This window comes from Phenylobacterium sp. (assembly GCF_016124325.1).
In the GTDB taxonomy this organism is placed as follows: domain Bacteria; phylum Pseudomonadota; class Alphaproteobacteria; order Caulobacterales; family Caulobacteraceae; genus Phenylobacterium.
In genome coordinates, this window is the sequence record NZ_WGNY01000014.1 from 165,019 (window position 1) to 221,224 (window position 56,206).

The window sequence follows — 56,206 nt, forward strand, 5'->3', positions numbered from 1 at the left end:
CTACGTCTATGGCGTCGGGGCGATGGTGGGGAAGGCCGACCAGCTGCCGGCCGATCAGAAGAAGGCGCTGGTCGCCGCGTTCAAGCTGGTCGCGGACTTCGGCCAGGCGGCCCACAAGGATTACGACAACTTCTACTTCTTCATCCCGCCCGAGACGCGGCTCATCGTCTTCGGCCCGGACCGTCCCGACCGGCTGATGTTCTATCGGCATGAAGCTCCCGCCGACCTCGACATCAGCAAGGAGGAGATGACTTCGCTCACCACGCCGGAGATGGATCCCACGGGCGCAACCCGCTGCACCAACCTCCAGCGGCTGATCCAGGACAAGGTGGGCGAGCGCCTGGCCACGGCGTGCTTGACCCCGGCCTACGCGGACGGGCGCTACGTCGGCGCGTTCGGCTCCACGATCGAGGTCACCGGGTTCCTCGGCAACGCGGTCAAGACGGCGCTTCCCGGCGCCTCCACCGTGCTGGTGACCAGCAAGGGCGAACTGATCGCCTATCCGGGATTCACGGTGCCGGGCAAGGCCTCGGAAGCGGCGGTCGTCGAGTACGAAAAACGCCTCAGCCTGAAGGCCCTGGTGGCCACGGTCGCCAAGGACGGCGGCCGGACCGGCGTCGTCTCCAGCCCCGACGGCAAGCAGGTGGTCGCCTACGGCCGGCTGGCCGGCCCCGACTGGTACCTGCTGCTGACCTATCCGAAGGCGGCGATCGCCGCGTCGGCGGCCAAGTCGGCCTCCTGGGTGCTGGTGCTGGGGGCGATCGCGTCGGCCCTCCAGACCGTCCTGATCGTGATCCTCGCCAAGCGCGCGATCGTGCAGCCCCTGCAGCGGCTGGCGGATTCCTGCGAGACCGGTTCCGGCTTGCGGCCGGGGGCGGCGGCGGACGAAGAGGCCCGCCACGACGAGATCGGCGTCCTGGCGCGCGCGTTGCGGGCCGAGCGCGACAAGGTGGACAACGTCCTCGCCTCGCTCGAGGACCGCGTGCACGAGCGGACCGCCCAGCTCGAGCGCGCCAACGCCGAGAAGTCGCGCTTCCTGGCCAATATGAGCCACGAGCTGCGCACGCCGCTCAACGGCGTCATCGCCATCTCCGAGACCCTGGCGCGCGAGCAGAGGACGGCGAAGGGCCGTGAGCTGGCCGAACTGATCGTGTCGTCAGGCCGCCTGCTGGAGCGCGTGCTCACCGACATCCTCGACTTCTCCAAGATCGAGGCCGGCGAGATCAAGCTGGCCCACGACCCATTCGACATGACCACCCTGGTGCGCCGGATCGCCGAGCTGCACCGGGTCGCCGCCGAGGCGAAGGGGCTGCGTTTCCACTGGTCGGTGACGCGTGAGGCCGACCGGCGCTTCGCCGGCGACACCGTTCGCCTGACCCAGGTGCTCTCGAACCTGCTCTCCAACGCCGTGAAGTTCACCGAGGCGGGCGAGGTCTGCCTGGAGGTGGACGCCGCCGGCGGCAACGTGGGCTTCACGGTGGCCGACACCGGGATCGGCTTCGACGAGGAGGTTCGCCAGCGCCTGTTCCGCCGCTTCGAGCAGGCCGACGATTCCATCCGCCGCCGCTTCGGCGGGACCGGTCTGGGCCTTGCGATCAGCCGCTCGCTGATCGAGCTGATGGGCGGTTCGATCGAGGTCGCGTCCGAGCCCGGCCGGGGCTCGACGTTCGCGGTGGTGGTGCCGCTCGAGCGGGTGGACGGCGAAGCCGACGAGGCGCTGGAGGACGACTTCGGGGCGTTGGACATCACAGGCGCCCGGGTCCTGCTGGCCGAGGATCACCCGACCAACCAGAAGGTCGTCCAACTCGTGCTCGGCTCGGTTGGCGTCGAGCCGGTCATCGTCGAGAACGGGGCCCAGGCGTTGCAGGCCCTCAAGGCCCAGCCGTTCGACATCGTGCTGATGGACATGCAGATGCCCGAGCTCGACGGGCTGTCGGCGACGTCGCAGTGGCGCGACTGGGAACGTGAGCACGGCCTGGCGCGCACCCCGATCATCATGCTGACCGCCAACGCGCTCGACGAGCACATGCGGGCCAGCCACGAGGCCGGGGCCGATGCGCATCTCTCGAAGCCGATCCGCGCCGACGCCCTGATCGAGACGATCCTGCACGCCATGGCCGAGAAGCGGGCCCGCGAAGAGGCGGCGGCGTAGGTCGGCGGCTCAATCCGCCGACTCTCGTCGTCATCGCCCGGACAAGGCGGGCCATGACGACCTATCGTGTTCTCAGGCTATTGAGCGGGTCTTCGGCCTAGCTTCCGAACCAGATCGGATTCCCAAGCAGCCATAGCGCGCCGTCGGGCCCGCGCACGTCGACGCGCAGCCAGCCCTTCGCTCCGGCGGGAACACCCATCGCACGCGTCTCGGCGTCGCTGAGCGGCGGACCCGGGTCGAGCCCCGCCGCCGCAGGCCCGGCGAACGCCAGCCTGCCGCCCGCGGCGTGGGCCACGTGGATCCGCAGCGTCGCGCCGGCCGCGTCGGGCAGCCGGTCGCCCATCTCGGCGGTCGCGCCGCCGGCGTTCGCGGTCACCTCCAGGAGCCGGTCGCGGGTTCCCAGCGCGTCGACGAAGACATGGCCGGCCCGGATCGCGGCCAGGACGGCATCCTGCGACAGCGCCTGGGCGTGGACGACGGTGGTCGGGCGGCCCACCCCCCGGTCCGGCGGCAGGGTGGCGTCGTGGTTGTCGGATCCGCCCACGGCGGTGATGTGGAAGCCGTCGTCCAGGCGCTTTTCCCAGAAGCCGACGCCGGAAAGCGGCCCCGAGCTGATCATCCCGTTGATCGCCTCCATGGACGGAATGCGCGCGTAGTCGGTCGTCGCGGTCCAGCCGCAGCCCATGCAGGCCTCGCCCGAGGGCAGGGCGGGATGGTTGATCGAGATCAGCGCGTGCGCCGCCTCCACCTCGTCGAGGATGGCGCCAAGGCCGGGCGCCCGCGGGCTTCCCAACTGGAAGTCCAGCGGCCCGGTCATGCCGAACACGTTGGCGTGGCCCTTGAAGGTGGTCACTTCGCGGCCCGGGATCAGCAGCAGGTCGTCGAAATAGCCCTGCAGCTCAGCGAGATCCTGGATGTGGGATGACGTGTTGTGCTCGGTGACCGCCACGAAATCGAGGCCCCGCGCCTCGGCCGCCGCCAGGGTCAGGAACAGCGGGCAAGGCGTGCGCTTTCCCGTCTTCGACGGGCACGAGCCGTCGGAATGCCCGGTGTGAAGGTGCAGGTCGCCGCGGTACCAGCCGGGCCCGGCCTTCAGCGGCGCGGCGGCGAAGCCGTGGAACACCGCGCCGCGTCCGAAGGTGATCTTCGCGGTGTAGTCGGCGCGCGCGTCCTTTCGCAGGTTGGGCACGCCCAGGATCAGCTTCCATTCGCCGGCCGGCAATGGCCCCGGCAGATAGGATGGCGTGGCCCAGGTCTCGGTGAGAGTGAAGCTGGCCTTGTTGCCGCCGCTCCAGCCCCGGAACCGGACGGGATCGCGAAGGCCCAGGTCGATCACCGACTTCTGGTCCCGGCCCGTGTAGTCGAAGTCGACGGTCACCGAGGTGACCCCTTCCGGCACGCGGAAGGGGACCTCTCGGTACGTCTGGTGGTCGGCGCCGGTCATCGCCCCGGTGAGGGTGATGTCCTGGGCGCAGGCGGGCGCGGCCAGCAGCGCCAGAGCCGCCGCCAACTGCGCCCACGCCCGCATCAGGGCGCTTCGTTCGAGAAGATGATCGTGCCGGCGGCGCCGAACATCCCGCCGACGCCCTGGCAAACGCTGACCTTCGCCCCCGACACCTGCGCCGGGGCGATCCCACGCATCTGCCGCACGCTCTCCTGCAGGGCGTACATGCCGTACATGCCCGAGTGCATGTAGCTGAGCCCCCCACCGTTGGTGTTGAGCGGCAGCTTGCCGCCGGGCCGGGTGTTGCCCTCGCGGATGAAGGCCGCCGCCTCGCCGGGCTTGCAGAAGCCCAGGTCCTCCAGGCCATAGAGCGGCAGGTGGGCGAAGGCGTCGTAGATCATCAGGTGATCGACGTCGGAGTGCTTGATCCCCGCCTCCTCGAACGCCTTCTTCCCGGAGATGCGGAAGGCGGTCGAGTGGTTGGAGTCGTACATCTGGCTGACCAGCGGGGTTTCGACGCTCTCGCCAGTGCCCAGCACGTAGACCGGCTTCTGCGGGAAGTCCTTCGCCCGGTCGGCCGAGGTGAGGATCAGCGCGCCGCCGCCATCGGTGACGAGGCAGCACATCAGGATCCGGAACGGATAGGCGATCATCCGCGAGTTCATCACGTCGTCGACGGTGATCGGGTCCCGGAAGGTGGCGCGCGGGTTCTTGCCCGCCCACTCGCGCTGCACCACGGCGACGTGGGCCAAGTCTTCCTGGCTGAGGCCGTAGGTCTTCAGGTAGCGCAGCACCGGGATGGTGAACATGCTGGGCGGGCCCACCGGGCCATAGGGCATCTCGAACTGACCGTTGAGGCTGGATGGCGAGGCGCCGAAGCGGCCCGCGCCCACGCGGCTCTTCCCGGACTCGCCATGCGTGATCAGCACGGTCTTGCAAAGGCCCGCGTTGATGGCCGCCGCCGCGTGGCGGACGTGCAGCATGAACGAGCAGCCGCCCACGCTCGTGCCGTCGGCGTAGCTGGGCTTGATGCCCAGGTACCAGGCGAGCTCGGTGGGGCTGATCCCGGCGGTGGCGACGCCGTCGATGTCGGACGGCTTCAGGCCCGCGTCGGCCATGGCGTTGAGGGCGGCGTCGGCGTGCAGCCCGATCACGGACTGGTCCGGAATAACGCCCATCTTGGTGGTTTCCGCGGCCCCGACGACCGCGACGGATTTCGGCTTCATGTGGGTCGCTCTCCTACTTGGCCGGCGCGAAGAGCGGCAGGGTGACGTCGTCGTTCTGCTTGGTGAACGCGACCGCGAGCGGCATGTCGAGCTGCAGCGCCTCGGGCGTCTGCGGGCAGTCCACGATGTTGGTCATCATGGTGGGGCCCTCGTCGAGCTTCACCACGGCGATGGCGTACGGCTCGGTCCCCATGTCGGGGCGCGGGCGCATGTTGATCACATACGACCACAGCACGCCCTTCCCGCTGGCCTTGTAGACCTCCACGTCGCGACTGCCGCACTTGGGGCAGAATGGGCGGGGCGGGAAGTAGGAGTCCTTGCACGACGTGCAGCGCTGGAGGCGCAATTCGCCCTCCTTGCACCCGTCCCAGAAATGTCGGGTCTCCGGCGTCGGCTCCGGCAACATGCGTGGCGGCATAAGAAAATCCGTCCCTTCGAAAATACGGTTTGCTTTGGCCCGAAATCAGCGGGCGGCGCAGCAAAGACGAGACGGCGGTGATTGTCACGTGCAGGATGCGGCGGCGATGGCCGATCCGTTCGATCTTCAGCGGTTCGTCGACGCCCAGGACGCCGGCGGAACCTATGCACGGGCGCTGGCGGAACTGCGCGCCGGGCGCAAGCAGAGCCATTGGATGTGGTTCGTCTTCCCGCAGATCGAGGGGCTGGGCTTCAGCGCCATGTCGCGGCGCTACGCCATCTCCGGGCTCGCCGAGGCGGCGGCCTACCTCGCCCACCCGGTGCTGGGGCCCCGGCTGCGCGAATGCGTGGCGGCGGTGAACGCCGTGAAGGGCCGCAGCGCGCGCGAACTGATGGGCAGTCCCGACGACATGAAACTGCGTTCCTGTCTCACGCTGTTTGCGCGCGCGGCGCCGGACGCCGAGGCCTTCAAGGACGCGCTCTCCAGGTATTTCGCCGGCGAGGAGGACCCGGCCACCGTGAGCCGGGTCTGCGCTCGGGGCTGAGGCGCCGCGGCTTCGAATCCCGCGTCGGCTGCGACGGGAGGTCGCAGCCCTGCCGTATCAACCCGCTCTTCAGGCTTCACGCCGTAGCGTCCATGGCCATGCTTCGCCCGCCCAAAGTCCAGCAGGTCAAACCTCGCGCCGTCGACGCCGCCGAGTTCGAGCGCGCCATCGCCGCCCATGAGGCCTTCGTCGGCGGACGGCCCGACGGCGTGCGCGCCCAACTGCGTCTCGTTGTGGCCCAGGGCGTTCGCTGCGAGCGGCGCATGCTGTGCGACGCGGACTTCGGCGGATCCGACCTCACCGGCGCCTCGTTCATGGCGAGCGACCTGTCGCGGGCGGTCTTCTACTGCACCAACCTGCAGCTCGCCGATCTGCGCGCGGCCAATCTGTCGGGCGCGGACCTGCGCGGGGCCCGGCTGGCCGGCGCGAAACTGCTGGGCGCCATCCTCGACCACGCCGACCTGCGCTCGGCCGTGCTGTCGTCGGCCGATCCGTTTGCCGGCGGCGCCGCGGCGCTGGCCGACGCCCGGCTGGACGGGGTCGATCTCTCGGCGGCCGTCGCCAGCGGCGCCGACTTCAGCAACTGCTCGCTGAAGGGCGCGGTGTTGCGCCATGCGGACCTGAAGCACGCCAATCTCAGCAACGCCAATCTCTCGGGCGCGCAGTTCGACGGGGTTCAACTGGCCGGCGCGCAGATGCGCGGCGCCGTCTTGTGCGGCGTCGACCTCTCCAAGCTCTCGCTCCCGCCGGAAGTGCTGCAGGGCTGCGTGACCGATCCGTCGCCGGCCGCCGCCGCCCGCGTGGCCCAGATCGTCGCAGCGCTCGACGCCATGGACGCCTGGGTGCGTTCGGGCGGGCGCGAGGGTTCGCCCGCCACCTTCGACAACGAGGACCTGCGCCCGGTGGGCGACGCCTTCGCCAGCCGTCAGTTGCCCGGCGTTTCGCTGCGCGGCGTCATGGCGATCGACACCAACTTCCGGGGAACCCAGTTCGCCGGCGCACGCTTCGACGGCGCCGATCTGCGTGGCGCGGACTTCACCGGCGCCGACCTGCGCGGCGTCTCGTTCCGCGGTGCGAACCTGGCGCACGCGTGCTTCGACGAGGCCGACCTGGGTCCGCTCGCCCTGGTGAACGGGATGCAACGCGAGGTGCAACTGGAAGGCGCGACGCTCGGGGGCTCGGGCCTCGCCGCGATTCCGCCGGCCCGCAGCCAGCCCCCGACAGCGGCGGCCGGCGGCGCCTAGACCCCGCGAGCCCGGACGCCATCGCAGCGCGCCGCTCCGCGACCAGTGCAGGCGTCTTCGCGCCGCGCTCCGACCGTTTTCCAAAATTCGCCTGGCGCATGTAACGCAGAGCCGTGAAATTGATACGCTGGTTACTACTGTGTAACGCCGCGCGGCGAGGGCATCTCGACTGTTGAACGCGGCGCATCCGCGCATGAAGTCTATTACGCAACTTTAATTCGACTCGCTTTCACGAGGACTCAAAGGCTGCGGCGATCGAATCGCCTCTCCAGCCCATGGCTTCATCGTGACGTCAGCCGATCCGTTCGTGGTTCTCTCGGCGGCCAATATCCGGGATGCCTGCGCGCACGCCGCAAGCTTGCAGACGGCCGGACGCAACGGCGAGGCGGCCGGCCTCTGGCGCCGGATCGTCGCGGCCGCGCCGGCCTCGGCGGAGGCCCGCTTCAACCTCGGAGCCACCCTGCTGGCGCTTGAGGAGTTCGAAGCCGCCGAGCACGCCCTGCGCGAGTCGGCGAGGCTGCGGCCCGGCGCGCCCTGGACCCGTCATCGGCTCGGCAATCTGCTCCAGGCCACCGGCCGTTGGGACGAGGCCGAACCCCATTATCGCGCCGCGCTGGCGGAAGACGCCTCGCTCTGGCGCGCGCGCCTCGACCTGGCGCACCTGTGTCTCGGGCGCGGCGACTTCGGCCGAGGCTGGCCCCTCTTCGAAGCCCGCCGGTCGCTGGGCGCGGCGCACATCGCGCCCCCGCCGCTGCCCCGCGAGTGGGCGGGCGAGCCTCCCGCCGGCGCATCGATCCTCGTGTGGCCCGAGCAGGGCTTCGGCGACCAGATCCAGTTCGCCCGCTTCGCGCCCGCGCTGGCGGCGGCGGGCGCCGACGTGACCCTCGTGGCGCCGCCCGAGCTCTCGGCCCTGTTCGCGACCCTTGGCGTGCGCGTCGTCGAGAGGGCGGCCGAGATGACTCTGCCCGAGCCCGACGCCTGGACGTTCTTGCTTTCCATCCCGCAGCGGTTGGGCGTCGATCGGGACGGGCTATGGCCGGCCCCCTATCTGGCCCCGCCCGCCGACCGGATCGCCCGCTGGGACGGCTTCGCGCCGCAGGGCGCCGTGGGAGTGGTCTGGCAGGGACGCGCGACGCCCAATACGCACAGGTCGCTGCCCTCGCGGGAGCTGCTCCAGCCCCTGGCCGATGCGGGCGCGACCCTGGTCGATCTGCAGCCGCCGCCGGGCCGGGACTTCGCCGACCTCGCCGCGGTCATGGCCCAACTGGACCTGGTGGTGACGATCGACACCGCGGCGGCCCATCTCGCCGGAGCGCTGGGAAAGCCGTGCTGGGTGCTGCTGCCCTGGTTCAACGCCGACTGGCGCTGGGGACTGGGAGATTCGACCCCCTGGTATCCGGCGACCCGCGTGTTCCGCCAGACCGCCCACGGCGACTGGGCGGGCGTCATGGCCGAGGTCGCCGCGGCGTGGCGCGCCCGGCAGGGCGCCTAGAGCGCGATCCGCGAAAGCGGGATGCGGCTTTGCGATGAGATCGCGCTCAAGCCTTGGATTTGGAGCCCTTTTGGCCCGTTCAGATGATTCCGGTTGAACGGGAAAGGCCCTCGCGGCCGACCGGGCCGAAGGCCTGTTCGAAGGCGTGCAGTCCCGGCGCGGTGAACCGCACGATCCGGGTCTTCTCGACGCGCCGCGCCCAGCCCAGGTCGTAGATGCGCGAGAGCAGGCCGGCGCCCAGCACGCCGGCCATGTGGCTGCGCCGCACGCTCCAGTCGAGGCACGCTTTGCAGAGGGGCCGGCGGCCCGCGCCCTCCAGCACGACGCCGAAATCGCGGGCGAAGGCCTGGCCGGCTTCGGTCAGGAGCAGCGAGCCGTCGCGGTCCTCGACCCGGCCTCGCGCGAGCAGGGCGTCCAGGAGGGCCACGCCCGCATCGCCGGCCAGGTGGTCGTAGCAGACGCGCGCCCGGCGCATCTCCGGATCCCGCGGTCCCGGGCGCGTGCGCAGGTGGCCGACGCGGCCGGCCAGGGCGGTGAGGTGCTCCAGGGCTTCGGCCACCTCGGCGCCAGCCAGGGCGAAGTAGCTGTGGCGGCCCTGGCAGCGTCGCGCGATCAGGCCGCCGGCCTCCAGCTGGGCCAGGTGGCTGGAGGCGGTCTGGGGTGTGACGCCGGCCTCGCGCGCGAGTTCGCCGGCGGTCAGCGCCTGACCGCCCATCAGCGCCTGCAGCATGTTGGCGCGGCCCGCGTCGCCCAGCAGGGCGGCGATCCGGGTGATGTCGGGGCCGGTTGTCATGCCGCGATCATAACCGGGCCCGGGCTTCGACGCTTCGATCGCGGACGAACCTTGGGCGGCGGTCGGGAAGGTATCCAGGACGTCCGTCGCCCGGAGGCCCCATGACCGTCACCTGCTGCATCCGCTATCAGATCGATCCGTTCCAGAAGGAGGCGTTCGAAGCCTACGCCCGCAACTGGCTCACCATCATCCCGGCCTGTGGGGGCGATCTGCTCGGCTACTTCCTTCCCCACGAGGGGACCAACAACATCGCGCTGGCGCTGATCTCGTTTTCCAGTCTCGCGGAGTACGAGGCCTATCGCGCGCGGCTGAGGACCGATGCGGCGGGGGCGGCCAACTTCGCCGTGGCCCAGGAGAAGCGTTTCATCCTCGCGGAGGAGCGCAGCTGGCTGACGCCGGTCGAGGGCTAGGACCGCAGGGTGTTCTCGGCGCGCATGGCCTCGTAGGCGCGCCGCAGGGTCGCCGCCGCCTCGTCCAGCGTCTGCTGGAAATCGTCCAGCAGGCGGTCGTAGTGGCCGTCGAGCAGCTTGGCTTCCACGCTGGGCTCTTCGATCGCGGCGGGCTTGGGTCGGGCGGCTGGCATGGGCTCATGATGACCCCGCCATGGTTTCGAGCGGATTTACGCCCGCGCGAATTCAGCCCTGCCTCGGACACCGCCCAGGCGTGGTGATCGCCCTCGGCGGATCGACGCCATCCGCCGCCAGGGCCGCGCGAAGGGTCGGGTACGTCCGGACGTCGAAGGTCGGATAGATCATGAACTGCATCAGGGTCGGCAGCCGGTCGGGCGTGTCGAGGGGTCTGAGAAGGGTCGTCACGGCCGCCTGATCGTTCATGACCTCCGCCGCATTGAACCGCGTGCTGAGCCGCTTGGAGGCCGACAGTTCCCGGTAGAGGGCCCGCGCGTCGGCCAGACGGCGATCGGCGCAGGCCTGGCGCAGCTTGGCCAGCGTCAGGCTGTCGTGGGGCATGGAGGTGGTTTCCAGGCGGTCGAGATAGGCGCGCGCCTCCGAGACGCGCCCCGACCAGATCAACGCGCGCTGGCCCTGGTACAGCACCAGCGCCGAATTGGGCCGCAAGGTCCTGAGCCGACGGCTGAGCTGGGCCGCTTCCTCGAACCGCGCGCCCATGACCAGCAGGGTGATCGCCCGCGAGCGGGGCTCGCCGGCCTCGAGGGTCAGGTCGTTGAAGCGGCGCGCGGCGCGCACCAGGGTCTGACGGTCGCCGGCGTAGGCCGAAAGCTGGGCCATGTCCTCCCAGGCGCTGGTGTCGCGTGGCCGAGCGGCGAGGTACTCGGCCATGAGCCGCTGGGCCTGGCGGAAATGGAGCTGCATCACCGCCCGCTGGGCGCGGTATTTCAGCGACTCGGTGGCGTCGGGGCTGTTGGCGATCGCCGCGTCGACGCGCTCGAAGAAGCCCGCGAGGCGCGCCTTGTCGGTGAGGGCGTCGCCGCTGGCGCGGGCGTCCACGCGCGTGGCGTTGCCGAACCAGGTCTGGGCCGATCGCCAGTGAGCGGCGGAGAATCCCGGATCGAGACGGCGCGCCTCCTCGTACGCGTCGGCCGCGGCGCGCGAGAAGGCCACATCGCCCTCGTCGAGCTGGCGGCGGCTGAGCGCCAGGCCCTTCAGATAGGCTTCGTAGGCCTCGACCGAACGCGTCCCGGCCGCGGCCATGGCGCGCAGCTTGGCCGGGTCGGTGGCGGTCTTCAGGGCCTGGGCGATATGGACGCCCACGTCCTCCTGGATCGAGATGATGTCACCGCCAGTCCGGTCGTAGCTTTCGGACCAGACGTGGGCGCCGTCCGACGTGCGCACGAGGTCGGCGGTCACCCGGACACGGCCGCCGGAGCGGCGGATCGATCCCGTCAGCACATGGGCCACCTTGTGCGAGCGCACGGCCGCGGCGGGATCCTCGCCGGCCGGCAGGCGGGCGGCGACGCGCAGGTCGCGGGTGCGCGCCAGCGTGCTCAGCACCTCCTCGGTCAGGCCGTCGGCGAACCATTGGTCCGCGTGGCCGGGCGACAGGTCCTCGAACGGCAGGACGGCGACCGACTTGGGATGGGCCGGCGGGCCGTCCCAGGGGCGCGTGGCGATGGCCCAGGCGGCGAGGACGGCCAGAACCAGGGCCGCGGCGAGGCCGGCGAACAACGGCCAGCGCGGCGTGCGCGCGCCGCGCGCCGCCGGCTCGGGCGCCGGCGGTTCGGGGGTCATGGGGTTGGGGGCCATGGGGTCGGGGATCGGCGCGGCGTCGGCCGTCGGCGCCAGGAGGCGATAGCCGCGCCCGTGAACGGTCTGCACGAACCGCGGCCGCCGCGCATCGTCGCCGAGCGCCTGGCGCACCTCCTTCACCGCGGTGGTGAGCACCGACTCCGAAACCGCGAGGCCGGCCCAGACGCTTTCGAACAGCTCGTCCTTGGTGACCAGTCGCTGGGGCGTCCGCATCAGCCGTTCGAGCAGGGCGAACGCCTTGCCGCCCAGGCGCAACGGCTCGCCATCGCGCCACGCGCGCTGGTCGCGCGGGTCCAGCCGCAAGGGCCCGGCCACGAGCATCTCTGCCTCGGGCGGTTGCGTCGCGTCCGGGCCGGGCGGGGGATTGTCAGCGGGGGGCAAGGGTCTCGCGCCTCAGAACTTCCTCAGAATAGTCGCGCTCGGCCGGCGTCACCATGGCGCGTGCAAGGGCTTGATGCGATTGAAAATTTCTCACCGCCGCGACATGCGCGCGGCGTCGGCGGATTTCAGAACCTTTCCAGACCCTTCCCAGGATTTCGCGTACTGGAACCGGGCAGATTGATCCTTGCAAGGCCGGCATGCCGCCCGCCTTCGACACGCAAGGACGGAATTCTTTGACGACGACTTCGAATGCGCGATGGCGGCGCAGACCGCCGCGCGAGCCCTGGATCATCCGGCTGGCCACCTGGGCCGCCGGCGCCACCGTCGCGGCGGTCGCCGTGACCGGCGGCGGCTTCGCCAAGGCCGAGGAGCCGGCGCCCAGCAAGCGGGTGTTCATCGGCGACCTCAACCTCCAGAGCGACGCCGGCCGCGCCGTGATGAAGCGCCGCGTGAGCGTCGCGGCGCGCCACGTCTGCGGCGCGCCCGACCGGCGCCTGACCTACGCCAGCCGCCGCGCGGCGGCGTGTGTCCGCACCGCCGTGGCCGACGCGCTCGCGCAGACCGCGCCCAAGATGACGCTCGCCCGCAGCGAGCCCTGATCCCCTCGTCGGCGCCGGGCTTTCCGCCCACGGCGCCGACGCTCCGCCTTCGAGGGCTACCCACATGCTCGGACTCTTCTACGCCGCGTACGGCCTCGCCAGTTACGCGGTCTTCTTCGCCGCCTTCCTCTACGCCGTCGCCTTCGTGGGCGACCTCCCCGTCGTCCCCAAGACCATCGACAGCGGGACGCCAGGCGCGCTCGCCCCCTCGCTCCTGGTCGACGCCCTGCTGCTCGGGCTCTTCGCCGTCCAGCACAGCGTCATGGCGCGCCCCGCGTTCAAGCGCTGGTGGACCAAGATCGTGCCGCCGCCGATCGAGCGCAGCACGTTCGTGCTGTTCGCCAGCCTCGCGCTGATCGCGCTCTATGCCGGGTGGCAGCCGCTGACCCAGCCCGTCTGGGCGGTCGGACCGGGGCCGCTGGCCACGATCCTCGACCTGTTCTTCTGGGCCGGCTGGGGCGTCGTGTTGATCTCGACCTTCCTGATCAGCCACTTCGAGCTCTTCGGGCTCAAGCAGGTTCACGACCGGCTCGTGCGGCGGGAGCCCGCCGCACCCGAGTTCCGCACGCCGGGGTTCTATCGGTACGTCCGGCACCCGATCTACGTCGGCTTCATCCTGGCCTTCTGGTCGACGCCGTCGATGTCCGTCGGCCACCTCGTCTTCGCCGTGGCCACGCTCGCCTACATCGTCATCGCCATCCAGTTCGAGGAGCACGACCTCGTCGGTGTCTTCGGCGAGCGCTACCGCGCCTATCGCCGCCGCGCCGGGATGCTTTGGCCCAAGTTCGGAGGCGGCTCCCAGCCCTAGTGGAGCCGCCTCCGTCCGCGCCTCCGTCCCGCACACCCCGAACAGGGGCGGGGGCGCGGTTCATTCTCAGACCGGCGCCATGGAGAGCCGGCGCCGTTCGGTGGACGCGGCCAGTTCCGCCCAGATGGCCTCCTGGAGCTGGTCGTCGCCTGTCGCCTCGGCCGTCGCCTGGGCCTCGATCAGGGCCGAGCGCAGGCGGTCGTTCTCGGCCTGCAGCGCCGAGACGCGCAGGTTCTCGTCGGCGCCCGCCTCGCCCAGCAGGCTCCGGATCGCGCGGTTCTCCTCGACCAGGATGTGGGCCTGCCGGTCCCACATCTCGCCGGCCACCATCAGCAGCATGGCCGACAGCGACAGGTCGCTGGCCCGCTCGGGCTCCGGGACCCCCGGCATGGCGTTCTTCAGGAGCAGGCCCGCGAGCTCGGCGAGCACGGGAGGGACACGCGGGTTCATAGCCGGCCCATCACTTTCATCATGGCCCGGTCCTGGGCGTTGATCAGCCACCAGGCGGGATAGATCATGATCGGCGCGCGGTTGCCGCCGCCGTTGAAGGCCGCCGCCGAGCCGACCCAGATCCCCTGGCCCTTCACGCAGTTGAAGAGCGTCCACCAGTGCAGCGCGGCGGGATCGGCCTTCAGGCCCGATGCGCGCTCCCAGATGGCGACGGCCTCCTCGGGGCTGCAGAGGCCGCCGGCCTTGCCCTCGCGCCCGAAGGTCCAGATCGGCTGCAGGCTCCAGCCCAGGTCCTCCAGCGGGTCGCCCAGGTGGCACATCTCCCAGTCCAGCACGCCGTGGATGGCGCCGGCCTCGTCGTAGAGGAAGTTGCCGGTCCGGAAGTCGCCGTGCACGACGCTCAGCTTCTGGGCCGGCGGCGGCGGGTTGGCGCGCAGCCAGCGGATCGCCGCGCGGGTGATCGGCAGGGGTTCGGCCTGGTCGCGGTCGAGCAGCGCCTCCCAATGGTCCAGCTCGCGCTTCCAGCAGGCGTCCGGCACCGGCGCCTCCAGCCAGCGCGTCAGCCCCACCGCTTCCGGGTCGGCCCGGGCGATCTCGCCGAGTATGGTCCACTTCCGCTCGGCGACCCGCGGCAGGACGGCCTCGTGCGCGCCCGACAGGAGGACCTGGGGCGAGGCCTGGAAGCCGGCGATCTCCTCGGCGATGAAGAAGGGGTGGTCGAGCGCCGCCTTCTCCTCCTCCAACCACAGCATCCGCGGCACGGGCACCGCCGAATCCGCGAACGCCCGGTAGGCTTCGAACTCCACCCGGCGCTCGGTGTCGATCAGGCTGGCGGGCGGGTCGCGCCGCAGGATCAGCCGCCGCTCGCGCGGCGCGGCTGCCTCGGTCCAGGTCAGGCGGAAGCGATAGGTCTCGCGGCTGGCGCCGCCCGAGATGCGCTCCATGTCCACGACGGCGACGTCCGTGGCCTCCGGCATCTTGCCGGCGATGTAGGCCGCCACGCGCGGCTCCAGGGGATGGCTCAAGGCGTCACGCCATCTCGAAGCGGATCGGCAGGCGCTTGGGCCCGTTCACGAAGAAGGCCTCGCTGAGGGCCGCCTCGCCGGCCAGCTCGACCGACTTCAGCCGGGGGATCAGCTCCTCCCACAGGATCCGCATCTCCATCTTGGCCAGATGCTGGCCCAGGCACAGGTGGGCGCCGTAGCCGAACGCCAGGTGGCGGTTGGGCTTGCGGTCGATGCGGAAGGCGTCGGGCGCCTCGAAGACCTCCTCGTCCCGGTTGCCCGAGGCGTAGCAGAGCATGATCCAGTCGCCGGCCTTCACGGCGCGGCCGCGGACCTCGGTGTCGGCGGTGGCCGTGCGCATGAAGGTCTTCACCGGCGTGGTCCAGCGGATGGACTCGTCCACCAGGCCGGGGATGAGCGACAGGTCGGCCTTGAGCTTCTTGAACTCGGCCGGGTTCTCCGCCAGCGCCCACATCGCCCCGCCCGTGGAGGACGAGGTGGTGTCGTGCCCGGCGGTGGCGACGATGATGTAGTAGCTCATCGCCTCGAGGTCCGAGATCGGCTGGCCGTCGATCTTCGAGTTGGCGATCACCGAGGCGAGATCGTCCGTCGGGCTGGCGCGGCGCGCCTCCGAGAGCTTGCGGAAGTACTCGAAGAAGTCGGTGATGACGCCGAAGTCGATCTGCCGCTCCTCCAGGGGCTTGTCGGAGTCGGCGGTCTTGCGGCCCAGCTCCGGGTCGGTTGCGCCGAACAGCTCCTGGGTCAGCTTGAGCATCCGCGGCTCGTCGCTTTCCGGCACGCCCATGATCGTCATGATCACATGCAACGGATAGTGCAGCGCCACCTCGTTCACGAAATCGCACTGGCCGCCCTGGGCCGCCATCCGCTCGACGGCGGCCCTGGCGATCACCCGGATCCTGTCCTCCAGGCTCTTGAGGTTCTGGGGCATGAACCAGGCCTGGGTGAGGGCGCGGTACTTCAGGTGGTCGGGCGCATCCATGTGGATGAGCGTCCGCAGCAGGTGCGGGCTACCGCCCATCATCTCGCGCACCTTGCGATCGGCCAGCTGGCTGGTCAGGACCGGGTTGCGGTCGCCGTTGTGGAACAGGTCGTTCTGGCGGCTGATCTCAAGGATGTCGGCATGTTTCACCGCCGCCCAGAAGGGATCGACGCCCTCGATGTCGGCCACGCCGAACGGCTCGTTCTTCCGCAGCCAGCGATAGGTCTCGAAGATGCGTCCGTCGGCGTAGGCCGCCGGGTCCGCAAGGTTGCCGGCGTGCGCCTGCGGAATGCGATGCTCGGCGGCGGTCATCACGCTCATTGGTCAAATCGTCATCCCCCTGACGCGGGGTCACGCAGGACGACGCCTCCCTAAGTTCTTATCGTGCGCGAAACTGATACCGCGCGCCGCGGTCCGCAAGCGTGACGGCGCGTCAACCAGGAGGAGGCCGAGAGGCGATGCTGACCCGGGGCGACGACTACCCGATCCACCAGACGCCCGAACCGATCGCCTACGCCGGATCGGATCGGAATTTCTACGACCGCTACTTCTTCAACGCCTACGCGCCCGATGGTTCGGCCTTCGCCGCCGTCGCTTTCGGGGTCTACCCCGCGCTCAACGTGGCCGACGCCCACATCGCCATCGTCAAGGACGGCAAGGAACGCTGCATCCACGCCTCGCGGATCCTGGGCATGGAGCGCATGGACCTGTCGGTGGGGCCGATCCGCATCGAGGTGCTGGAGCCGCTGCAGAAGCTGAAGGTGACGCTGGAGACCACTGACGGCCTGGCCGCGGAACTGATCTTCGAGGGACGCGCCTTCCCGATCGAGGAGCCGCGCTTCATCCGCCGCAACGGCCCGCGCCTGTTCATGGACTACACGCGCCTGACGCAGAACGTGCGGGTCACCGGCTGGCTGGAGGCCGACGGCGAGCACATCCCGGTGGTGCGCTGGCTGGGCACGCGCGACCGCTCGTGGGGCATCCGGCCCGTTGGCGCGCCCGATCCTCAGCCCACGCCGGGCGGCGGGATTCGGGCCTTCTTCTGGCAATGGGCGCCGCTGAACTTCGGCGACCGCAGCGTGTTCTTCCACATCAACGCCGACCCGGACGGCAAGCCGTGGAACACGCGCGCCGTGATCCTGCCCGACGGCGCAGGCCCGGAAGGCGGCTACGAGACCGAGGAGGCCACGATGGCGACCGAGCTGGTCCCGGGCACGCGGCACGCCAAGGCCGGGGTCCTGACCATCCCGCTCGGCCAGGGCGCCGCGACGGTGCGCATCGAGCCGCAGTCGGTCTTCCTGATGCGCGGCATCGGCTATGGCGGGGAGTGGCGCCACGGCGGCCTGAAGGGCGACCTCGCTGTCGCCCGCGAGGACATCGACTGCGCGGGCTTCGACCCCAACGACATGGGCAACCTGCATATCCAGGCGATCAGCAAGGCGACGCTGTCGGTCCCCGGCGAGGCCGACCAGGAGGGCGTCGGCGTGTTCGAGCAGCTGATCCTGGGGCCTTACCGGCCGCTTGCCGTATAGGCGTCGGCGCGGCCGCCGCGCCGCCTAGAGCCTTCCCGGATCAGGTGGGATCACCTGATCCGGATGAGAAGGCTCGATCTTCAAGAGTGTAGAGCCCGTCCGGGCGGGTGAACCGGTATCCACTTCACCCTGACGGGCTCTAGGACCCGTGGTTGAACACGTGGATGAGGCGCACGGCCGCCGGCAGCATCAGCGCGCCCAGCAGGGCCGGGAAGATGAACAGGATCAGGGGCACGGTCAGCTTGGCCGACAGCCCCAGGGCCTTCTCCTCGGCGCGCAGCATGCGCTTGGCGCGCATGTCGGCCGAGAACACCGACAGCGTCTCGCCCAGGCTGGTGCCCATCTCTTCGGCCTGACGCAGCATGGTGGCCAGGGCCCGCGCGTCGTCGATGCCGAGCCGTTCGGCAAAGGCGGTCCAGGCGTCCTTGCGCGCCCGGCCGGCGCGCAGCTCCAGCACCAGGAAGCGCAGGTGGATCGTCAGGTTGGGGTAGCGGCGCTCGAGTTCCTCCGTGACGCGGGTCACCGCGGCGTCGAGCGACAGACCGGCCTCGACCGAGGCCACCAGCAGGTCGAGCAGGTCGGGGAAGCCCTCCGCATACTCCCGCTCGCGCGTCGCCTTGCGCTGCTTGAGGACGAAGTCGGGACCGTAGAGCGCCACCAGCGACACGCCGACCGCGAGCGCCAGGGCGGCCATGTTGCCGCCCTTCTGGCCGATCATCGCTGGCAGGATCAGGACCACGCCGCCGGTCGCGATCGCCAGGGCCACGGCCTTCACGCCCAGGAACACGACCGGCGCCTCTCGGGCGTGGAAGCCGGCCTGCGTCAGCCGCGACCGGAGCAGCGAGACCTTGGCCGGGTCGCGCACGGCGCTCTGCTGGCCGAGCCGGCGGACCGTCGACATCACCTGGTCACCGAGCAGGCCGCCCGGCCTCTGGACGGCCGGATGGGGCGAGCCGCCGATCGCCATCGTCCCACCCGAGGACAGGCGCGTGCGCCGCAGCGCCCGCAGCCGCAGCTCGGTCGCCGCGATCCAGCCCAGCCCGCCCAGCGCGCCCAGCGTCAGGACCAGGCCGACGGCGTAGATGATGGTTTCGAGGGAAAGTCCGGCCATCGGATCAGAGCCGCATGTCGATCATGCGGCGCATGATCAGGTTGCCGAGGAAAATCCAGAAGGCGAGTCCGGCGAGGCCGTACTTCACCACCGGCTCGTCGATCACGTCGCCGTAGAAGCTAGGCGAGATCATCATGATCATGCCGAGCGCGATGAACGGCGCGGCGGTCAGGATCATCGCCGAGGCGCGGCCTTCCGACGACGCCGCCTTGATCTTCAGGCGCATCTTGTGGCGCTCGCGCACGGTGTTGGCGTTGAGCTTGAGCAGGCCGGTCAGGTTGCCGCCGGTCCGCTCCTGCAGCCGCACGGTGGCGGCGAACAGGTCGACGTCGGGATGCTGGCAGCGCTCGCTCATCCGCTCGACCGCCTGCTCCAGGGTGGCGCCGTAGGCGATCTCGTCGGCGGCCATGCCGAACTCCGAGCCGATCGGGTCGCTCATCTCGCGGCCCACCAGCGCCACGGCGGCCGGCACCGGGTGGCCCGCCTCCAGGGAGCGGACGATGATGTCGAGGGCCTGGGGCAGCTGGAAGCCGAGGGCGGCCGCGCGCCGGCCCGCCGCCATCTTGAGCGCGCCCAGGGGGACCAGGACGCCGCCCAGCACCAGGCCGCCCACGACGGCGATCGGGCTGTGGCCCAGCAGCCAGCCGCCGGCGCCGGCGATCAGGGCCGAGCCCGCGACATAGGTGAGCCACTTGCGCTGGTCGTACGGAAGGCCCGAGGCGACGATCAGGTTCGATAGCCACCGGAGGCGCCCGCCGCCGCGCCCGCCGGCCGCCGTCAGGCCGCGCTGCTTGCGCAGCTCGACGACCAGGGCCGAGATCCCCTCGACCTTCTCCGAGACCTTGAGGCGGCGGTTGAGCTGGCGCTTCTGGGTCGCCACCGAGAAGACGCCCACCAGCCCCTGCACGCCGGCGAACACCGCGGCGAAGACCATCACCATCACGATCAGCTTGGCGTCGATCGTAAGGCCGAACATCAGAGCACCTTGTTCGGGTCGAAGTTGGTGGTGTCGAAGTTCACGCCGCGGCGGAGCATCTCGTCCAGGCAGCGGGGCCGCAGGCCGGTGGCGCGGTGCTCCCCGTGGACCGTGCCGTCGGGCTCGGTGTGGGTGCGGTTGAACAGGAAGATGTCCTGCATCTGCACCACCTGGCCCTCCATGCCGACGATTTCGGTCACGTGGGTCACCTTCCGCTTGCCGTCAGACAGGCGGTTGACCTGCACCACCAGGCCGACGGCCGAGGCGATCTGCGCGCGCACCGCGTCGGGGCCCAGGTTCATGCCGCCCATGGCGACCATCTGTTCGAGGCGGCTGATGGCCTCGCGCGGGTTGTTGGAGTGGATCGTGGCCATCGAGCCTTCGTGGCCCGTGTTCATGGCCTGCAGCATGTCGAAGGCTTCTTCCGAACGGACCTCGCCCAGGATCACGCGGTCGGGACGCATCCGCAGCGCGTTCTTCACCAGCTCGCGCTGGCGGATCTCGCCCTTGCCCTCGATGTTCGGCGGCCGGGTCTCCATGCGCACCACGTGCGGCTGCTGCAGCTGCAGCTCGGCGGCGTCCTCGATGGTGATCAGGCGCTCGCCGTGGCTGATCGCGGCCGACAGGGCGTTGAGCAGGGTCGTCTTGCCCGAGCCGGTGCCGCCGGAGATCACCGTCGAGACGCGGCTGTAGACCGCGCCATGGAGGAATTCGGCCATCGACGTGGTCATGGCGCCGAACTCGACCAGCTTCTCCAGGGTCAGCGGCTTCTTCGAGAACTTCCGGATCGAGACCGAGCAGCCGTCGATGGCGATCGGCGGGATGGCGGCGTTCACGCGGCTGCCGTCGGGCAGGCGGGCGTCGACCATCGGCTGGCTCTCGTCGATCCGGCGGCCGACGCCGGCGACGATCCGGTTGACGATGCGCAGCAGGTGGTCGTTGTCGCGGAAATGGATCGGGGTGAGCTCCAGCTCGCCGCGCCGCTCCACATAGACCTGGTAGGGGCCGTTGATCAGGATGTCGTTGATCGACTCGTCCTTGAGCAGCGGCTCGATCGGCCCCAGCCCGACCATCTCGTCGAAGATCGAGGCGCCCAGCGCTTCGAGCTCCTTGGTGTTCAGCGCCATGCGCTCGGCGCGGGCGAACTCCACCACCTGGCCATGGACCTGGCGGCGCAGTTCCGCCTCCTCCAGCTTGTCCAGCTTCGAGAGGTCGAGTTCGTCGATCAGGCGTGCGTGCAGCCGCAGCCGCAGGTCGAGGTTGGCGTCGCGCGGCGGGGTCTTGACCTTGGGCTCGGCCTTCGGCGCCGGCGCGGGCGCGGGGGTCGCCGGCTGGGCCGCGGCAGGCTGCTGCTGCTGCGGTGTCGGCGGCGGCGCGGAACGGGCGAGGCTGAAGCGGGCCATCAGGCGGCCTTGACGCCGGCGTCGCGCCGGACCGGCTGGGCGGCCAGGCGTTCGACGAGGGCCTGGACGTCCTTGACGATCTTCGACTTGGGCCGGTGCTGGGCCACGGGGCCGCCCAGGTTGGCCGACGCCGCGGCGGCCTCCCAGTCCGAACTGATCCCGCCCTCGGCCTTGCGCTGCAGCGCCTTCTCGGCCTCGGCCATGGAGGGCGCGGGGCCGAACATGCGGCTGGCGAGACGGTTGAGGACGATGCGGGGCCGCCGGCCGGTGCCGAGGCCGTCTTCGATCTCGTCGGAATAGGCGCGCGCGGCCAGCAGGGCGGGGACCGTGAGTTCGGAGATGACCAGCACCTCGTCGCAGCCCGCCAGCGCCTCCAGCGTCCACGAGCGGCGGTGCCGCGGCATGTCGAGGATCACCCAGTCGTAGCACTCGCACGCCACTTCCAGCAGGCGCAGCACCGCCTCGCGGCTGACGGCGTCGAAGGCTGTCGGATCGCGGACGCCGGCCACGAGGTCGAGCCCCTTGGACACCGGCGTGACGAACGCCTGGAGCATCGAGGCGTCCATCCGGTCGGCTGCGTTTCCGAAATCGGCGAGCCGCACCGTCGGGGCTGCGCCGAGATAGGCGGCGGCCGCGCCGTCCGCGAGGTTGAGGTCGATGAGGCAGACCGCGCGGTCCTTGTCCTCGCGCATGGCGAGCGCGTTGGCGATCTCGATGGTGATCGTGGTGGCGCCGGCGCCACCCACCGCGCCCGAAATCGCCCAGCAGCGGGACTCGCCCGATGTCGGCGCGGGCGCTGGCTGGGCCTCGGCGAGCAGCGAAAGGGCCGCCGCCGAAAGCTGCTCGGGCGAGAAGGGCGCCTCAAGGATGTCGGCCGCGGGCAGGCGAAGCAGGTTGCGGACCAGGCCGGCGGGCAGGCGCTCGCCGATCATCAGCACCGGCGGAGGCGCGCGCAGGGCCGAGAGATGCTTCACCGCCGCGCCCAGGGCCGAGGCGTCCCAGGCGTCGGCGTCGATCAGCACGAGGTCGCAGGCGCCGGGGGCCAGGGCCTCCAGCTGTGCCACATTGGCCGTCTCCAGGACCGCGCCGGCGAGCGGCCCCTGGCCGTAGGGCGCGAGCGTCGCGCCGAGCGCCAGGATGCGGCGGTTCTGGAGGAGCGCGGGCGAGGCGGGCTTGTTACGCAGCATGGACTATCTCGACGCAGGGGCGTTGAGCGACGGGTCGTCGGTCAGCGGCCGGTCGTGCGCCTTGCCTTTCAGGTACAGGTCGGACGATGTCGCCTCCACGCCGGGCAGGGCTTCGGGCGGCGTGATCGAGCGGTCCTCCGACGTCGCCAGCCGCGGGGTGACCACGATCAGCAGTTCGGTCTCGCTGCGCTTCCAACGGGCCGAGCGGAACAGGGCCCCCAGGATCGGCACGTCGCCCAGACCCGGGGTCTGCTGCACGTTGTTCTCGTAGTTGTGCTGGAACAGGCCGGCCATCGCGAAGGAGTCGCCGGGACGCAGCTCCAGCGTGGTCTTGGCCCGCCGAACGCTCAGCGCCGGCACCGTGATGTTGCTCAGGGTCAGGGCGTTTGTGTAGTCGAGCTGGCTCACTTCGGGCTCGACGGCCATGCGGATCCAGCCGTTGTCGAGCACCTGCGGCAGGAAGTTCAGCCGCACGCCGTATTCCTTGAACTGGATGGTGATGCGGTTGAGGTCCTCGGGCACCGGGAACGGGAACTCGCCGCCGGCCAGGAAGCTCGCCTTCTCGCCGGAGATGGCGACGATGTTGGGCCGCGCCAGGGTTCGCACGACGCCCTTCTCCTCAAGCGCCTGCAGCGCCGTGTCGATGGTGGTGGAGCCCGAACCGCCGTGCGTGGCGAACGTGCCGTGCGGCGGCGTGATCGAGCCGATCAGGCCGGTGCCCGTGGCCACGGCGAACGAGTTGTTGAAGACGCTCAGGTTGAAGCCGGCGTCCTTCAGCGCCGTGCGGTTGGCTTCCAGGATACGGACCTCGAGGATCACCTGCTGCGAGTTCCTGACCGTCAGGCGGGAGATCACCGAGTCGGGCGCGTATTTCGAGGCGATCTTCTCGGCGCCGGCCTGCACGCCGGAGTCGGAGACCTCGCCGGCCAGCATCAGCGTCTCGCCCAGGTTGCGCACCTGGATCGGTTCGTTCGGGAAGGCGGCGGCCAGGTCCTGCTGCAGGCCCTCGGCGTCGTAGCCGACGCGGATGTCGATGACTTCGCTGAGCTGGCCGCTGCCGTTGTAGACCAGCATGTTGGTGGAGCCGAACTCGATGCCCTGCACGTAGAAGCTCGACTCGGAGGTGGCCGTGATCTTGGCGATCTCGGGCTGGGCGATGACGATCTTCGAGGCGGGTCCCGGCAGGCGGAAAGACAGCGACTTGTCGCGCGGCACGTGGATGGTGCGCCGCAGGACCGGTTCGCTGGCCATGGTCGAGGTGGCGGCCGGCGCGGCGGCCTCAGCGGCGCCCAGTCCCACCAGGGCCAGGGCGAACGCGCCCAGGACGGGCCGGATCATCGGAAAAGAACGCATGGGACTATCCGATCAGGCCGAGGCCGCTGGCGATGGGCTTGGCCGCGGCCGTGGGCACGGCGTCGCTGGCGGCGAGAGTGGGCGTCGGCGCGACCGGCGCCGGCGCGGCGCTGGCGCGGGAGTGCTTCGAAGACTGACCTTCGATGATCAGGATCGGCGAGCGCGGCCGCGCCGGACCGCTGCTGCGCGCCCCGCCGCCGCCGCCGCCGCCGGCCAGGAAATCGGTGGTGCGCAGCGGGCGCGCGTCGGCGACCTCGACGCCGCCGGTGCGGCGCAGGGCGAGCGAGAGCGTGCCCAAGGTGGTGGCGACCGACAGCTTCTGGGCGTCCTCGACCGAAACCTCGATGGTGTAGGTGTTGGGGTTGGCCGGCTTGTCGGTGGTGGGGTCGGCGTTGAGGTCGAGACCCAGGACGCGGGCGTTCTGGACCACCACGTAGGAGATGAAGTTGCGCGACGGGCCGCTGGGGGTCAGGTCGCGCATCAGCACCACGTCGACGCGGTCGCCCGGCAGCGCATGGCCCCCGACGCCGGTCGCGTCGTTCACCTTCAGCGCATAGGCGCGCATGCCGTCCTTGATCTCGGCGGCCACCGAGCGGCGCGCGCCGGGGCCCGACAGCTTGGTCGGCAGGATGGGCTCGTGGTCGGAGATTTGCGTGATCGCCACGGGCGGGCCGCTCGGGTCGGCGCCCAGCGCCTGCTCGACGGTGGTGAACGCGCCCTTCGGGATCGCCGAGGCGGGAACCTTGACCACGGTGAGCATGCCGGCGACCAGCTTGTCGCCGTATTTGATGTCCTGGGAGGCCACGACCATCGGCGAGCCTGGAGCCTCGCCATGGCTCGTGGGCAGCTTGGCAGCCGACGCGCTGGGGAGCGCCACCTTGGCGACGAAGAGAGCGCCGAGGCCGAGAACGGCGGAGGCCGCCAGACTGACGATGGTTACGACGCGCATGCGCTTGCCCGACCAACTTGTTTTTGTTGCTCCGGAGGTTAACGACGCCGCTCTTGCGATATCCCGAACGAAGAGGGTGAATGGCGCGCCAATCATTCTGAACCGGGGGCGCAGAGGATGAACCGCGCCGGCGTGGCCTCCCGCGCCCGGCGCGCGCCGGGCCGAGTTCCGCGCAAGCGCGGATCGGCGAAATGGTTCACACCCCAGCCGCTCGCGCTCTAAGGTCGCATCCAGGACAGGGAGAGCGCGATGAAGGTGCGTCGGTTGGGGAGTTCGGGCCTCAAGGTCAGCGTGGTGGGCCTGGGCTGCAACAATTTCGGAATGCGGATCGACGCGGCCCAGACCGACGCCGTGGTGAACGCCGCCATCGACGCCGGGATCACGCTGTTCGACACCGCCGACATTTACGGCGGGACCCAATCGGAGGAGTTCCTGGGCAAGGCCCTCGGCAAGCGCCGCCACGAAGTCGTGCTGGCCACCAAGTTCGGCATGCAGATCGGCGGCGACCCCAAGAGGCGCGGCGGCTCGCGCAAGTGGATCATGACCGCCGTGGAAGACAGCCTGCGCCGGCTCGGCGTCGACTACATCGACCTCTACCAGCACCACCAGCCCGACCCCGACACGCCGGTCGACGAGACGCTGCGGGCGCTGGACGACCTCGTGACCCAGGGCAAGGTCCGCTACATCGGCTGCTCGAACTACGCGGGCTGGCAGATCGCCGACGCCGACTGGACCGCCGCCGGCCAGAGCCGGTTCGTCTCGGCGCAGAACCTCTATTCGCTGCTGGAGCGGGACGTCGAGCGCGAGGTGTTGCCGGCCTGCGAGCATTTCGGCCTGGGCTTCCTGCCGTTCTTCCCGCTCGCCTCGGGGCTGCTTTCCGGCAAGTACCGGCGGGGGGAGCCGCCGCCCGAGGGCACCCGGCTGGCGGCCTGGGGCGCGCGCGGCCAGCAGGCGATGAGCGAGGCCAACTTCGACAAGGTCGAGGCGCTGGACGCCTGGGCGAAGGCGCGCGGCCACACGATCCTGGAACTGGCCTTCGCCTGGCTGCTCGGCCACGAGGCCGTGTCGTCCGTCATCGCCGGCGCGACCAGCCCCGAGCAGGTGAAGATCAACGCCGCCACAGCCGGCTGGACCCTCACGGCCGAGGACGTGGAAGAGGTGGGCAAGCTCGTCGCCTGAGCTTGGCGGACGGAGCGTCAGCGTGCCATGAGCCGTCGTCCGGCGGACGCGGAGGGATCATGTACGACCTGTTGAAGGGCCTTCGGGTCGTGGAGGGCTCGGCGTTCGTCGCCGCGCCCACCTGTGGCCTCTACCTCGCCCAGATGGGCGCCGAGGTGATCCGCTTCGACCAGATCGGCGGCGGCCCCGACTTCCGCCGCTGGCCGCTCGCCGACAACGGCATGAGCCTCTACTGGGAGGGGCTGAACAAGGCCAAGAAGTCGATCGCCATCGACCTGGCGCGTCCCGAAGGACGGGAGCTCGCCCAACGCCTGGCGGCCGCTCCCGGCGACGACGGCGGGCTGTTCGTCACCAACTTTCCGGTCGACGGCTTCCTTTCGTACGAGCGGCTGAAGGCGCTTCGGGACGATCTGATCTGCGTGCGCGTGATGGGCTGGGCCGACGGCGCCCAGGGTATGGACTACACCATCAACGCCGCTCTCGGCCTGCCCGACATGACCGGGCCGGTCGGCGACCCGCGGCCCGTCAACCACGTCCTGGCGGCCTGGGACCTGCTGACCGGGGCCTACTGCGCCTTCGGTCTCGTCTCGGCGCTGCTGGCGCGGATGCGGGGCGGCGGCGGCCGCGAGATCCGCTGCTCGCTGTCGGACATCGGCGCGGCCAGCATGGCGAACATGGGCTTCATGGCCGAGACGTTGTTCGCCGGCCACCAGCGGCCGCGCATGGGCAACGACGTGTTCGGCGCCTTCGGCCGCGACTTCACCACCAAGGACGGCCAGAAGCTGATGCTGCTCTGCATCACGCCGAAACAGTGGAGCAAGGCGCTGGATGTGCTGGGCATCGCCGCCGAGGTCGCCGCCGTCGAGGCCGAGCTAGGGGTCTCGTTCGCCAAGGACGAGGGCCTGAGGTTCACCCATCGGGCGCGGCTCTATCCGCTGTTCGAACGGGCCGTGGCGGCGAAGACGGCGGGCGAGCTCACGCCGGCCCTCGACGCCGGCGGCGTCACCTGGGGCGCCTACCAGACCCTGGAGGCGGCGCTGGAGGATCGCAGGCTCTACAAGGACAACCCGATCTTCGAGACGATCCGCCACCCCAGCGGGCTCGACTATCCGGCGCCCGGCGCGATGGGGACGATCCCTCAGGACGCGCGCCAGGCGGTCGCCCCCGCCCCGCGCCTGGGCCAGCACACCGACGAGGTGCTCGCCGAGGTGCTGGGAATGGACGGGGCCGAGATCGCACGCCTCCACGACGCCGGAATCGTCGCCCAGGGGTGAGCGCCGAGGGCCCCAGTTCCACGGCGGCCCTGAGCCGCGCGATCCTGGCGATCGCGCTGCCGTCCATGCTGACCAATGTGGCCACGGCCTTGTTCGGGATGGCCGACACCTGGGTCATCGGCCGCCTGGGCGATCCCGTCGCTCAGGGCGCGGTCGAGGTGGGCTCCAAGCTGCTGATGGCCCTGCTCATCGTCTTCAACTTCCTGCGCTCCAGCACCGTGGCCCTGACCGCCCAGGCGGCCGGACGCGAGGACGAGGCCGGCCAGGCCGCGGCGCTCACGCGCGGACTGGCCGTGGCGCTTCTGGTGGGGATCCTGTTGCTGGCGGCGCAGCCCCTCGTCATCCGTTTCGGGCTGTCGCTGTTCGATGCGAAAGGCGCCCTGGCCGACCAGGCGCACGGGTACGTCGCCATCCGCTATTGGGGCGGCCTGGCCTGGCTGTTGAACGCCGTGCTGGTGGGCTGGTTGATCGGGCGGCGCCGCGTGCGCGCCGTGCTGGCCGTCGAGGTCGGCTCCAACCTCTTCCACATCGCGCTGGATGCGACGCTGGTCCTGGGCTTCGGCCTCGGGGTGGCCGGCGTCGCGGTCGCCACGCTCTCGTCCGAGACGGCCAAGCTGGCCGCCCTCGTCGTCATCGCGGCGCGTGAGCGGCCGGCCCGCCTGGCCCTTGCGCTCGCCCGCGACCGGGCGACCTGGAAGGCCTCGGAACTGGGGGCGTTGTTCGCCCTGAACCGCGATCTGTTCCTGAGGACCCTGCTGCTGATGGGATCGACGGTGCTGCTCACCCGCGCCGGCGCCCAACAGGGTGCGACGGTGCTGGCCGCCAACGCGATCCTCTACCAGCTGTTCATGCTCTCGGCCCTGATCATCGACGGCTTCGAGAGCTCGGCCCAGGTGCTGTCGGGCGAAGCGCTCGGCGCGCGGAACCGGCCGCGCTTCGACCACCAGGCGCGCCTGATCATGGCCTGGGCCGTCGCCAGCGCGGTCGGCGTGGCCCTGGTCTATCTGACGGCCGGCGGGATCATCGCCCGCAGCTTCACGACCAGCGCCGAGGTCGCGGCCACGGTCACCGCCTACGTCGGCTGGGCGGTGGCCCTGCCGCTGGCCGGCGTCGCCTCGTTCGTCTTCGACGGCGTGTTCATCGGCGCGAGCTGGACGCGGGCCATGCTGGTCAGCATGGCCGCGGCGCTGGCGGTGTTCGTCGCCCTGCTGTTTGCGACCGCCCCGCTGGGCAACCACGGCCTGTGGCTGGCCTTCACGCTGTTCTTCGTCGCGCGGGGCGCGGGCCAGGCGCTGATGCTGCCGGGCCTTGCGCGGCGGAGCTTCGCCGCCGCCTGAAGCGCCGCAGGCGCGCTCATTTTGGAACCACGGGTTGCACGGATGAACACGGATTGCGCCCGCGCCGATCCGTGCAATCCGAGAAATCCGTGGTTCAACCCATCGCGGCTTCGCCGCAGGCGGCTTAATCGGCGGCGAGCCTGACCAGCACGGTTCCCTCGCTCACCTGGGCGCCCAACTCGGCCGTCAGTTCCTCGATCGTCCCGTCGAAGGGGGCGGCGAGCGCGTGCTCCATCTTCATGGCTTCCAGGGTCAGCAGGGCCTGGCCCTTGGCCACCTTGTCGCCGGCCTTCACCGCGACCCCGGTGATCTTGCCGGGCATGGGCGCGCGGATCTGGCCGTCGCCGGCGGTCTCGGCGTCGGCGACCGGCGGGTGGTCGCGGAAGACGAAGGCCTCGCCGCTCTCGAACACCACCACTTCCTCGTCGCTTTCCACATGGAGGCCGCGCGTGGGCTCCAGCGCCAGATCGGCTTCGACCGGCGCTTCGCCCAGGAACAGCCGCGTCGTGGTCACTGGCGGCGCGTTCAGGCGGAAGCCCTTCAGGTCGACCCACGGCGTGGGCTCGTACTCGCGGCGCTCCACCACCTCGCGGAACGCCCAGCCGGCGGTGGCCAGCGCCTCGGGCGAGGGCTCGGCCGGCGCGGTCAGGGTCTCCAGTTCGCGGCCGATCAAGCCCGTGTCGACGGCGCCGGCGATGAAGTCCGGGCTCTCCAGGCAGCGGACCAGGAACGCCGCGTTGGTCTTCACAGGGAAGACCTCCGTTTCGGCGCAGGCCTCGGCGAGGTCGGCGATCGCCTGCTCGCGGGTGGGCGCATGCGCGATCAGCTTGGCGATCATCGGATCGTAGAAGGGCGTGATCGTGTCGCCGGTGTCGACGCCGGCGTCGACCCGCACATTGCCGGGCAGGACGAAGGCTTCCAGCCGACCGGTCGAGGGCAGGAACCCGGTGGCCGGGTTCTCGGCGTAGAGGCGCGCCTCCACGGCGTGGCCGTTCAGCCGGATCTGACCCTGCGCGAGCGGCAGGGCCTCGCCGGCCGCCACGCGGAACTGCCACTCCACGAGGTCGAGGCCGGTCACCATCTCGGTGACGGGATGTTCCACCTGCAGGCGGGTGTTCATCTCCATGAACCAGATGCGGTCGCCACGCAGGCCCTCGCTGGCGTCGGCGATGAACTCCACGGTGCCTGCGCCCACATAGCCCACGGCCTTCGCCGCCTTGACGGCGGCCTCGGTGACGGCGGCGCGCGCCTGGTCCGACATACCGGGGGCCGGGGCCTCCTCGATCACCTTCTGGTGGCGGCGCTGCAGCGAGCAGTCGCGCTCGAACAGGTGGACGACGTCGCCGTGGCTGTCGCCGAACACCTGCACCTCGATGTGGCGCGGACGGGTGACGTAGGTCTCCAGCAGCACCCGGTCGTCGCCGAAGCTGGCCGCGGCCTCGCGCTTGGCGGCCGCCAGGGCCGCGGCGAACTCGGCCTCGGAGTCCACCCGGCGCATGCCCTTGCCGCCGCCGCCGGCCACGGCCTTGATCAGCACCGGATAGCCGATGCGCGCGGCCTCCCTGGCCAGGGTCGCCTCGGCCTGGTCCTCGCCCAGGTAGCCGGGCGTCACCGGCACGCCGGCTTTCTGCATTAGCGCCTTGGCGGCGTCCTTCAGGCCCATGGCGCGGATCGCCGCGGGCGGCGGGCCGATCCAGATCAGGCCCGCGGCGGCCACCGACTCGGCGAAGTCGGCGTTCTCGGAGAGGAAGCCGTAACCCGGATGGATCGCCTCGGCGCCGGCCGCCTTGGCCGCCGCGATGATCCTTTCGCCGACGAGGTAGCTTTCGCGGGCCGGGGCGGGGCCGATCAGCACGGCCTTGTCGGCCTCGCGCACATGGGCGGCGTCGCGGTCGGCCTCGGAGAACACGGCGACGGTCTCGATCCCCAGCCGGCGGGCGGTGGCGAAGACGCGGCGGGCGATCTCACCCCGGTTGGCGACGAGGACGGACTTGAGCATGGTCATCCGTCCTACATCCGGAACACGCCGAAGCGCGTCTCTGGGATTGGCGCGTTGAGGGAGGCCGAGATGGACAGCCCCAGCACGTCGCGGGTCTGGGCGGGGTCGATGACGCCGTCGTCCCACAGGCGCGCAGTGGCGAAGTAGGGGTTGCCCTCGTCCTCGTACATCTGGCGGACGGGCGCCTTGAAGGCCTCTTCTTCCTCCGGGCTCCACTTGCCGGCGTCGCGGTGGACGGTGGCCAGCACCGAGGCGGCCTGCTCGCCGCCCATCACGCTGATGCGGCTGTTGGGCCAGGTCCACAGGAAGCGCGGGGAATAGGCCCGGCCGCACATGCCGTAGTTGCCGGCGCCGAAGCTGCCGCCGATCAGGACCGTGAACTTGGGGACTTCGGCCGAGGCCACCGCCGTCACCAGCTTGGCGCCGTCCTTGGCGATGCCGCCGGCCTCGTAGCGGCCGCCGACCATGAAGCCCGAGATGTTCTGCAGGAACACCAGCGGGATCTTCCGCTTGCAGGCCAGCTCGATGAAGTGGGCGCCCTTCAGCGCGCTCTCCGAGAACAGCACGCCGTTGTTGGCCAGGATGGCGACGGGATAGCCCCAGATCCGCGCGAAGCCGCAGACCAGCGTCGTGCCGTAGAGCGCCTTGAACTCGTCGAAGCGCGAACCGTCGACGATGCGGGCGATCACCTCGCGCACCTCGTAGGGCGCGCGCACGTCCTGCGGCACGATCCCGTAGAGTTCGTCGGCGTCGTAGGCGGGCGGCTCGGCCTCGGCCAGCGTCAGGCCGTGGGTCTTGGTGGTGTTCAGGTTGGCGACGATGCGGCGCACGATGGCCAGCGCGTGCTCGTCGTTCTCGGCTACGTGGTCGACCACGCCCGACCGGCGGCCATGAGTGTCGGCGCCGCCCAGTTCTTCGGCCGAGATGACCTCGCCGGTGGCGGCCTTCACCAGCGGCGGACCGCCCAGGAAGATCGTGCCCTGGCCGCGGACGATCACCGTCTCGTCGCTCATCGCCGGGACGTAGGCGCCGCCGGCGGTGCAACTGCCCATGACGCAGGCGATCTGGGCGATCCCCTCGGCGCTCATGCGGGCCTGATTGAAGAAGATGCGCCCGAAGTGCTCGCGGTCGGGAAACACCTCGGCCTGGTGCGGCAGGTTCGCCCCGCCCGAGTCCACCAGGTAGACGCACGGCAGGCGGTTCTCCCGGGCGATCTCCTGGGCCCGCAGGTGCTTCTTCACGGTGATCGGGAAGTAGGCTCCGCCCTTCACCGTGGCGTCGTTGGCGACGATCATCACCTCGCGGCCCGAGACGCGGCCAACGCCGGTGATCACGCCTGCGGCCGGCGCCTCGTCGCCGTAGAGCCCGAAGGCGGCCAGCCCGCCCACCTCCAGGAACGGCGAGCCGGGGTCGAGCAGCCGCATCACCCGGTCGCGGGGCAGCAGCTTGCCGCGGGAGACGTGGCGCTGGCGGCTGGCCTCGGGCCCGCCCAGGGCGGCGCGGGCGGCGCGCTCGCGCAACTCCCCGACCAGGGCGCGGTTGACCTCGGCGTTGGCGGCGAAGGCGGCGGAGCCGGAATCGACCGCCGTCGGAAGTTTCCTCATGCCGCGCCCTAGGCCGTCTTTTCGATGGCGAGGTCAAGCTCAGCGATCATCGCCTCGCGCATGGCGAACTTCTGCACCTTCCCCGTAACGGTGGTGGGAAAACCTTCCACGAACCGGACATGGCGTGGAATCTTATAGTGGGCGATCTGGCCGCGGCAGAACTCCCGCACCGTCTCGGCCGAAAGATCCTCCCCCGCCTTCAGCACGATCCAGGCGCAAAGCTCCTCGCCGTATTTCGGATCGGGCACGCCGATCACCTGCACGTCCTGCACGGCCGGATGGCGGTAGAGGAACTCCTCGACCTCGCGCGGATAGATGTTCTCGCCGCCGCGGATCACCAGGTCCTTGATCCGCCCCACGATGTTGCAGAAACCGCCATCGTCGAGGGTGGCGAGGTCGCCGGTGTGCATCCAGCCGCCCGCGTCGATCGCCTCGGCGGTGCGTTCGGCGTCGTCCCAGTAGCCCAGCATCACCGAATAGCCGCGGGTGCAGAGTTCGCCCGGTTCGCCACGTGGAACGATGCGCCCGGCGTCGTCGACGATCTTCACCTCCAGGTGCGGCTGGATGCGGCCGACGGTGGAGACCCGCTGCTCGACGCTGTCGTCGGTCGCCGACTGGAAACTGACCGGGCTGGTCTCGGTCATGCCGTAGGCGATGGTCACCTCGGGCATGTGCATCTCGCCGATCACCCGGCGCATCACCTCGATGGGGCAGGGCGAGCCCGCCATGATCCCGGTGCGCAGGCTGGTCAGGTCGAAGCGGGCGAAGTCGGCATGGCCCAGGATGGCGATGAACATGGTGGGCACGCCGTAGAGCGCGGCGCAGCGTTCAGCCTCCACGGTCTCCAGCACCGCCAGGGGCTCGAACGCCTCGGATGGATAGACCATGGTCGCCGCATGGGTCAGGCAGCCCAGGTTGCCCATCACCATGCCGAAGCAGTGGTAGAGCGGCACGGGGATGCAGAGCTTCTCGCCGGCCGACAGCCCGATCGCCTCGCCGACGAAGAAGCCGTTGTTGACGATGTTGTGGTGGCTGAGCGTCGCACCCTTCGGGAAGCCGGTGGTGCCGCTGGTGAACTGGATGTTGATCGGGTCGTCGAACTGCAGCTCGCTGGTCAGCGCCTCCAGCCGGGCGCGCTCGGCTTCGCCTCCGGCCGCGGCCACCTCGTCGAACGCTAGGCAGTCGTCGTGGGGCTCGGGGCCGATGGTGATGATCCGCTCCAATAGCGGCAGGCGCCCCCCGCTTCTCAGTTCGCGCACCATGGCGAGGTACTCGCTGGTCTTGTGGCGCACGGCGGTGACCAGGGCGCGGCAGCCCACCTTGTTCAGCGCGTAGTCCGCCTCGGAGAGCCGATAGGCGGGATTTATGTTCACCAGCACCAGCCCCGCCTTGGCGGTGGCGAACTGGGTGATGGTCCACTCGGCGCAGTTGGGCGCCCAGACCCCGATCCGCTCGCCGGGCTGGAGGCCCAGAGCAATCAGGCCGGCGGCGAAGGCGTCGACGCGGGCCTTCAGCTCGGCATAGGTCCAGCGCACGCCCTGGTGACGAACGATCAGGGCCAGGGCGTCGGGGTGGGCCGCGCAGGTCTCGTCGAACAGCACGCCGATCGTCTTGCCGATCAGCGGCGTCGTGCTGGCCCCGTGCACGTAGCTCAATTGACTCACCCTGCGTCCTCCCGGGTGTTCTCGTTGACAGGGAGATGACCACCTTTGGCGGTCGATCTCCAGCCTTCCCCGTGGCACAGAGGCGCCGTGAACACCGAGACTTTCCCTGAGATCCGCGAGGCGGTGCGCAAGCTGTGCGCGCGCTTTCCCGGCCAGTACTGGCGCGAGCTGGACCGCGAGCGGGCTTATCCCACCGCCTTCGTCCAGGCCCTGACCGAGGCGGGCTTCCTGTCGGTGCTGATTCCGGAGGAGTTCGGCGGCTCGGGCCTCGGCCTGGGCGCGGCGACCGCGGTGCTGGAGGAGATCCACCGCTCGGGCTGCAACGGCGGCGCCTGCCACGCCCAGATGTACACCATGGGCACGGTGCTGCGGCATGGCACGCCCGCCCAGAAGGAAGCCTACCTGCCCAAGGTGGCCTCGGGCGAACTGCGCCTGCAGGCCTTCGGCGTCACCGAACCCGACGCGGGCACCGACACCACCCGCATCACCACCTTCGCGAAGAAGGTCGGCGACAAGTACGTCGTGAACGGCCGCAAGCTGTGGATCAGCCGGGCCGAGCACTCCGACCTGATGGTGCTCCTCTGCCGGACCAGCCCGCGCGACGAAGCGAAGACGTCCGCCGGCATGAGCGTCCTGCTCGTCGACATGCGCGAGGCCGTCGGCAGGGGCCTGACCATCCGGCCCGTGCGCACCATGCTGAACCACGCCACCACCGAGCTGACCTTCGACGACCTGGAGGTCCCGGCCGAGAACCTGGTCGGCGAGGAGGGCAAAGGCTTCCGCTACATCCTCGACGGCATGAACGCCGAGCGCATCCTGATCGCCTCGGAGTGCATCGGCGACGCGCGCTTCTTCATCGATCGGGCCAGCCAGTACGCCAAGGACCGCGTCGTGTTCGGCCGCCCGATCGGCGAGAACCAGGGCGTCCAATTTCCGTTGGCCCGGGCCTATGTCCAGATGACCCAGGCGAGCCTGATGGTCGATCGCGCCGCGTCGCTGTTCGAGGCGGGCGAGCCGTGCGGCACCGAGGCCAACATGGCCAAGCTCACGGCCTCGGAGGCCAGTTGGTTCGCCGCCGACATGTGCCTGCAGACCCACGGCGGCTTCGGCTTCGCCGAGGAGTACGACATCGAGCGCAAGTTCCGCGAGACGCGGCTCTACCAGGTGGCGCCGATCTCCACGAACCTGATCCTCAGCCACGTCGCCACCCACGTGCTGGGCCAGCCCAAGAGCTTCTGATGATCTACGAGACCATCAAGGTGACCGAGCCGACCGCCGGCCTCGTCGTCATCGCCTTCAACCGGCCGCAAGTGGCCAATGCGCTCTCCACCCAGATGGGCCGCGACCTGCTGGACGTGTGGAGCAAGCTCAGAGCCGACGAGGCGCTGCGCTGCGTGATCCTGCGTGGCGAGGGCAAGCACTTCCAGGCCGGGGCCGACCTCAAGGAACGCAACGGCATGAGCGACGAGGCCTGGGCCGAGCAGCATCGGCTGTTCGAGGCCATGATCCGCGCCCAGCTCGCCTGTCCGGTCCCGGTGATCGCGGCCGTCCAGGGCGCGGCCATGGGCGGGGGCTGCGAGATGACCCTGGCCTGCGACTTCGCCTACGCCGCCGAGGGCGCGCGGTTCGGCCTGCCCGAGGCGGGCCTGGGCATCCTGCCGGGCCTGGGCGGAACCCAGCTGCTCACCCGTGCGGTCGGACCCCGCCGGGCCATCGAACTCCTGACCACAGCGGCGCCCTTCAGCGCCGAGCAGGCCCGCGACTGGGGCCTCGTCAGCGACGTCGTTGCGCCCGAACGGCTGATGGACACGGTGACCGCCGTCGCCGCCCAGATCGCCAGCCGGGCGCCGCTCTCGGTGCGCGGGGCCAAGCGCGTGGTCCACGGCGGCCTGGACCTGGAGCTGAAGCAGGCGATGGACCTGGAGCTCACGGTCTACAATCACCTGTTCACCACCGAGGACCGCCGCGAGGGCGTCGCCAGCTTCAACGAGAAGCGGACGCCGGCGTTCGAGGGCCGGTAGGCGCTCAGCCGCCCTGGGCCGCGAGCCCGGCCATCAGGTTCGTCTCGGTGCGTTCGAGCGGCGGATTGGCCGCGCCGGCGCGCAGCGCCTGCAGGTCGTCGCGCGACAGTAGCCGCCCGTCGGCCACCACCGCGTCCGGCGACCCCGCCAGGGTTGCGTCGGACAGCGGATCGCCGTCCACCAGGATCAGGTCCGCGCGATAGCCTGGCGCGACGCGCCCCACGCGGTCGCTCTCGTGCAGCGCCCGAGCGGGGTTCCAGGTGGCGGCCTGCAGCGCCTGGTAGGGCGTGAGCCCGGACTCGGTCAGCAGACGCAACTCGGTGATTTCGGAATCGCCGGGGACGTTGCTGAAGATGCCGGCGTCGGTGCCGGTGACCATCAGGACGCCCTCTTCCTGGAAGATCTTGGTCGCGCGCTTGTAGAAGTCCATGTAGCGCCGCGCCGAGGCCACGTCCTCGTTGGACCAGCGATCGTACTCGGCCTTCAGCATCGGCACGATGAAGGGGTTCAGCAGCTCCACGCCCGGACGGTGCAGATATTCGCCCTTGGTCTCGGCCGCCCGCATCAGGCCGTAGAAGGCGAGCAGGGTCGGGTCGACCGGAACGCCCGCCGCGGCGATCTCCTTGGCGAGGGCGCGGGCCTTGTCCTCATCGAGCTCATTGCGCAGGCCGTGCCAGACGACCGATTCCATGTGCTCCATGGTCACGTAGTGATCGTCGAGCAGTTCCTCGAACTTGATGTTGAAGGGTTTGTCGCGCGGCATGCCGGGTTCGCGGACGCCTTCGACGGGATGGCCCATGATGGTCATGCCCAGCTGCTGGGCCTCCTCCCGGATCGCGTCGTAGGCCCCGCGCGAGAGGTTCGAATAGACCTTCAGCCGCCGGAACCCCATGGCGTACTGCTTCCGCACCGCCTTGCGGGCCTCCTCGGGCGTGTCGACGAGCATGTGGTTGATCTGCTCGTTCGGCCCGTGGCCGTTCAGGATCGGGCCGGTGGTGATCAGCCGCGGTCCGATCAGGTCCCCGGCCGCGATCCGGTCGCGGATCGCCAGGTGGAACGGCATGCCCGATGCGTTGCGGATGGTGGTGATCCCGCGCGCCAGATAGCCGCCGAGTTCGGCCTCGTCCCAGATGTGGACGTGCATGTCCACGAGGCCGGGCATCAGGGTCCGGCCACGGCCTTCCACGACGGTGGCGCCGGCCGGCGCAGCCACCTCCTCCCCCATTGCGGCGACCAGGCCATCGCGCACCAGAACCGACATGTGTTCGCGAACCGTGGGCTCCGACCCGCTGAAGTCGACCACGCGCGCGTCGCGGATGAGCAGGGGGGGCGCGGGCTCGGCCTGCGCGGTCGACAGGACGCCGAGGGCGAATGCTGCGCCGGCGGCGAAGCGCGCGAGCGCTCGCTTGAGACAGGACCTTCCGGCCCGATGAGATTGTATCATGCCACGAGCTTAACCGTTCGGGCGGCGAAGCAAAACCGGCGTTCGCACGAAACCGCGTCGCACTTTTCCTCGACCCGCTCTAGCTTCGCCGCATGCGAATGCCCGCGCCCGACGAGACGCTGATTGCCCGCAAGGCCGAGATCTTGCGGGCGCTGAAGCGTATCGTTCCCGGGGAGGGCGTGGTCGCCGAGCCCGCCGAACTGGTCCCGTTCGAGAGCGACGGGCTTTCGGCCTACCGCCAGACGCCGCTGGCCGTCGTCCTGCCCGACACAACGGCCCAGGTCAGCGAGATCCTGAGGTGGTGCCAGGCCAACGGGGTCAAGGTGGTGCCGCGCGGGGCCGGCACGTCGCTTTCGGGCGGGGCGCTGCCGCTGGCCGACGGCGTGGTCCTGGGCCTGTCGAAGTTCAACCGGGTGCTGGAGGTGGACTACGCCAACCGCTGCGCGGTGGTTCAGCCGGGTGTCACCAACCTGGGGATCACCGCGGCCGTCGAAGCGGCGGGCTTCTATTACGCCCCCGATCCTTCCAGCCAGATCGCCTGCACCATCGGCGGCAACGTCGCCGAGAATTCGGGCGGGGTGCACTGCCTGAAGCACGGCCTGACCACCAACAATCTGCTCGGCTGCGAACTGGTGCTGATGACCGGCGAGATCGTGCGCCTGGGCGGCAAGGCCTTCGACGCGGACGGCTATGATCTCCTGGGCCTCGTCACCGGATCCGAGGGCCTGCTGGGCGTGGTGACCGAGGTCACGGTCCGCATCCTGCCCAAGCCGGAGATGGCGCGCGCGCTCCTGCTGGGCTTCCCTTCGGTGGAGGCCGCCGGCGCCACGGTCGGCGACATCATCGCCGCAGGGATCATCCCGGCGGGGCTGGAGATGATGGACAATCCGGCGATCCGCGCGGCCGAGGCGTTCGTCCATGCGGGCTATCCCGTCGAGGCCGAAGCCCTGCTGATCGTCGAACTGGACGGGCCGGAAGCGGAATGCGCCGAACTGGCGGGCCACGTCCGCGCGCTCGCCGCACAGCGCGGCGCCGACTTCGTGAAGGTGTCGGCCGACGAGGCCGAGCGGCTGTCGTTCTGGGCTGGGCGCAAGGCGGCCTTCCCGGCCGTGGGCCGCATCGCGCCGGACTACTACTGCATGGACGGCACCATCCCCCGTGGGAAGCTGCCGCAGGTGCTGACCCGGATCAACGATCTGGCCCGCGAATATGGGCTGGGCGTGGCCAACGTCTTCCATGCCGGCGACGGCAACCTTCACCCGTTGATCCTCTACGACGCCGAGAAGCCGGGCGAACTGGAGAGGGCCGAAGCCTTCGGCGCCGACATCCTCAAGCTCTGCGTGGCCGTGGGCGGGGTGCTGACCGGCGAGCACGGCGTGGGCGTGGAGAAGCGCGATCTGATGGGCGAGATGTTCGACGCCACCGACCTCGCCTGCCAGCAGCGGGTGAAGTGCGCGTTCGACCCCGGCCTGCTGCTCAATCCCGGCAAGGTCTTCCCCACGCTGCATCGCTGCGCCGAACTGGGCCGCATGCACGTGAAAGGCGGCAAGCTGGCGTTCCCGGAGCTGCCGCGATTCTGATGCTGGACGAGGCGATCCGCCCTCTGGAGCCCGCGAGCGCCGACGAGATCGTCGCCGCCATCGCCGAGGCCGGCGCGGCCGCGCGCCGCATCGAGGTGGTGGGCGGGGCCACCAAGCGGTCCGTCGGATCGACCGAGCCCGTCGACGTCGTGCTCTCCACGCAGCGGCTGGACCGCATTGTCGACTACTCGCCCGACGAACTCACCCTGACGGCCCAGGCCGGGGCGCGGATCGCCGACCTTGAGCGGCTGGTCGCGGGGCATGGGCAGATGCTGGCGTTCGAGCCGCCTCGCTGGACGCGGCTCCTGTCGGCGCGGGGCGAACCCACCCTGGGCGGGGTGATCTCGGCGAACCTGTCGGGCCCGCGCCGCATCCGCGCCGGCGCCGCGCGCGACCACTTCCTGGGCTTCGAGGGCGTCTCCGGTCGGGGCGAGCGGTTCAAGGCCGGCGGGCGGGTGGTGAAGAACGTCACCGGCTACGACCTGATGAAGCTGATGGCCGGGTCGTGGGGCACGCTGGCGATCCTCACAGAGCTCACGATCAAGGTGCTGCCGGCGGCGCGGGCCGAGACCACCCTGCTGCTCTTCGGCCTGGCCGACGTGCGCGCGCACGAGGCGATGCAGGCGGCCATGAACGGCTCGTTCGAGGTCTCGGGCGCGGCGCACCTACCGGGCTTCGCGGCCCACGCCCCACCGCTGAAGGCCGAGTCGGCGGTCACGGCGTTGCGCCTCGAAGGGTTCGAAGGCTCGGTCGCCGCACGTGCGGACGCCCTGACCACGACGCTCAGCGGCTTTGGCCGGATCGACCGGCTGGACGGCGACCATAGCCGCGAGTTCTGGATCCAGGTGCGCGAGGTCGAGGCGCTCGCCGGCGATCCCCGACCGCTCTGGCGCCTCCTGCTGCCGCCGGCCGCAGGCTGGCGCGGACCCCATGGCCTGCCGGGTGACGCCCTCTACGACTGGGCCGGCGGCCTGGCCTGGCTGGCGAGCGAGGAGCCCGCCGAGAAGGTGCGCCGCGTCGTCCGCGACCTGGGCGGCCACGCCGTCTGCCTGCGGGGCGGCGACGCCTTCGGCCCGCGCGAAGGCCCGCTGGCTGGGCTCCAGGCGCGGGTCAAGGCCGCCTTCGACCCCCTGGGCGTGCTCAACCCCGGCCGCATGGAGGCGACGCCGTGAGGACCGCCTTCACGCCCGAACAGCTCGCCGACCCTGAGGTGGCCGACAGCGAGGCCGCCATCCGCAAATGCGTCCACTGCGGCTTCTGCACGGCGACCTGTCCCACCTACGTCCTGCTCGGCGACGAGCGCGACAGCCCCCGTGGCCGCATCGAGCTGATCCGCGACATGCTGGAGAAGGGCGGCGCGCCGCCGCCCGGCACGGTGACGCACGTCGACCGCTGCCTGTCGTGCCTGGCCTGCACCACCACCTGCCCGTCCGGCGTGGACTACGCCCAGCTCATCGACCACGCCCGCGCCCATATCGAGGAGCATCACGTCAGGCCCTGGCCCGAGCGCCTGCTGCGGGCCGCGCTGGCGGCGATCCTGCCTCACCGGCGGCGGCTGGCGGCGGCGCTGTCCCTGGGCCGGCTCGCCCGGCCGCTGGAGCCGCTGCTGCGCGGTCTGAAGCTGGCGCCCCTGGCGGCCATGCTGCGCCTGGTCCCGCCGCGCGCCGGGGCGGCCCCTGCCGCGCCGCCGGCGCCCCAAGGCGCCACGCGAGGCCGGGTGATCCTGTTGCAGGGCTGCGTGGAGCCCGTGGCCGCGCCGGAGGTCCGGGCCGCGGCCATGCGCCTGCTCGTCCGCGCCGGCTTCGAGGTGGTCCTGGCCGAAGGCGAGGGATGCTGCGGGGCGCTCTCCGAGCACCTGGGCCGCCGCGGCGAGGCCCAGGCCATGGCGCGGGCCAACCTCGCCGCCTGGGAGCGCGCCGGCGAGGCCGTCGCCATCGTCGCCACCGCCGCGGGCTGTGGAACCATGCTCAAGGGCTACGGCGGCCTGCTCGGTCCGCCGGGCGCCGCCGCCGCCGGACAGGCCCGCGACATCCTGGAGTTCATCGCCGAGGTCGGCCTGCCGCCGGTGACGCTCGCGCCGGGGCTCGCCGTGGCCTATCACGCCGCCTGCTCGCTGCAGCACGGACAGCAGATCAAGACCGCGCCCCCGCGCCTGCTGGCCCAGGCCGGGTTCGAGGTGCGGCCGGTCTCCGAGGGCCATCTCTGCTGCGGCTCGGCCGGGGTCTACAACATCCTGCAGCCCGAACTCGCCACCCGCCTTCGTGACCGCAAGGCCGCCAATATCGCGGCGACGAAGGCCGTGGTCGTCGCGGCCGGGAACGTCGGTTGCATGGCTCAGCTCGCGCCGGTTCTGGACCAGCCGGTGGTCCATCCGGTGGAGCTTCTCGACTGGGCGACGGGCGGGCCCCGGCCGGTTGCGCTCGTTCGCCTGTCGGGGGAGCAACTCAGGGCTGCTACTTAGGCGTCCGTACCGGATTGGTCGCGGTGCGAAGTTAAGTCAGGCTTCTCCACGGCAAGGAGAATCCGCCGTGTTCAACATCGAACTGCAGCCCGAAGTGTTCCTGACAGCATTTGGCGCCTACGGCCTGATCCTGGTGGCGACGCTGATCTGGACCCGCGGCCGCTTCGGTTCAGGCGGCCTCGACGAAGCCCGGCCAGGTGGACATGTACTTCACGAAGGCGGGACCGAGGCCCTCGTTCGCCAGATACTCGGCGGTGACGGGCAAAGCCACCGGCTTGAACGCCGGATCGCGGGCGCGTTCCGCAAAGTCGTGGTGCAGGATCGCCGCGCGGCCGATGAGGACGTAGTCCGCACCCTCGCGGAGCATCTGTGAGGCGATCGCGGGGGTCGTGATCTTGCCGGCCACGCCGAGGCGCACGTCGCCGCGCTCGAGTTCGGTGAAATAGGACATCAGCGAGCGGCCCTTGAAGGCCTCCTCGACCGGTTCCTTGAAGACGTCCCACAGCGACATGTCGAGGTAGTCGATTCGACCGTCGCGCATCACGGCCTGGGCGACGTCGCGGATTTCGGCCAGCTTCAGCCCGAACCGCTCGGGCGACAGGCGCAGGCCAAGCTGGAAGTTCTTGCGGCAGCGCGAGCGCACGCCGTCGATGATCTCGAAGATGATCCGCGAGCGGTTCTCGAGCGAACCGCCGTAGCGGTCCTTGCGCTTGTTGATCTCGGGCGAGAGGAACTGCGCCAGCACATAGCCGTGGGCGCCGTGGATCTCGACCCCGTCGAAGCCCGCCTTCTCGGCGCGGACGGCGGCGGAGACGAAGTCCTCGATCAGTTGCTCCACCTCGCCGGTGGAAAGGCCGCGCGAACCGGTCTCCGGGTCGTCGGACGGACAGACCGGCTGGCCCACGATGTCCTTCGGCGAGCGGTTGCCGGCATGGTGCATCTGCAGGGCCGAGACGCTGCCCGCGGCCTTGATCGCCGCCGCCAGCCGCGTGAGCCCCGGGAGATGCTGGTCGCCGAAGACGCCGAGTTGCCCCGGGAACCCCTGGCCCACCGCCTGCACATGGGCCGCGCAGGTCATGGTCAGGCCGAACCCGCCCTTGGCCCGCAGGGTCAGCCAGTTGAACTCGTCGTCCGACAGCGTGCCGTCGGGATGGCTCTGCAGGTTGGTGAGCGGCGCCAGCATGAAACGGTTCTTCATGGCGGGGCCGTGCATGAGGGTCATCGGCGAGAACAGGTCGGCCAAGGGCGGTCTCCAGGAAGCGTGACCGCAGCGATAGCCGGCTTCCGCGGCGTCGGGCAACGCCGGGAATCTGCGGGCGCGCTCAGCGGTCGCCGGCTGATCCCGTGCTGGCCGGCATGGCCTTGATCCAGGCCCGGATCAGGGCGACCCCCTCCTCGTGCGTCATCGAGCGGCCCAGCTCGGGCATCATCACGCCGGGCTCGGTCGAGGCCATGCGGTAGGCCAGGATCGAGTCGTCGGGGCGGCCGGGCACGATGTCGTCCTTGAGGTCGCCCGATCCGCGGCCGGCGGCGACTGGATGCTTGCCGACGCCCCAGGTCACGGGATTCCGCTCCTCCAGGTCGAGGAACAGGCCCGAGTTGCTCGCCACGCCCCGGGCGTTGTGACAGTGGGCGCAATTGCCGTCGAGGTAAGCCCGCGCGCGCGCGTCCAGCGGCTCGGCCGGATCGTCCCAGCGCGGCGTGCGCGGCGCGTCGGCCGGCTTCGGCGCCCCGGCCAGCAGGCCCAGGCGGGTCCAGTGGACGAGCTGGTTCTCGCCCGCTCCGGCGTAGGCGTAGTCGCCGTTGAGGTTCCGCGCCTTGGGCCCGATCGGCGAGATCGCCTTGTCGAGCTGGTGGCACTCCTTGCACTGGTTCTGGTTGGGCACGGCGTAGTCGATGGTCAGCGGCTTGCCGTGCTCGTCGATGACCGACACCTCCATCCGCGCGCCGGCCCGCTTCAGCACCGCCTCGCTCTGGTCGGCGTTCCAGACATAGGCCTGGGCCGTCCAGCCTTCCGGCTTGTGGATCAGCACCCGGGTCTCGATGAAGCGCACCTTCTCGCCCGGCCGGCGGAGGTCGGCCGGATAGGCGAAGGTCTTGATGAGCGCCGCACCCACGGGCAGGTCCAGAACGCCCTCAGCCCGGTAGCGCGCCTGGGTTCCGGGCGGCAGGTAGGCGAAGCGGTGCTTCTCGGCGTAGTCGGTGAACAGCGGCGTGTTCAGGGCGTAGGGCGTCACCCGCGCGTTGGGGTGGCGGGCCCCGGCGTCGGTGAAGAGGCGGTAGTCGGACAGCTTCGGCGCCGGCCCGTCGGCCATCAGCGCCGCCTGGGACACGCCCGGCGGCGCGGGCGCCGCGCCCAGCAGCAGGAGGCCGGTGAGGCCGGCCGCCAAGGTCCGAATACGCATCATCCGACTTCGTACGCTCACGACCCCAGGTCAGACTGCGCCTTGGGCAGGATCACGGCGGCCGGCTCGGCCACCTGGGCGTCGCCGACGGTCTGGGCCACCTGCGGCTTCGCCTTGTCCAGCGCGCCGGGCGCGGGAAGGTTGAGGTTGAGCACCGGGCCGTCGCTCAGGCGCACGCGCGCCACCTCGGGCGAGCCGGCGAAGGTGGTGACCCCGTCCCACATCACCGGCGGGATCTGGCCGCCCATCATCTTGGCCAGGGCCTCGCCGCCGTCGAACTGCGGGTTCCAGGCGTTGCGGCCGATCTTGTTGTCGCGCACCACGATGTCGCGCGGCAGGGGGTTGTAGGTCTTGTCGTCGAACTTCTGCGTGTAGCTGACCAGCATCACCGCGGCGGTCTGGTTGCCGTCGATCGTGTTGCCGAACACGTGGACGTCGCGGTTGGCCATCACCATCACGCCGGTGCCGGTGGGCACGCCGGCCACGATGTTGCCCTTGGGCGCGAAGTTCTGGGTGTCGTTGTTCACGACCTGGTTGTTGAACACCCGCGTCGAGTGCCCGCCCATCTGCGGCAGGTTCGGCAGGTCGAACACCAGGATGCCGCCGGCGTTGTGGGTCGAGACGTTGTCGAAGACGTCGGCGTTCATCGAGTTCTCGATCTCGATCCCGGCGACGTTGAATTCGGCCCGGCTGTTCTTGACGATGATGTTCTTCGACTGGCCGACGTAGATGCCGGCGTCCGAGGCGCCCTTCACCGTCACCTTGTCGATCAGCACGTTGGTGGACGAGACGGGATAGACCCCGTAGGCGCCGTTGGTCTCCTTGGGCCCGCCGGTCCACTCGACCCGCAGGTTCACGAAGCTGATCTGGTCGGAGCCCTTGGACTTCACCCCGTCGCCGCGGGTGTCCTCGACCGCGAGGTCGCGGATCGTCACCTGGTTCGAGGTGATGAGCAGGCCCTCCCCGGCGCCCTTCTGCCCTTTGAACGACAGGATGGTGGCCTCAGGCCCGGCGCCTTTCACCGTGACGTTGGCCACATCGAGCGACAGGCCGTCGATGAGGTCGTAGCGTCCCGCGCCCAGCTCGACCACGTCGCCGGGCTTGGCGTCGAGCAGCGCGGTCTGCAGCCGTTCCTGCGCATCGGCGCCCGGCGCGACGGTCAGGGTCTTGGCGTAGGCGCTCCCGCTCAGCACCGTGGCGGCCAGCAGCGCCGTGGCGTACCTGATCATCTTCACACCTCCCGTATCGTCCTGCCGGCATCATGACGCGCCGTTCAACTTCGTAGGTGGCGCAGGTCAGCGCCGCAAGGCAACCCCAAAGGGCCACAAAAGCATGCAGACCCGGATCATACGCTTCGGTGCGGAATGCGCGAACGTCCTCGACCGCGTCGCCATCGACGTGTTCGACGAGGCGATAGATCCGGCGCGGGTCGCGGCCTATCTCGCCGAGCCCGGGCATCTGATGGTGGTCGCCGTTAGCGATGGCGAGGTCGTGGGCCAGGCGCGCGGCATGGTGCACCGCCACCCCGACAAGAAGACCGAACTCTACATCGACAATCTCGGCGTGACTCCGTCACGGCGGCGCGAGCGGCTGGCGACGCACCTGCTCGACGACCTCGTCGCGTGGGGCCGGAGCCTGGGCTGCGAGGAAGCGTGGGTCGGAACCGAGGTCGACAACGGCCCGGCGCGCGCGCTGTACGAACGTCGCGGCTCCCAGGCCGAGACGTTCGTCATGTACGTCTACGAGTTGGCGGACACGTAGGCGTCGATGGCCGCCACGTGTCGCTCGGCCACTTCCGGGGGCAGGAACGAGCCGGTGAAGCTGTTCTTGGCCAGGGTCACGAGGTCGTCGCGCGAGAGCGACAGCGCCTCGGTGATCTGGGTGAAGTTCTCGCCCACATAGCCGCCGAAATAGGCCGGATCGTCCGAATTGACCGTGGGCTTGAGGCCCAGTTCCAGCATCCGTTTCAGGGGGTGAAGCTTCAGGTCGCTCACGCCGCAGAGCTTGAGGTTCGAGAGCGGGCAGACCGTCAGCGTCATGCCCTCCGAGGCCAGCCGCGCCACCAGCCTGTCGTCCTCCAGCGCCCGGTTGCCGTGGTCGATGCGGTCGACGTGCAGCAGGTCCAGCGCCTCCCAGACATATTCGGGCGGCCCTTCCTCGCCGGCGTGGGCGACGCGCTTCAGGCCGCGTTCGCCGGCGGCGGCGAAGACGCGGGCGAACTTTGAGGGCGGATGGCCCACCTCTGAGGAATCCAGTCCCACGCCCACGATGCGGTCGAGGTAGGATTCGGCCATCCTCAGGGTGGCGAAGGCGGCGTCCTCGTCGAGATGGCGCAGGAAACACAGGATCAGGCTGGAGGTGACGCCCAGGTCTCGTTCGGCCTCAGCCATGCCCGCCAGCAGGCCGTCGGCCGCGACGGAGAAGGGAAGTCCGCGGTCGGTGTGGGTCTGGGGATCGAAGAACAGCTCGACGTGGCGGCAGCCGTCGGCCGCGACGCGCCGGAAATAGGCCATCGCCAGATCGCGGAAGTCGTCTTCCGTCATCAGCACGCCGGCGCCCTGGTAGTAGATGTCGAGGAAGTCCTGCAGGTTTCCGAAGGCGTAGGCGGCGCGCACCTCCTCGACGGTCCGAAAGGGCAGGGCGACGCCGTTGCGCCGACCGAACTCGAACATCTGCTCGGGCTCCAGGCTGCCTTCGATATGCAGGTGCAGTTCGGCCTTCGGCAGGCCACGGGCGAATTGGGTGAGGTCGGTCATGGCCGCGACCTTCCCGCGATCCGGGCGCGGGTCAAGGCTTGCGGCGCGTCGGGGCTGGTCTAGGCTCTGGCTTCAACTGGGGAGTGTGCGTGGCTGCATCAGGCGCCGAGGCGGCGGGGACGACGGCGGAGCAAAAGCTCGCGGCCGCCCATCAGGCCCTTCTGCACACCAAGGGCATACAGTTCGATTTCGCCGCTGCGCAGCCGCCCGAGCCGCCGTTCTGGGCCGAGCCGCTGCTGCGGTTGCTGAAGGTCGTCGGGCCCTATGTGATCTACCTCTTCTGGGGCGGCGTCGCGATCGGGGCGGCGCTGCTCGTCTACTTCGTCATCCGGGAACTGGTCCCCGAACGCTGGCTGCGCGGCCGGCGCCAGGTCCAGGAGGCCGCGGACTGGCGGCCCGACGCCGAACAGGCCCACGCCCTGCTGGCCGACGCCGACCGGCTCGCCGCCGACGGCCAGTTCGACGAGGCGATCCACATCCTGCTGTTCCGGTCCATCGACGACCTGGCCGCGCGCCGGCCGGGCGCGGTGCGCCAGGCGCTGACCAGCCGCGACATCGCCGGGTTGGAGGTGCTGCCGTCGGGCGCGCGGGCGGCCTTCGCGCGCCTGGCCCAGGCCGTGGAGCGCACGTTCTTCGGAGGGCGGCCGGCCGACGCCGAGGCCTTCGGCCGAGCGCGGGCCGACTACGAGGCCTTCGCCTTCGCCGAGGGCTGGCGATGAGCGAGACCGCGCCCGCCTTCGCCCCCCGGACGATCCTCGCGCTGGTCGCCGTCGGGATCGTGGCCCTTTCGGGCCTGGTGGTGCTCGCGGCCTACGCGCCGGAGTTGCGATCGGGCGCCGACGGGCGGGCCCACGCCCTGTCGAAGTCGGCGATCGGCTACGCCGGCGCGCCGATCCTGATGCGCGAACTGGGCCAGACCGCGCTGGTCAGTCGCGTGAAGCCGCACGGCGGGTTGGCCGCGACGGTGGTGCTGACGCCGGATGCCGGGACCGCGGGCGACGAACTGAAGCGGTTCGAAGGGCGCGACCCGCTGCTGATCGTCCTGCCGAAATGGGCCGCCGCGCCCGATCCCTTTCACCAAGGATACGTGACGAAGGCCGGCGTCCTGTCCGGGCCGGCCGAACGGTTCACCGACATGCTCAAGGCGTGGTCCAAGCAGACGGTCGTCGCGGTCCGGCCGGCCGCGACACGCCCCGTCCTGCGCGGCGCGCCGGGATCCGCCCTGGCCGGGTCGTACCTGCCCCTGGGCTCGATCGACCGGCTGCAGACGGTCTCCGGCGACGGCTGGGCGCCGATCCTGGTGGACGACGAGGGCCGCACGGTGCTGGCGGCCTCGCGCCGGCGGCCCAACATCTGGCTGCTGGCCGAGCCCGACCTGCTCAACAACCAGGGCCTGAAGGACCTGAACACGGCCCGCGCCGGGGCCGGGATCCTGGGCGCGCTGAGCGGCGAGGGCGCGGAGTCGCTGGTCTTCGACGTGACCCTGGCCGGCTACGAGCGCGGCCAGGGACTGTTGCGCCTGATGCTGGCGCCGCCGTGGCTCGCCGCCACCCTGATCGCCGTGGCCGCCGCGATCCTCATGGGCCTGCATGGCCTGGCGCGGTTCGGCCAGCCGCGCCGGACCGGCCGCGCCTTCGCCCTGGGCGCGCGGGCCCTGGTCGACAACGGCGCGGGCCTGATCCGCCAGGCGCGCAAGGAACACGAACTGGCCCCCGCCTATGCGGCGCTGACCCGGGCGCTGGTGATCCGCGCCGCGGGGGCGCATGGCGGCGCCGACTGGCTGGACGAGCTGGCGCGCCGCCGCGGCCAGGCCGAGCCGGCCCAGCTGGCGGCCGAGGCCGAAGCGGCCAGGACCCGCGACGACCTCATGGCCGTCGCGACGAAACTGTACGAGTGGAGAGGGGAGATGACGCGTGAACGTCGCTGAGGTGAAGGCGCTGGCCGATCAGGTCCGCGCCGAAGTGGCTAAGGCCATCGTGGGCCAGCACGAGACGGTGGACCTGCTGCTCACCGCCCTGTTCGCCCGCGGCCACATGCTGCTGGAGGGCCCGCCGGGCGTGGCCAAGACCTATCTCGCCCAGAGTTTCGCCCGGACGCTCGGCCTCGATTTCGGGCGCATCCAGTTCACGCCCGACCTGATGCCGGCCGACATCATCGGGGCCAATGTGTTCAACTTCCAGACCTCGACCTTCTCGCTGAACGAGGGGCCGCTGTTCTGCGAGCTGCTGCTGGCCGACGAGATCAACCGCGCCCCGCCTAAGACCCAGGCGGCCCTGCTGGAGGCGATGCAGGAACGGCGCGTGACGATCGACGGCAAGGCGCGCCAGCTCTCCGACCGCTTCATGGTGGTGGCCACCCAGAACCCGCTGGAACAGCAGGGCACCTATCCGCTGCCGGAGGCCCAGCTGGACCGGTTCCTGTTCAAGCACGCGCTCGGCTACCCCAGCCGGGAGGAGGAGCGCAGGATCGTCGCCGAATACGGCGCCCAGGCCGGCCATGCCGATCCGGCCGGTCGCGGCGTGGCTCGCGTCGCCACGGCCCGCCAGCTCGGCGAAGCGCACAAGGCGGTCGCGGGCGTGCGTCTGACCGACGAGATCGTGGGCTACGTCCTGGACCTCGTGCGCTCCACCCGCGAGACGCCCGAGCTCTCCAGCGGCGCCTCGCCGCGCGCCGCCGCCCAGCTCGCGCTCGCCGCCCGGGCCAGGGCCGCGCTGGACGGGCGCGACTATGTGATCCCCGACGACGTGAAGACCCTGGCGCTGCCGGTGCTGCGCCACCGCGTCATCCTCTCGCCCGCGGCCGAGATCGACGGGCGGCGTTCCGACCAGATCATCGAGGCCCTGGTCGAGGCGGCCGCGGCGCCCCGATGAGAGCGCCCCGATGAGAGCGCCCTGGTGAGGAGGCCGGAGGCTTGAGACTGTATCCCACCCGCCGCGCGATCGGCCTGACGGCCGCGGGGGCCGCGCCGGCCATGGCCGTTGCGCTGGCCGCGCCCGGCTACTGGACGATGGCGGCGGCGTGGATCGTGCTGGCGGCGGGCCTGATGCTGACCGATGCGCTCCTGGCGACGTCCCCGCGGCGGGCGGCCCTGTCGGCGGAGGCGCCGGGCGGGCTCGGGGTTGGCCGGCCGGCCGCGGCGCGGCTCGTGGCCGCTTTCGAGGGCGCCGCCCCGGCCGAGGTCGAGCTGGCCGTCGGCGTCAACGCGCGGCTGGGGGCTTCGCCCGACCGCCGGACGGCGGCCGTGCGCGACGGTCGCGCCGAGGCGGTGGTGTCGCTGGATCCCAAACGGCGCGGCGAGGGCCGGATCGAGGGCGTCTGGGCGCGCTGGCGCGGACCGCTCGGCCTGGTCTGGCTGCAGCGCCACGCCGCCGACGGCCCGGTCCTGCCGATCACCCCCGATATCGACGCGGTGAAGGAACAGGCTCTGCGGCTGTTCGCCCGCGACGCGCCCATCGGCGCCAAGCCGCTTACCGACCGTGGCGAGGGCTCCGACTTCCACGCGCTGCGGGAATTCCAGACCGGCATGGACCTGCGCGACATCGACTGGAAGCAGAGCGCCCGCCACCTGAAGCTGGTCGGCCGCGAGTATCGGACCGAGCGGAACCACCACGTGGTCCTGGCCATCGACAGCGGCCGGTTGATGAGCGCGCCGGCGGCCGGACTGCCGCGCATCGACCGGGCGATCAACGCGGCCCTGCTGCTGGCCTTCGTGAGCCTGCGCCTCGGCGATCGCGTCGGCCTTTTCGCCTTCGATTCCCGGCCACGGGTGGCTAGCGGCCTGGCGAGCGGGCCGCAGGCCTTCCCGCTGATCCAGCGGCTGGCCGCCTCGATCGACTATTCCACCGAGGAGACCAACTTCACCCTCGGCCTGACGGCGCTGGCCGGCCGGCTCGACCGCCGCGCCATGGTGGTGGTGTTCACCGACTTCGCCGACGCCACCAGCGCCGAACTGATGATCGAGAACGTGGCGCGGCTGATGCGCACCCATCTGGTGCTCTTCGTGGTGTTCCGCGACGAGGAGCTGGAAACCCTTCGCGCCCGCCGGCCGGAGGAGCCCGACGACGTGTCCCGCGCCGTCATCGCCGAGCGCTTGCTGCGCCAGCGTGAGGAGGTGGCCGCCCGCCTGCGCCGACTGGGGGCCCAGATCGTCGACGCGCCGGCCGAAGGCCTGTCGGCCGCCCTGGTCAACCGCTACCTCGACGCCAAGCGGCGGGAGCTGGTCTGATGGCCGAGCTGCAGCTCAAGAGCGCGCGTTTCCGCGCCGAGCGCGAGGCCGACTGGCGCAAGCTGGACGCCCTGCTCACCCGGGCGGAGTCGGTGGGGGTGGGCCACATGCGGCGCGAGGAGCTGCTGGAGATTCCGCTGCTCTATCGCCAGGCGCTCTCGTCGCTGTCGGTGGCGCGGGCGATCTCGCTGGACCAGAACCTCATCGGCTACCTCGAGGGCCTGAGCACCCGCGGCTATTTCGTCGTCTACGGCGCGCGGGGCCGCCTTCGCGACCGGCTGGTCCGGTTCTTCCGCAGCGACTGGCCGGCGGCGGTCCAATCCCTCTGGCGCGAGACGCTGGTGTCGCTCGCGGTCTCGCTGGCCGCCGCGGTCGTGGCCTATGTCCTGGTCCTTCGCGACCCCGACTGGTTCTACGCCTTCATGGATCCCGGGATGGCGTCGGGCCGCGATCCGATGGCGACCACGGCGTCCCTGCGCGAGACGCTTTACGATAAGCCCGAAAGCCTCGCACAGGGGCTGTCCTTCCTGGCGGCGTTCCTCTTCACCCACAACGCCCAGATCGCGATCTGGGCCTTCGCGCTCGGCTTCGCGCTCTGCCTGCCGACGGCGGCGCTCATGGTCCTGAACGGCGGCGCGTTAGGCGCCTTCATCGCGCTGTTCGTCTCCCGGGGCCTCGGCTTCGAGGCGACCGGCTGGCTGATGATCCACGGCACGACCGAACTGTTCGCCATCGTGCTTTCGGGCGCGGCCGGCTTTTCCATCGGCTGGGCGGTGATCTTCCCCGGCGAGCGGAGCCGCGTGGACGCCGCCGCCGCGGCCGGCCGGCGCGCGGCCATGGTGATGATGGGCGTCGTCATCATGCTGTTCGTCGCCGGCCTGCTGGAGGGCTTCGGCCGCCAGCTCATCCAGCTCGACCTGGTGCGCTATGCGATCGCCGGCTCCATGCTCGCGCTGTGGCTGGCCTACTTCTACTGGCCCCGGAGGCGCGGCCATGACGGCTGAGGTCGCCCCCGAGCCCCGCGCGGAGCCCGTGCGGCGCGAGTTCGTCACGCCCGAGGGCGTCGACCTGGGCCTGAAGGTCGCAACCTACGCCGAGCGGGTGACGGCGCTGGGGATCGACCTGGCGATCCTGGCGGGCGCGATGATCGTCTTGACGCTGCTCGTCATCGCGGCGGCGGCCGTGGCGCGCAGTGCCGCACCGATGGAGATGCTGGGCGTCGTCTGGGTGATCGGCTCCTCGCTCGGGCGCTACATCTACTTCCTGGCCTTCGAGCTCGGGCCGCGCGCGGCCACCCCCGGCAAGCGGATCATGGGGCTGCGGGTGATCGCCGCCGACGGCGGCCGCCTGACCGCCGACGCCGTCTTCGCGCGCAACGCCATGCGCGAGGTGGAGGTGTTCCTGCCGATCCTGTTCGCGCTCTCGCAGGGGCAGGGGATCGACGGCGTGATGATCGCCCTGGGGCTGATCTGGAGCGGGGTCTTCGCGCTCTTTCCGCTGTTCAACCGCGATCGGCGCCGCCTCGGCGACCTGGCCGCCGGGGCCCTGGTGGTGAAGGTCCCCCGCCTGAAGCTTCAGGTCGACCTCGCCGATGTCGAGCGGACGGGCGCGCAGGGCGTGGTCTTCGCGCCGGCCCAGCTCGACGTCTACGGCATTCGCGAACTTCACGTCCTGGAGGACGTGCTGCGCGGCGGCGACCGCAAGGCCATCGCCGAGGTGGCGGCGCGCATCCGCGCCAAGATCGGCTGGGACGGTGCGGCCGACATGGCTGACCGCACGTTCCTGAACGCCTACTACGCCGCCCTGCGCGGGCGGCTGGAGAACCGCCTGCTGTTCGGACAGCGGCGGCGCGACAAGTTCGACGTCAGTTGAAGATCTCGGCCAGCCACTGCGGCCCAAGCCCTTCGCGGGTCCGGCGCAGCTCCACGTAGAGCACGGCCACGCCGGTCGAGCTGATCGCCGGCGACAGCGTGCTGGTGATCAGGTTGGCCACGATCTGCGCCGGGCTGCGGGCCAGGGCCACCGGATCGAGGCCGCCGCTCATGAACGAGGCGCCGACAGCGATGGCGCCGATCACCATGGAGATCACGATCGCGATCACCCAGACCACGATCAGCAGGGCGAAGATCCGCCAGCGGTTGCCGCGGGTGAGGTCTGCGCTGCGGCTGAACGCGCCGAACACGCCTGTGCGCTCGGCGACCAGCGACGGCACCGATACGCACCAGGCGCAGATGATCATCACGCCCGGCACGATCAGCAGGACGAAGCCGAAGGCCGCGGCCAGGCCGAACAGGATGCTGACCCCGATCAGCGGCAGGAAGGCGCGCAGGCCCGTGGCCAGGCATTCGCCGATGTTCGGCTTGCGGCCGTTCATGTCCTGGACGGTTCCGTAGATCAGCGCGCCCTGCAGGATCGCCGAGCTGACGACCGTCACGAGCCCGACCAAGCCCAGTGAACTGAAGTAGTTCATCGTGAGGCTCATGTCGCCGCTTCGCATTCCCACCAGATTGGCCGCCTCGATATAGCTGACCAGCGCGGCCGGAACGCCCGACAGCACCAGCGCCAGCACGAGGAAGGCGACGGCGTTGCGCCCCAAGGTCTGGAAGGTCCCCGAGATCACCCGTCCGATATCGAGCTTGCCCGGCTCTGCGACGTCCACGCTCATTCTTCAGCCCCTCATCCGCTTCCCAGGGGCGATGCTAAACATGCGGTTGCATGGCTGTCGACGCGGAGCCGGCGATGCGCAAGAACGGCGGGCGTGAGCGCGCGCCTTCACGTCCGGATCGAAAAGCTGGCCCTCAAGGCGCCGTTCCGCATCTCGCGCGGGGCCAAGACCCATGCCGATGTGGTGGTGGCCGAACTGCGCGACGGCGACCTGCTCGGACGCGGCGAATGCGTGCCCTACGCCCGCTACGGCGAGACGCCCCGGTCGGTCGCCGACCAGCTCGCCGCGGCCGGCGCGCGCCTGGCGGCGGGGGAGCCGGGACGCGAGGTCGCCGCGGCGCTGCCGTCCGGCGCGGCGGCCAACGCCCTCGACTGCGCGCTGTGGGATTTCGAGGCCCGGCGCGACGGGGTTTCGGTGGCCGAACGCCTGGGTCTCGCCCCGCCCGCGCCCCTGCCCTCGGCGGTGACCGTCGGCCTGGACACGCCCGAGGCGATGCGCGCCGCGGCGGCGGCCGTCGCCGACGCGCCGCTGCTGAAGGTCAAGCTCGACGCCGATGGGCCCGCCGAGCGTCTCCTCGCCGTGGCCGAAGGCGCTCCCCACGCCCGGCTGATCGTCGACCCGAACGAGGGCTGGACGCTGCCGGTCCTCCTGCGCATGGCCGATGTCGTCGCCCGCCTGAACGTGGCCATGGTGGAGCAGCCACTGCCCGCCGACGCCGATGCGGCCCTGGCCGGCCTGGCCTTCCCAGCCCCGCTCTGCGCCGACGAGGCGGCCCACACCGCCGCCGACGTGGCGCGCCTGGCCGACCGCTACCAGGTGGTCAACGTCAAGCTCGACAAGGCGGGCGGCCTGACCGGCGCGCTCGCTATGGCCGCCCGCGCCCACGACCTTGGCATGGACGTGCTGGCCGGCTGCATGGTGTCGAGCTCGCTCTCGATCGCGCCGGCGCTATTCATCGGCGCGCAGGCCGCCGCCGCCGATCTCGACGGGCCCTGGTGGCTGACGCAGGACCGGGCAGGCGGCTGCCGGATCGAGCGAGGCGTGCTCTGGCCGCCACAGCCGGGCTTCTGGGGCGAGCCCGGCCTACGTCCCTGAGTTGACAGGGCTCGCGCATCGTCGGCTTCATCGTCCTGTAACATTCCGGGCCGGAGGGCGAGTGTCGGGCGCTGCACAGGGGACAGTCGGCACGCTGGAGGTCGCTCTCGACCACGCCGCGCGCCTCCTCATCCGTGACGCCGCCGCCGCCGAAGTCCAGGCCCGGGAAATCCTCCGTGTCGTCGGCGAGCATCCCCAGGCCCTGCGGCTGCTGGGCGCGGCGCTGCGCCGGCAGGGCGAGACCGAGGCCGCCGAGGCCGCTTACCTGCGCTCGGTCCGCGCCTCGGTGGACGATCCCCAGCTCCGCGAAGCCGCCGCGGCCCTTTCGGAGAACCGGCTGGCGGCGGCCGAACAGGCCCTGCGCGCGATCCTGAAGGCGCGGCCGACCGACGTGGCCGCCATCCGCATGCTGGCCGAGACGGGCATGAGGCTCGGCCGCTACGACGACGCCGAGAACCTGCTGGCCCGCGCCGTCGAACTGGCGCCGACCTTCGCGGCCGCGCGGCACAACTACGCCACGGTGCTCTATCGCCAGAACCGCCCGGAGGCGGCGGTGGAGCAGTGCGACCGGCTCCTGGCCGACGATCCCGGGAACCCCGCCTACCGCAACCTCAAGGCGGCCGCCCTTGGGCGGATCGGCGAGTACGATCGGGCCATCGCGCTCTACCAGGCGGTGCTGCAAGGCCAGCCGCGCCAGCCGAAGGTATGGATGAGCCTGGGCCACGCCCTGAAGACGGTCGGGCGGCAGGCCGAGTCGGTCGAGGCCTATCGGCGCAGCCTCGAACTGGCGCCGCAGCTGGGCGAAGCCTGGTGGAGCCTGGCCAACCTCAAGACGGTCGAGTTCGCGGCCGACGATGTCGCCGCCATGGAGGCTCAGCTCGCCCGGGCCGACCTCACCGACGAGGACCGGTTCCACCTGGAGTTCGCCCTGGGCAAGGCGCGCGAGGACGCCGGCGATTACGAGGCCTCGTTCGGCCACTACGCGCGGGGCAACGCGCTGCGCCGCCAGGAAATCGTCTACGACGCCGAGGAGACCACGGGCCAGGTCAGCCGGGCCAAGGCGCTGTTCACCCCGGCGTTCCTCGACGTGCGCGCGGGGCGGGGCTCCCCGGCGCCCGACCCGATCTTCGTGGTCGGCCTGCCGCGGTCTGGCTCGACGCTGGTGGAGCAGATCCTGTCGTCGCACAGCCAGGTCGAAGGCACCCAGGAGCTTCCCGACGTCATCGCCTTGGCGCGGCGCCTGGGCGGGCGGGTGAAGCGGGCCTCGGAGGGCCGCTATCCCGAAGCGCTGGGCGAGCTGTCGGCCGATGAACTGCGCGCGCTGGGCGAGGAATATCTCGACCGCGCCCGTCCCCATCGGAAGCTGGGCCGCCCCTTCTTCATCGACAAGATGCCCAACAACTGGGCCCACCTGGGCCTGATCCTGCTGGCGCTGCCGAACGCCAAGGTGATCGACGCGCGCCGCCATCCGCTGGGCTGCGGCTTCTCGGCCTTCAAGCAGCACTTCGCCCGCGGCCAGGGCTTCACCTACGACCTGACCGACATCGGCCGCTACTACGCCGACTACGTCGACCTCATGGCCCACTTCGACGCGGTCCGGCCGGGACGGGTCCACCGGGTGATCTACGAGGCCATGATCGCCGACCCGGAAGGCGAGACACGGGCCTTGCTGGCGCATTGCGGCCTGCCGTTCGAGGCGGCATGCCTGCGCTTCTACGAGAACGACCGGGCGGTGCGCACCGCCAGCTCCGAGCAGGTGCGCCGCCCCATCTTCACCGACGCGGCCGAGCACTGGCGCAACTACGACGCCTGGCTCGGTCCGCTGAAGGCGGCGTTGGGCCCCGTGCTCGACGCCTATCCGGCCGCGCCCGCCGTCTCGGGCGCCTGAACCACCAAATCGTGGGGGATACGATGAAAGCCGACGATACGAATCCGAGTTGCGTCCCGCGCTGGACCCTCGGTCTGCTCGCCACCACCATGCTGACCGCCGTGTCCGCGCCGGCCCTGGCCCAGACGGGCTCGGCGACCGTCGGCCTCGAGGAGGTGGTCGTCACCGCCCAGAAGCGGTCGGAAAACCTGCAGGACGTTCCGATCAGCATCCAGGCGCTGGGGACCGAGCGGCTCGACCAGCTCCAGGTCAAGGACGTCAACGACTACGTGAAGTTCATGCCCAGCGTGACGGCCCAGACGCTCGCGCCCGGCTTCA

Annotated in this window: 50 protein-coding genes (2 of these 50 running past the window's edge); 26 read left to right on the plus strand and 24 right to left on the minus strand. The window is 70.8% G+C overall.

Features of this window, described 5'->3' with window-relative positions; all coding sequences use genetic code 11:
• Window positions 1-2,152, plus strand: the 3' portion of a protein-coding gene (locus tag GC203_RS07770) for an ATP-binding protein (protein WP_293453054.1). The gene continues 344 nt to the left of window position 1, outside the view; only the last 2,152 of its 2,496 coding nucleotides appear in the window; its start codon lies beyond the left edge, outside the window; its stop codon occupies window positions 2,150-2,152.
• 97 nt (window positions 2,153-2,249) lie between these two features.
• Here GC203_RS07770 and GC203_RS07775 read toward each other — a convergent pair whose 3' ends face one another.
• From GC203_RS07775 to GC203_RS07785, 3 genes are read right to left on the minus strand one after another with little or no spacing between them, the layout of a single operon-like run.
• Window positions 2,250-3,680 (minus strand): CehA/McbA family metallohydrolase, encoded by a 1,431-nt coding sequence (locus GC203_RS07775; protein WP_293453056.1) that lies wholly within the window; start codon window positions 3,678-3,680, stop codon window positions 2,250-2,252.
• Window positions 3,680-4,822, minus strand: a complete 1,143-nt coding sequence (locus tag GC203_RS07780; RefSeq protein ID WP_293453058.1) for a hypothetical protein — start codon at window positions 4,820-4,822, stop codon at window positions 3,680-3,682. The genes GC203_RS07775 and GC203_RS07780 overlap by 1 nt, the downstream gene beginning before the upstream one ends.
• A 13-nt stretch (window positions 4,823-4,835) precedes the next feature.
• Window positions 4,836-5,240, minus strand: coding sequence for an OB-fold domain-containing protein (locus GC203_RS07785; protein WP_366501559.1), 405 nt, complete (start codon window positions 5,238-5,240; stop codon window positions 4,836-4,838).
• Window positions 5,241-5,346: 106 nt separating this feature from the next.
• On the opposite strand from GC203_RS07785, the gene GC203_RS07790 reads away from it, so the two are divergent.
• The 3 genes from GC203_RS07790 to GC203_RS07800 all read left to right on the plus strand — a co-directional run bounded on the left by GC203_RS07790 (window position 5,347) and on the right by GC203_RS07800 (window position 8,520).
• A complete protein-coding gene (locus tag GC203_RS07790; RefSeq protein ID WP_293453060.1) occupies window positions 5,347-5,784 on the plus strand; it encodes a DUF1810 domain-containing protein in 438 nt (145 codons plus the stop codon).
• Between the two features lie 92 nt (window positions 5,785-5,876).
• Complete coding sequence (locus GC203_RS07795; RefSeq protein ID WP_293453061.1) at window positions 5,877-7,028, plus strand: pentapeptide repeat-containing protein; 1,152 nt, start codon at window positions 5,877-5,879, stop codon at window positions 7,026-7,028.
• A 286-nt stretch (window positions 7,029-7,314) separates the two neighbouring features.
• The gene (locus GC203_RS07800; RefSeq protein WP_293453063.1) at window positions 7,315-8,520 is read left to right on the plus strand and encodes a tetratricopeptide repeat protein; all 1,206 of its coding nucleotides are present in this window, start codon (window positions 7,315-7,317) and stop codon (window positions 8,518-8,520) included.
• 79 nt (window positions 8,521-8,599) lie between these two features.
• On the opposite strand, the gene GC203_RS07805 is transcribed toward GC203_RS07800, so the two are convergent.
• Entirely contained in the window at window positions 8,600-9,313 is a 714-nt protein-coding gene (locus tag GC203_RS07805; protein ID WP_293453064.1) for a winged helix-turn-helix domain-containing protein, read from the minus strand.
• A gap of 101 nt (window positions 9,314-9,414) precedes the next feature.
• Between GC203_RS07805 and GC203_RS07810 the strand changes: the two genes are divergently transcribed.
• Window positions 9,415-9,723 carry an NIPSNAP family protein gene (locus tag GC203_RS07810; protein ID WP_293453066.1) on the plus strand — a complete coding sequence of 103 codons (309 nt, stop codon included), beginning with the start codon at window positions 9,415-9,417 and terminating at the stop codon, window positions 9,721-9,723.
• Here the strand turns inward: GC203_RS07810 and GC203_RS07815 are convergent.
• Both GC203_RS07815 and GC203_RS07820 read right to left on the minus strand, forming a co-directional pair.
• On the minus strand, window positions 9,720-9,896 hold the full coding sequence (locus tag GC203_RS07815; RefSeq protein ID WP_293453068.1) for a hypothetical protein: 177 nt from the start codon (window positions 9,894-9,896) through the stop codon (window positions 9,720-9,722). The genes GC203_RS07810 and GC203_RS07815 overlap by 4 nt on opposite strands.
• A 52-nt stretch (window positions 9,897-9,948) precedes the next feature.
• Entirely contained in the window at window positions 9,949-11,859 is a 1,911-nt protein-coding gene (locus tag GC203_RS07820; RefSeq protein WP_293453070.1) for a winged helix-turn-helix domain-containing protein, read from the minus strand.
• Between the two features lie 293 nt (window positions 11,860-12,152).
• Between GC203_RS07820 and GC203_RS07825 the strand changes: the two genes are divergently transcribed.
• Together GC203_RS07825 and mddA are read left to right on the plus strand one after the other, a co-directional pair.
• On the plus strand, window positions 12,153-12,518 hold the full coding sequence (locus GC203_RS07825) for a UrcA family protein (protein ID WP_293453072.1): 366 nt from the start codon (window positions 12,153-12,155) through the stop codon (window positions 12,516-12,518).
• A 64-nt stretch (window positions 12,519-12,582) separates the two neighbouring features.
• Entirely contained in the window at window positions 12,583-13,326 is a 744-nt protein-coding gene (mddA, locus tag GC203_RS07830) for a methanethiol S-methyltransferase (protein WP_293453074.1), read from the plus strand.
• Between the two features lie 66 nt (window positions 13,327-13,392).
• Here mddA and GC203_RS07835 read toward each other — a convergent pair whose 3' ends face one another.
• Genes GC203_RS07835 through GC203_RS07845 form a run of 3 tightly spaced genes read right to left on the minus strand, consistent with a single transcriptional unit; the run spans window position 13,393 to window position 16,101 of the window.
• Window positions 13,393-13,776 (minus strand): hypothetical protein, encoded by a 384-nt coding sequence (locus GC203_RS07835; protein ID WP_293453076.1) that lies wholly within the window; start codon window positions 13,774-13,776, stop codon window positions 13,393-13,395.
• Window positions 13,773-14,801, minus strand: a complete 1,029-nt coding sequence (locus GC203_RS07840) for a phosphotransferase family protein (RefSeq protein ID WP_293453078.1) — start codon at window positions 14,799-14,801, stop codon at window positions 13,773-13,775. Before GC203_RS07840 ends, GC203_RS07835 begins: the two co-directional genes overlap by 4 nt.
• A 4-nt stretch (window positions 14,802-14,805) precedes the next feature.
• Entirely contained in the window at window positions 14,806-16,101 is a 1,296-nt protein-coding gene (locus GC203_RS07845) for a cytochrome P450 (protein ID WP_293453080.1), read from the minus strand.
• 137 nt (window positions 16,102-16,238) lie between these two features.
• On the opposite strand from GC203_RS07845, the gene GC203_RS07850 reads away from it, so the two are divergent.
• Window positions 16,239-17,312, plus strand: coding sequence for a hypothetical protein (locus GC203_RS07850; RefSeq protein WP_293453081.1), 1,074 nt, complete (start codon window positions 16,239-16,241; stop codon window positions 17,310-17,312).
• 139 nt (window positions 17,313-17,451) lie between these two features.
• Here the strand turns inward: GC203_RS07850 and GC203_RS07855 are convergent, their stop codons facing one another.
• Genes GC203_RS07855 through cpaB form a run of 6 tightly spaced genes read right to left on the minus strand, consistent with a single transcriptional unit; the run spans window position 17,452 to window position 24,291 of the window.
• A complete protein-coding gene (locus tag GC203_RS07855) occupies window positions 17,452-18,423 on the minus strand; it encodes a type II secretion system F family protein (protein ID WP_293453082.1) in 972 nt (323 codons plus the stop codon).
• A gap of 4 nt (window positions 18,424-18,427) precedes the next feature.
• Entirely contained in the window at window positions 18,428-19,399 is a 972-nt protein-coding gene (locus GC203_RS07860) for a type II secretion system F family protein (protein WP_293453083.1), read from the minus strand.
• The gene (locus GC203_RS07865; RefSeq protein WP_293453085.1) at window positions 19,399-20,802 is read right to left on the minus strand and encodes a CpaF family protein; all 1,404 of its coding nucleotides are present in this window, start codon (window positions 20,800-20,802) and stop codon (window positions 19,399-19,401) included. The genes GC203_RS07860 and GC203_RS07865 overlap by 1 nt, the downstream gene beginning before the upstream one ends.
• Window positions 20,802-21,989, minus strand: a complete 1,188-nt coding sequence (locus GC203_RS07870; protein ID WP_293453087.1) for a cellulose synthase operon protein YhjQ/BcsQ — start codon at window positions 21,987-21,989, stop codon at window positions 20,802-20,804. Before GC203_RS07870 ends, GC203_RS07865 begins: the two co-directional genes overlap by 1 nt.
• Window positions 21,990-21,992: 3 nt before the next feature.
• Window positions 21,993-23,342 (minus strand): type II and III secretion system protein family protein, encoded by a 1,350-nt coding sequence (locus GC203_RS07875; RefSeq protein WP_293453089.1) that lies wholly within the window; start codon window positions 23,340-23,342, stop codon window positions 21,993-21,995.
• A 4-nt stretch (window positions 23,343-23,346) separates the two neighbouring features.
• On the minus strand, window positions 23,347-24,291 hold the full coding sequence (gene cpaB, locus GC203_RS07880; RefSeq protein ID WP_293453091.1) for a Flp pilus assembly protein CpaB: 945 nt from the start codon (window positions 24,289-24,291) through the stop codon (window positions 23,347-23,349).
• Window positions 24,292-24,540: 249 nt separating this feature from the next.
• Here cpaB and GC203_RS07885 point away from each other — a divergent pair, with 249 nt between their 5' ends.
• The 3 genes from GC203_RS07885 to GC203_RS07895 are packed head-to-tail and all read left to right on the plus strand — an operon-like array spanning window position 24,541 to window position 28,081.
• A complete protein-coding gene (locus GC203_RS07885; RefSeq protein WP_293453093.1) occupies window positions 24,541-25,470 on the plus strand; it encodes an aldo/keto reductase in 930 nt (309 codons plus the stop codon).
• A 59-nt stretch (window positions 25,471-25,529) separates the two neighbouring features.
• Window positions 25,530-26,744, plus strand: a complete 1,215-nt coding sequence (locus tag GC203_RS07890) for a CoA transferase (protein WP_293453094.1) — start codon at window positions 25,530-25,532, stop codon at window positions 26,742-26,744.
• Entirely contained in the window at window positions 26,741-28,081 is a 1,341-nt protein-coding gene (locus tag GC203_RS07895; RefSeq protein ID WP_293453095.1) for an MATE family efflux transporter, read from the plus strand. The genes GC203_RS07890 and GC203_RS07895 overlap by 4 nt, the downstream gene beginning before the upstream one ends.
• A 124-nt stretch (window positions 28,082-28,205) precedes the next feature.
• Here GC203_RS07895 and GC203_RS07900 read toward each other — a convergent pair whose 3' ends face one another.
• Genes GC203_RS07900 through GC203_RS07910 form a run of 3 tightly spaced genes read right to left on the minus strand, consistent with a single transcriptional unit; the run spans window position 28,206 to window position 33,348 of the window.
• Entirely contained in the window at window positions 28,206-30,080 is a 1,875-nt protein-coding gene (locus tag GC203_RS07900; protein ID WP_293453097.1) for a biotin carboxylase N-terminal domain-containing protein, read from the minus strand.
• 11 nt (window positions 30,081-30,091) lie between these two features.
• Complete coding sequence (locus GC203_RS07905) at window positions 30,092-31,684, minus strand: carboxyl transferase domain-containing protein (RefSeq protein ID WP_293453098.1); 1,593 nt, start codon at window positions 31,682-31,684, stop codon at window positions 30,092-30,094.
• An 8-nt stretch (window positions 31,685-31,692) separates the two neighbouring features.
• The gene (locus tag GC203_RS07910; protein WP_293453099.1) at window positions 31,693-33,348 is read right to left on the minus strand and encodes an AMP-binding protein; all 1,656 of its coding nucleotides are present in this window, start codon (window positions 33,346-33,348) and stop codon (window positions 31,693-31,695) included.
• Window positions 33,349-33,435: 87 nt separating this feature from the next.
• On the opposite strand from GC203_RS07910, the gene GC203_RS07915 reads away from it, so the two are divergent.
• Complete coding sequence (locus GC203_RS07915) at window positions 33,436-34,587, plus strand: acyl-CoA dehydrogenase family protein (protein WP_293453100.1); 1,152 nt, start codon at window positions 33,436-33,438, stop codon at window positions 34,585-34,587.
• Window positions 34,587-35,369: an enoyl-CoA hydratase-related protein gene (locus tag GC203_RS07920; protein ID WP_293453101.1), complete on the plus strand. Its 783-nt coding sequence runs from the start codon at window positions 34,587-34,589 to the stop codon at window positions 35,367-35,369. Before GC203_RS07915 ends, GC203_RS07920 begins: the two co-directional genes overlap by 1 nt.
• Before the next feature lie 4 nt (window positions 35,370-35,373).
• Here GC203_RS07920 and GC203_RS07925 read toward each other — a convergent pair whose 3' ends face one another.
• Window positions 35,374-36,630: an amidohydrolase family protein gene (locus GC203_RS07925; RefSeq protein ID WP_293453103.1), complete on the minus strand. Its 1,257-nt coding sequence runs from the start codon at window positions 36,628-36,630 to the stop codon at window positions 35,374-35,376.
• 275 nt (window positions 36,631-36,905) lie between these two features.
• Between GC203_RS07925 and GC203_RS07930 the strand changes: the two genes are divergently transcribed.
• From GC203_RS07930 to glcF, 3 genes are read left to right on the plus strand one after another with little or no spacing between them, the layout of a single operon-like run.
• Entirely contained in the window at window positions 36,906-38,393 is a 1,488-nt protein-coding gene (locus GC203_RS07930) for an FAD-linked oxidase C-terminal domain-containing protein (RefSeq protein ID WP_293453105.1), read from the plus strand.
• Window positions 38,393-39,565, plus strand: a complete 1,173-nt coding sequence (locus tag GC203_RS07935) for an FAD-binding protein (RefSeq protein WP_293453106.1) — start codon at window positions 38,393-38,395, stop codon at window positions 39,563-39,565. The genes GC203_RS07930 and GC203_RS07935 overlap by 1 nt, the downstream gene beginning before the upstream one ends.
• Window positions 39,562-40,854 (plus strand): glycolate oxidase subunit GlcF, encoded by a 1,293-nt coding sequence (gene glcF / locus GC203_RS07940; RefSeq protein WP_293453107.1) that lies wholly within the window; start codon window positions 39,562-39,564, stop codon window positions 40,852-40,854. Before GC203_RS07935 ends, glcF begins: the two co-directional genes overlap by 4 nt.
• A 169-nt stretch (window positions 40,855-41,023) precedes the next feature.
• On the opposite strand, the gene GC203_RS07945 is transcribed toward glcF, so the two are convergent.
• From GC203_RS07945 to GC203_RS07955, 3 genes are all read right to left on the minus strand, one after another.
• Window positions 41,024-42,097 carry an NADH:flavin oxidoreductase gene (locus GC203_RS07945; protein ID WP_293453108.1) on the minus strand — a complete coding sequence of 358 codons (1,074 nt, stop codon included), beginning with the start codon at window positions 42,095-42,097 and terminating at the stop codon, window positions 41,024-41,026.
• A 79-nt stretch (window positions 42,098-42,176) separates the two neighbouring features.
• The gene (locus GC203_RS07950) at window positions 42,177-43,259 is read right to left on the minus strand and encodes an SO2930 family diheme c-type cytochrome (protein WP_293453109.1); all 1,083 of its coding nucleotides are present in this window, start codon (window positions 43,257-43,259) and stop codon (window positions 42,177-42,179) included.
• Between the two features lie 17 nt (window positions 43,260-43,276).
• A complete protein-coding gene (locus tag GC203_RS07955) occupies window positions 43,277-44,488 on the minus strand; it encodes a parallel beta-helix domain-containing protein (protein ID WP_293453111.1) in 1,212 nt (403 codons plus the stop codon).
• Between GC203_RS07955 and GC203_RS07960 the strand changes: the two genes are divergently transcribed.
• Window positions 44,472-45,020 (plus strand): GNAT family N-acetyltransferase, encoded by a 549-nt coding sequence (locus GC203_RS07960; RefSeq protein ID WP_293453113.1) that lies wholly within the window; start codon window positions 44,472-44,474, stop codon window positions 45,018-45,020. The two genes, GC203_RS07955 and GC203_RS07960, sit on opposite strands and share 17 nt — an antisense overlap.
• Here GC203_RS07960 and GC203_RS07965 read toward each other — a convergent pair.
• A complete protein-coding gene (locus tag GC203_RS07965; protein WP_293453115.1) occupies window positions 44,999-46,015 on the minus strand; it encodes an adenosine deaminase in 1,017 nt (338 codons plus the stop codon). The genes GC203_RS07960 and GC203_RS07965 overlap by 22 nt on opposite strands.
• A gap of 89 nt (window positions 46,016-46,104) precedes the next feature.
• Here GC203_RS07965 and GC203_RS07970 point away from each other — a divergent pair, with 89 nt between their 5' ends.
• Genes GC203_RS07970 through GC203_RS07995 form a run of 6 tightly spaced genes read left to right on the plus strand, consistent with a single transcriptional unit; the run spans window position 46,105 to window position 52,112 of the window.
• Entirely contained in the window at window positions 46,105-46,734 is a 630-nt protein-coding gene (locus GC203_RS07970) for a DUF4129 domain-containing protein (protein WP_293453116.1), read from the plus strand.
• A complete protein-coding gene (locus GC203_RS07975; protein WP_293453117.1) occupies window positions 46,731-47,942 on the plus strand; it encodes a hypothetical protein in 1,212 nt (403 codons plus the stop codon). The genes GC203_RS07970 and GC203_RS07975 overlap by 4 nt, the downstream gene beginning before the upstream one ends.
• Window positions 47,929-48,885, plus strand: a complete 957-nt coding sequence (locus GC203_RS07980) for a MoxR family ATPase (protein WP_293453119.1) — start codon at window positions 47,929-47,931, stop codon at window positions 48,883-48,885. The genes GC203_RS07975 and GC203_RS07980 overlap by 14 nt, the downstream gene beginning before the upstream one ends.
• A gap of 41 nt (window positions 48,886-48,926) precedes the next feature.
• Window positions 48,927-50,240 (plus strand): DUF58 domain-containing protein, encoded by a 1,314-nt coding sequence (locus tag GC203_RS07985; RefSeq protein ID WP_293453120.1) that lies wholly within the window; start codon window positions 48,927-48,929, stop codon window positions 50,238-50,240.
• Window positions 50,240-51,244, plus strand: coding sequence for a stage II sporulation protein M (locus GC203_RS07990; protein WP_293453122.1), 1,005 nt, complete (start codon window positions 50,240-50,242; stop codon window positions 51,242-51,244). Before GC203_RS07985 ends, GC203_RS07990 begins: the two co-directional genes overlap by 1 nt.
• On the plus strand, window positions 51,234-52,112 hold the full coding sequence (locus GC203_RS07995) for an RDD family protein (RefSeq protein WP_293453123.1): 879 nt from the start codon (window positions 51,234-51,236) through the stop codon (window positions 52,110-52,112). The genes GC203_RS07990 and GC203_RS07995 overlap by 11 nt, the downstream gene beginning before the upstream one ends.
• On the opposite strand, the gene GC203_RS08000 is transcribed toward GC203_RS07995, so the two are convergent.
• The gene (locus tag GC203_RS08000) at window positions 52,105-52,905 is read right to left on the minus strand and encodes a hypothetical protein (RefSeq protein WP_293453124.1); all 801 of its coding nucleotides are present in this window, start codon (window positions 52,903-52,905) and stop codon (window positions 52,105-52,107) included. The two genes, GC203_RS07995 and GC203_RS08000, sit on opposite strands and share 8 nt — an antisense overlap.
• Window positions 52,906-52,998: 93 nt before the next feature.
• Between GC203_RS08000 and dgcA the strand changes: the two genes are divergently transcribed.
• From dgcA to GC203_RS08015, 3 genes are all read left to right on the plus strand, one after another.
• Window positions 52,999-54,000: an N-acetyl-D-Glu racemase DgcA gene (dgcA, locus tag GC203_RS08005; protein ID WP_293453125.1), complete on the plus strand. Its 1,002-nt coding sequence runs from the start codon at window positions 52,999-53,001 to the stop codon at window positions 53,998-54,000.
• A 61-nt stretch (window positions 54,001-54,061) separates the two neighbouring features.
• The gene (locus GC203_RS08010) at window positions 54,062-55,888 is read left to right on the plus strand and encodes a tetratricopeptide repeat-containing sulfotransferase family protein (protein WP_293453126.1); all 1,827 of its coding nucleotides are present in this window, start codon (window positions 54,062-54,064) and stop codon (window positions 55,886-55,888) included.
• Between the two features lie 23 nt (window positions 55,889-55,911).
• Window positions 55,912-56,206: the 5' end (the start) of a TonB-dependent receptor gene (locus tag GC203_RS08015; protein ID WP_293453128.1), read on the plus strand. It continues 2,039 nt past the right edge of the window; only the first 295 of its 2,334 coding nucleotides appear in the window; its start codon is at window positions 55,912-55,914; the stop codon falls past the right edge of the window.

What these genes read in the sequence shown, in the direction of transcription:
- GC203_RS08000 (WP_293453124.1), bottom strand. Translation starts at nt 52,905, where the DNA reads ATGAGCGTGGACGTCGCAGAGCCGGGCAAGCTCGATATCGGACGGGTG.
- GC203_RS07780 (WP_293453058.1), bottom strand. Translation starts at nt 4,822, where the DNA reads ATGAAGCCGAAATCCGTCGCGGTCGTCGGGGCCGCGGAAACCACCAAG.
- GC203_RS07925 (WP_293453103.1), bottom strand. Translation starts at nt 36,630, where the DNA reads ATGTCGGTTCTGGTGCGCGATGGCCTGGTCGCCGCAATGGGGGAGGAG.
- GC203_RS07850 (WP_293453081.1), top strand. Translation starts at nt 16,239, where the DNA reads ATGCTGACCCGGGGCGACGACTACCCGATCCACCAGACGCCCGAACCG.
- GC203_RS07855 (WP_293453082.1), bottom strand. Translation starts at nt 18,423, where the DNA reads ATGGCCGGACTTTCCCTCGAAACCATCATCTACGCCGTCGGCCTGGTC.
- GC203_RS07820 (WP_293453070.1), bottom strand. Translation starts at nt 11,859, where the DNA reads ATGCTCGTGGCCGGGCCCTTGCGGCTGGACCCGCGCGACCAGCGCGCG.
- GC203_RS07885 (WP_293453093.1), top strand. Translation starts at nt 24,541, where the DNA reads ATGAAGGTGCGTCGGTTGGGGAGTTCGGGCCTCAAGGTCAGCGTGGTG.
- GC203_RS07965 (WP_293453115.1), bottom strand. Translation starts at nt 46,015, where the DNA reads ATGACCGACCTCACCCAATTCGCCCGTGGCCTGCCGAAGGCCGAACTG.
- GC203_RS07865 (WP_293453085.1), bottom strand. Translation starts at nt 20,802, where the DNA reads ATGGCCCGCTTCAGCCTCGCCCGTTCCGCGCCGCCGCCGACACCGCAG.
- GC203_RS07785 (WP_366501559.1), bottom strand. Translation starts at nt 5,240, where the DNA reads ATGCCGCCACGCATGTTGCCGGAGCCGACGCCGGAGACCCGACATTTC.
- GC203_RS07900 (WP_293453097.1), bottom strand. Translation starts at nt 30,080, where the DNA reads ATGCTCAAGTCCGTCCTCGTCGCCAACCGGGGTGAGATCGCCCGCCGC.
- GC203_RS07975 (WP_293453117.1), top strand. Translation starts at nt 46,731, where the DNA reads ATGAGCGAGACCGCGCCCGCCTTCGCCCCCCGGACGATCCTCGCGCTG.
- mddA (WP_293453074.1), top strand. Translation starts at nt 12,583, where the DNA reads ATGCTCGGACTCTTCTACGCCGCGTACGGCCTCGCCAGTTACGCGGTC.
- GC203_RS07935 (WP_293453106.1), top strand. Translation starts at nt 38,393, where the DNA reads ATGCTGGACGAGGCGATCCGCCCTCTGGAGCCCGCGAGCGCCGACGAG.
- GC203_RS07775 (WP_293453056.1), bottom strand. Translation starts at nt 3,680, where the DNA reads ATGCGGGCGTGGGCGCAGTTGGCGGCGGCTCTGGCGCTGCTGGCCGCG.
- GC203_RS07905 (WP_293453098.1), bottom strand. Translation starts at nt 31,684, where the DNA reads ATGAGGAAACTTCCGACGGCGGTCGATTCCGGCTCCGCCGCCTTCGCC.
- GC203_RS07930 (WP_293453105.1), top strand. Translation starts at nt 36,906, where the DNA reads ATGCGAATGCCCGCGCCCGACGAGACGCTGATTGCCCGCAAGGCCGAG.
- GC203_RS07815 (WP_293453068.1), bottom strand. Translation starts at nt 9,896, where the DNA reads ATGCCAGCCGCCCGACCCAAGCCCGCCGCGATCGAAGAGCCCAGCGTG.
- GC203_RS07810 (WP_293453066.1), top strand. Translation starts at nt 9,415, where the DNA reads ATGACCGTCACCTGCTGCATCCGCTATCAGATCGATCCGTTCCAGAAG.
- GC203_RS07805 (WP_293453064.1), bottom strand. Translation starts at nt 9,313, where the DNA reads ATGACAACCGGCCCCGACATCACCCGGATCGCCGCCCTGCTGGGCGAC.
- GC203_RS07995 (WP_293453123.1), top strand. Translation starts at nt 51,234, where the DNA reads ATGACGGCTGAGGTCGCCCCCGAGCCCCGCGCGGAGCCCGTGCGGCGC.
- GC203_RS07955 (WP_293453111.1), bottom strand. Translation starts at nt 44,488, where the DNA reads ATGATCAGGTACGCCACGGCGCTGCTGGCCGCCACGGTGCTGAGCGGG.
- GC203_RS07950 (WP_293453109.1), bottom strand. Translation starts at nt 43,259, where the DNA reads ATGCGTATTCGGACCTTGGCGGCCGGCCTCACCGGCCTCCTGCTGCTG.
- GC203_RS07790 (WP_293453060.1), top strand. Translation starts at nt 5,347, where the DNA reads ATGGCCGATCCGTTCGATCTTCAGCGGTTCGTCGACGCCCAGGACGCC.
- cpaB (WP_293453091.1), bottom strand. Translation starts at nt 24,291, where the DNA reads ATGCGCGTCGTAACCATCGTCAGTCTGGCGGCCTCCGCCGTTCTCGGC.
- GC203_RS07920 (WP_293453101.1), top strand. Translation starts at nt 34,587, where the DNA reads ATGATCTACGAGACCATCAAGGTGACCGAGCCGACCGCCGGCCTCGTC.
- GC203_RS07835 (WP_293453076.1), bottom strand. Translation starts at nt 13,776, where the DNA reads ATGAACCCGCGTGTCCCTCCCGTGCTCGCCGAGCTCGCGGGCCTGCTC.
- GC203_RS07990 (WP_293453122.1), top strand. Translation starts at nt 50,240, where the DNA reads ATGGCCGAGCTGCAGCTCAAGAGCGCGCGTTTCCGCGCCGAGCGCGAG.
- GC203_RS07860 (WP_293453083.1), bottom strand. Translation starts at nt 19,399, where the DNA reads ATGTTCGGCCTTACGATCGACGCCAAGCTGATCGTGATGGTGATGGTC.
- GC203_RS07890 (WP_293453094.1), top strand. Translation starts at nt 25,530, where the DNA reads ATGTACGACCTGTTGAAGGGCCTTCGGGTCGTGGAGGGCTCGGCGTTC.
- GC203_RS07795 (WP_293453061.1), top strand. Translation starts at nt 5,877, where the DNA reads ATGGCCATGCTTCGCCCGCCCAAAGTCCAGCAGGTCAAACCTCGCGCC.
- GC203_RS07875 (WP_293453089.1), bottom strand. Translation starts at nt 23,342, where the DNA reads ATGCGTTCTTTTCCGATGATCCGGCCCGTCCTGGGCGCGTTCGCCCTG.
- GC203_RS07845 (WP_293453080.1), bottom strand. Translation starts at nt 16,101, where the DNA reads ATGAGCGTGATGACCGCCGCCGAGCATCGCATTCCGCAGGCGCACGCC.
- GC203_RS07870 (WP_293453087.1), bottom strand. Translation starts at nt 21,989, where the DNA reads ATGCTGCGTAACAAGCCCGCCTCGCCCGCGCTCCTCCAGAACCGCCGC.